The organism is Clostridia bacterium (assembly GCA_026414765.1).
Taxonomy (GTDB): domain Bacteria; phylum Bacillota; class Clostridia; order Acetivibrionales; family DSM-27016; genus SKW86.
The window spans coordinates 1-57,671 of sequence record JAOAIJ010000016.1; the positions used below are offsets into that span (position 1 = coordinate 1).

The following is a 57,671-nucleotide window of genomic DNA, read 5'->3' on the forward strand; positions in this document are numbered from 1 at the left end:
TCTTCAACTGTTTTATATTTAAGCTTAATTATCCTTAAAACTTTCATTTTTACCCCCCTGTATTAATTTACCAGTGCGTTACACTATAGATAATATTTAAATTTAAATCCGCATTTGAAATTGTAGCCCCCCCTGCTAGTAAGGAGGGGGGAAAGTCGATACTTGGGGTCTTTTGCTAGGGTCTTTGCCCGGAAGGTGAGGCATCACCAAAAGTTAGGTTATCATGGCTACTCGCATAACTAACGGGTCATTTCTATGGGGTCGCTCGCCCTTATTGTCAAGAAAGCTTTCGCGGCATAAGAAGTATTTCTAACGGGTCACGAGCAATTTATTCCACGTTCTTTCATTGACAATCAGGAACCTACGCCATGATTCTGACACCTCAGGCGATGCCCCACCGGGCAAGCTAATAAGCATAACCGTCTGCGGATACTCATGTGGGGGGACCCCCGAGAACCCCTCCACATGAGCCTCTCCTTCGACGGTTATGCAACCTCGTTTTCATTTTCATTTTCAAATATTTCAGCAACCGGACTGTCAGATACATTAATAACCGCCTTTTCAGGCTCCACACCTTCCAGCCTTGCCCTTTTTCTTGCTTCGATTTTTTCAAGCAGCTGCGGAGACATTTTGAAGCCTTCAAAAAGCTTCATAGTGTCGTATTTATCCCCGTATTTCTTTTTGTAGCGGAAGAATTCCGACCCAACTCTTTCCTTTGCCACATACCAACGTTCTATAGCTACAAACAAAGAAAAGGGTAACAAGAAGAACAGGCCAAAGTTATTTACTTTGCGGTGTACTATTTCGGTTTCCACCATTGTACGAATCTGTTTATCAATCATCTTTTCGCCTTGGCAGCTCAGGATAAAATCAAACCCGAGTTTCCTGTGTTGTGAAAAGAAGTCAATCCATTCTGTCCGGTCGGCAGCTCCAACGTTCCTACTGTTATACTTTCCTCCTGCTTCATCATAAACAACTAAGCATTGGCTTTCCTTTTTGTTCTCAATATAGCCATATTCTATTGCATGCTCCAAGAGTGAGTTTACAGTTATATCAGCATTTAATTTGTAAAAGAATCTATCGGCATAACCTTTGGTCATTTCCTCTTCATCAAACTTTAATGGAAAGTTTGCTATGACATGTTTTCCTTTTCTAAGCCATTCCAATATTTCACGTACCAGATGCAAGCTTTTTCCGCTCCCTGGTGTCCCGGTATACATTGTTAACATATTATTCTCCTGCTGCCTTCGCCCACCTGAGCGGGATTCTTATTGCATAATATATTCCTACAGCTATAACATAAGCTTCTAGTACTACTACAAACTCCTGTACAGGTAAGAAGTAATTTATGTACTTTAACCATTGCTGGTCTAAGTTCCCAACAAATATAAAAGGGCTGTCAGGCAACAACAGTAGTATTGTTTGCAATACTTTTCCCAAAGCCGATATTATCCCGTTTATGATACCTATCATTATGTTGCACCCCCCAACAGTTTCCTTGTACCGAATATAAGGCCTACAATAAGAGCTACAAGTATAAAAGCCCTTGCAATCTTGAATATTCCGTCAAACTTTTTCAAATCGATTGTGAATCCTAAATCCTTACCCAATATTTCATCCCGCCATTTAATATCCCAACTTGGCGGATCAGGGCTATCTATAAGCAATAGTTTTACAGTTCTAAGCAAATCCCAGGGCAGGGAAAAAGGGAACTTCGTAGTAAACAGATTCCCTGCAACCTTTAACGGCTCAAAATTAATATCACCGCTAGTATCAAGGGATGTACTTGTTTCTGCTGCTGTACCTGTCCAGGTCAATCCATCAGCAGCGGTATATGTCCCAGTCCATGTTCTAGCTCCTGTTGCAGTCCACCCCCAAGTACCTTCCCATGTTCCTACCCTAGATAAATCCATATCCCCTGTTATAGTTCCTGTACCGGTAAATGTATATGTACCCATACCTGGGACACAATCTTTAAAAGCCCCTGTCCAATTGTTACGATATGTCACAGTGTTAGTTACTGAACCTTTTGGTATAACCTGTTCAATAGATTCCACTATATGTGGTTTGTCTACGGTTACAGGAAACTCGTTTAGCGCAGTTTCTTTAACTTTTATTGTGTCTCCTCTTTCTACACGTGTATCCATTAAGTCGTTATACTCAACACCTGTTCCATAAGCTTGACCACCTTCAGCCATTAACTTCCATTCAGGCTCCATCCTCATGCCTGTATTTTCTGTACACTTAAATGTTAATCTTACATCTACATTCTGTGTAATAGGCATTGTTATATCTTTTACTTTTATACCACTTGGGTTATATATTGTTAAGTTATAGTTATTTACATCAATTTTGTATTTGTTATATAAAGCCTTTATTCCTAAGCCTGTAGCAGCTAATTCGTATTCATACACCAACGCGCCTGTTACCCTATCTATAACTTGCAAATATGTATTAAGTGTTGCTGAAGCTCCTTCGCTCTGTTGCGAACTGTATATTCTTGTCTTTGATACTTTGAATTTACGGCTATATTCCATATGGTTTGTACTTAATAATTCCATTGACATTTCTGTTATTGAATCTATTACAACCTTACCAGACCATAAAAGCATATCCCCATTTACATATATACTTGTCTTGTTTGCTGATTTTAGATAGTTATAATAGTCGTAGAATATGTTACTCATTAATACTTCGTTTTTGTCTACACTTACTGAACCTGTTATTTCGTCTCCTCTTCCAATGCTTATTGCCCAGTTACAAAAATCTTCATACAGTGTTTTTACTTTGCCTAAATCCTTTGGTACATCATTTGCAGCTACATAAGTACACCCTGCTACACCTAAACCATACAAAACTAATTGTGCTAATTCAGACAATCCCCATGCTGCCGGTATTATAAAAGGTATTGCATGCGCTTCCTGATATTGTCCTAACCATACAAAACAGGTTATTAATACGCACAGTATTAGGCATAATACTTTCTGTACCTTATTATTTCTACATGTAAATTCCAATCTCCGACCCTCCTTTCACATACAAAAAACAACAGAGCTGCTGGACTCTGCTGTCTTTTGTATGTAGTTTTAGGCTGAAATTTTTTTAAAAATTTTCTTCGCAAAAGTTATTGCTTGCGGAGCTGCATATACACCAAGCGCAATTACTGCTATTGCTCCTATGGTCGCTATCAATCCAGTTGCTAAAGTTGTAAACATTGTATTTACTTCCGTTGGAAGTGTGCCCTCGCCTGCTGCGAATGCACTTATTGACATTATTGTCATTACTCCAACTGCCAATCCTGTACTGACTACTTTCTTATTCTTTAATATGTTCATACGTCTTACCTCCGTTAAAATTTAGTTGTTACTTTCCATGCGTGCCATAAACGGTTTATCTGCCATGCAGCACCACCACACGCTATTGCAAGTAGGAATCCCAGTCCGAAACCTTCTGAAAATACTGAAAAATCAAACATGTTGCACCTATATATTAAGCCCCTTCCAGCAGTTACAGGGTCTTAATGCCTTTACTCTTTCATTACTACCCAAAATATTAAGCCTACTAAAATTCCGCTTAATACTCCAAAGCAGAAATTCAATATTGTTGCTATGTTTTGAAGTAATTCAACCTCTGTCATATTACACTACCAACTCAAGAGCTTGGAAATACAATTCATCCTTATATGTCTGTACTTCTGCCTTAATCTTTATAGGTTTTCTGTTTGGTACGTTGTCTATTACCTTTTCAAGATTAACGTCTCTTACTGTCACCTGTACGGATTCAAACCCGTTCAGCATATGCAGCGTAACCCTTGTCTTGTCGTTCCTGGTCACCCTTTCAAGTGCCAGTTTTTCACCTTCCATTATGATTCCTTTCATGCTTTTCATGTAGCTTATCCCCCTTTCTTATATGTAAACGGGCGGGCTGTCATTTGCTGTTGGGGGTCACTTGAAGTCAATTCCTGATGGCAACTATCCGCCCGTTACTAATGTAATTATTTGTTGTACGTAAGACGTACAATATACAATTATTATAGTGTACGAAATACGTAAAGTCAATAGAGAATTTACGAATTATGTACAAGTGTTTTATGTTTTTTACTATATGATATAATTGATTTACGAATTCAGTAAAAAGAGGTTATTATGTTTAGTGGTGATAGACTTAAAATTTTGAGAAATAAAAAAAAACTAACTCAAATTGAGTTAGGAAAAATATTTAGTATTTCTCATGCTACAATAAATAGATATGAAAAAGGCGTTAATCAGCCGGACACAGAAACATTGAATAAATTAGCTGAGTATTTCGATGTTTCTGTCGACTACCTACTTGGAAGAACAAACCTAAAAGATGCTGACCTTCCACAAGGTTCTTATGTCCCTGAAAAAACTGTGAGAATTCCTATACTTGGAGTTGTACGCGCAGGAGAGCCACTTTATGCAGAGCAAAATATAGTAGGCTATTTTACTACCGATATAGATTTGCTTCCTTCCGGGGAATGTTTTTATTTGAAGGTAGTAGGCGATAGCATGAATCTTTCACATATTGTTGATGGGCAACTCATTCTCATCAGAAGGCAGGAGGATATAGAGAATGGGGGAGTTGCCCTGGTATTAGTAAATGGAGAAGATGCAACTATTAAAAAGTTTTATAAAAATGATAATTTAGTTACTTTGATGCCGAATAGTTCTAATCCGGTGCATCAGCCAAGGGTCATTGATTTGAAAAATACACCTGTAAAGGTTATTGGTAAGGTTATTGGGACTTTTATTAGTTTTGAGAGATAATAAGAATTTGATTGGGGGAACTGAAATGCCAGAGGAAAATATTGGATGTTTAGGGTTTGTTCTCAAGCTGTTTGGGCTTATACCAAAAGACAATATAGCTATTGACGAGAACACAAAACTACCCTATGTTCTGAGGGATGATTTTCTATCACCCGCGGAGCGCTCATTTTTCCAAATGCTTCAACAAGTAATTTCCAATAAAGCTGTTATTTGTCCAAAAGTTTCATTAAAGGATATATTCTTTGTTAAAACAAAGGATAATAAAGACTTTTATTCCTATAATAATAAGATTCATCTAAAACATGTTGACTTTCTAATTTGTTCAAAATCAGATTTGAAGCCTGTTTGTGGAATTGAGTTAGATGATACTTCACATCAAAAGGAAGACAGGGTGCAGAGAGATATTTTTGTGGATAAAGTATTTAAAGATGCTAACTTACAGTTAATCAGATTTCAAAATAAAAAGAGCTATACAATGGCAGAGATTGAGGAAAGGCTGAGTCCAATAATTAATAATGAAATTAATCTCAATGCAAACATTGCAAGTTCAGTCTTGCAGGAAACAGATATTCCTATTTGCCCTAAATGCGGAATTCCCATGACTTTGAGAACTTCCAGTAGGGGAGAGAATAAAGGGAAGAAGTTTTTCGGATGTACTAATTACCCGAAATGTAGAGAAATTATGGAAATACAGGATTCTACATAAATACAATTTCGTATAATTATAAGTATTATATAACAAAAAAGCCTCTGAACAGAGGCTTTTTATATTATCTAGTACATAAATACCGTTCATTCTTTTTTTCAAATTCCTTATCTAACATTTCTTTTACGGATTCTTTAGTTTTATTTGTATCGGTTATACCCTCTTTATTGGTACTAGTGTCCTTTAAATTATAACTTTCTTTAATATAACTAATAAAATATTTATCATTATTAACCTTATTCATTTGAATCTACCTCCCTACAATTATTATAGTAATTTTCAAAGAAGTGGTGATTTAATTCAGGTTTAAAATAGTGTTTCCGCTTAATCCAAACGAATCCATCACCTTTTGATATTATTGCTACATCAATTGGTCCACCTACAGTCTGAGAATATTCATCAACTGCCACTTGTCTCTTAAAAGATGTTAAGTTTACTAAGGATTCTGCCATTGAAGCAAGTTCATCTTTAGGTAACACTCTTATTGCCCTTAAAATAGGGAATAGATATGTCTTATTGGAATGTGCCGTAATTTCTTCTGTTAAATCTCTCCATCTTTCATTTAATGTATTTTTCAATGTTTCTCTATGAATCTTTCCCAAAATCGCTTCATCTAATTCATCAACTGCGCTTATAACTTGAGTATTAAATGCCCTGTTAATTACATTTAAATAGCTAGGGCTAATTCCGGTTAAAAATGTATCTACAGTATCGGTTTGTGCGAAAGGAACAATAGCAAAATCATTATCCGTATTTATTTCTACATGTTTATTCTTTATATATTTTATATACCCATTTATTATGCCTGATATTTCAAATGATACTAATATAGGAAAAACGTCCTTTTTTCCAAAACCTGCAATAACTAGTCCAGAATATCCACTTTCTCTTATTTCTTTCTTAAATACTTTAATGCAACTTATTTTTAACTTTTCTTTATACTCGTCACTTATAAGTGTAACAGGTATTTCGCTATTTATCAATTCTAAAATCAGGGTAGAATACTTAGTATTAATATAATTATCGTAATTTTCCGGCAAGTTATTTAGATCATTAAAATCATTAACTATATTATAATAGTTTTCGATGTTGCTATTTAGAATAACTTTTATTTGTTCTTCATTTGGTTTACATCCTATTGCAGCAGCTATATCATTGTAAGCTTTTTGAATCTGACTGTTTAAATCATCCAAAAACCATTTTATAGTATTTCTTATAAATCTTTCTTCATAATGTAAAAAGTTAAAGTTGTCACTTTTTAAATAATCAAAAAAACTATCGCAATAATCATTTATACTAGAAAACTCATTATCTTTAATATGCTCTCTATATTGCTTTATAATTATCTCCCAGGGGAGTCCCATAAATTCTGCATTATTATATACCATTATACTTACAGGGCTAAATTTTGATAACATAAAGAGTTTTTCTGCTGTGTTATAGAACTTATCACCATTACCAATTGTTACAGCGCTATCTGTAGCTAAGGCAATTGCCCTTTTATTCATTAAAGCAATTTGTGCTGTCATTTTTTACCTCACAATATTTATTATACATATTATTTTGACAAAGATTCCTTATTATGTCAATCATTTATATTTGTTAGGAATTAGAGAAGTTAATTTTTGCGAAAAATAAATATAATGTGTATTATGAACAACTACTATGACAGCTGTACATAATTAACCTTTTTTTGGCTTATTTCTCTTGAGTGTTCTTTTGCTTTAGTAATTGCTGTTTTTATTTCATTCTTTATTTCCAGTAACTCTGAACTACTTTTATCTAGTGCATCTACCATTTTTATCTTAAATATAAATTTATCTAACTTTTTTTCTAAGTCTTTACTGAGAGTGTCTAAGAGGCCATGGTTATAATGTATAGAGTCTATCAAAGCTTCGAGAAACATTTTTTTCTCTTCATTGTTACATAAATCTTCATTGGTAATGCTATTGGCGCTATCAATAAGTTTTGAAACTTTAGTACAAACATTATCTAGGTTATGAATTGAATCAATTATATCGATAAATTCATTTTGAAAATAATACTTATAATTTAATCCGTTAACTATTAGATCTGCCCTTGATTTTGCATCTTCCGGCTTTATAACATTAAAAATTAGATCCTTGTATACTTCCTCAAGTGCGCTAATAAATGGATTTTTAAATGTCTGTTTAATAAGTAAAGGAATTAAATATAATGTAGTAAATATTAATCCTGCATACTTAATGTTAATCAATAATAACTCACTTTTCATGTTTGTATAAAGGAAGGTTTTATAAGCGATGAGAATTAGGAATAGTGATATAATAATCTGAAGAACTTTATGAGCCTTATTTGTACCCATAGAACTTGCAGGTACAGGGAATGTATATTTTGAAAAAACGAAGATTAAAAGTGAAGAAATAATACCCCATGCATAGTAAGATATCATTAAAATTTTAAAACTACCTTGGAATAAACTTAAGTGAAGAATTAAGAATATAATAATTGAATACTTTGGTATGTGATAAAAAGATAATTTTTTACTTTCAACCAAAAGGAAGTTGCTGGTATAATAACGATTATTGTTTATCTTGAGTTTATTGATACTAAAACTAATAGGAAAGTTTCCAATAATTTGCTCAATGATTAGTAATAAAAGTATTATATATATAATTTGGTTAGCTTGACCAAATTTTTTTTCAATTTCCTGAATTAAGAGCCATATACAACCAGCTATTGCTGTTAATATTATCCATAGGTTCCAGCCTGGTTTAACATGTTCTTGCTTTAATTGATCTATTTGGTATCGTATTTGGGTAGCTATTGTTCCGTTAATATTTTGTGGCAACTGATCTTCAAGTATCATAGTTTCAGCCCCTTTACATTTTTACGACTTAATTCAAAAAGTTTTTTATATTACAAATTATATACTTTAGAGTCATTTTAAGTCAATTATTGCTACTGCAATAGCAACACAGCATAATGATAAGATTGCATTATAGAACATATGTTCGATGTGACTACGGATCAGAAGGTTGTGGATTCGATCTCTGCCGGGCGCGCCATTAACGAAGAAAGCCTTATGTTTCAACGATTTGAGACGTAGGGCTTTTTTCATACGATGAAATGGTGTCACTCTGATTTTTTGAACTTTTTTGCCTAGTCAGAGGGACACGTGTAGACTTGTTTTCAGCGAATCACAGGGAACGCATTTCCGCTTGATTACCCGTTTTGTAAATATTTTTTTAAGGGGACGGGAATCATGAAACAACGAATCAGTATGGCAAAGTTTACGCCAAATAAGACGGTGAAAGACGGTTATAAGGAATTTATCACGTCATGCAAGGTGAAAAACCTTTCCGAGCAAACAATATTTTACTACGACAAGAATATGAAGATATTCGAGACGTTTCTTGAAATTCAGGAAATATCGCTTATTAAAGAAATCGACCTGACTGTTGTCAACGAGTTTATTCTCTATTTGAAAGCCCTTGGCACTATGAATGATATCAGCATCAATACCGTAATACGTGCAATAAGGGCAATTCTTTACTACTTCCAAAAGCTTGGCTACTGTAAGCCGTTTAAAATAGGTCTCATAAAAGCGGATAAAACAATAAAAGAGACGTATACCGACCACGAGCTAAAGCTGCTGCTGGTAAAGCCCACGATGGAACAGTTTGCCGAATACAGGGATTGGGTAACAATTAACTTCCTATTAGCCACGGGCGTGAGGGTTGGAGAATTGGTAGGCATCCAGGTAAAGGACGTTGATTTCGAGGATTCGGTGGTTAAGGTGAAACGTGGTAAGTCAAGGCGTGAAAGACATATACCCCTGTCTAAAACAATCACGAAGGTTCTAATGGAATATATCAGTGTACGCCAATGCAGCAGCGAGGACGATTATTTGTTCTGTAATACCTTTGGGCAGAAGCTGACGGAGGACTTATGCAAGCACTCCGTATTGAGATACAACCGTGCCCGTGGCGTTAATAAGACCTCACTGCATTTGTTCCGGCATACCTTCGCAAAAATGTTTATCTCAACGGTGGCGACGTATTTAGGCTGCAAAAGATTTTGGGGCATAAAAGCATTGATATCGTCAAGGAATACGTGAATATGTTTACTAACGATTTAAAGGAGAATTTCGATGATTTTAACCCGTTGGAGAGTATAAGTAAGGGGAAAGGCAGCTACATTGATATGAAAAAGTTTAAACGGTAATGACGGTTAAGGGGGCGTACTGTAGATAGTCGCCCTTTTGCGTTACCTCTCGTATGACAAAGGAATGTCAGTTTGTATGACGTTTAGTGTCAGGTATGACAGGTGTGCTTATCAAAAATGGTTGATATAGAAAGATTTAACGCTTTTCAATGCAACGATTATGTCAGGCCGTTATACGTAAAACCGGTATGACACAGCGAGTTCTAAGATAAAGCACCTCTCACCCACGGGGGACTACCCCCTATTCTTTCGTTAAATAAGTGCTTCGACCGTAAATAATATATTTTGAAATCTGCGACTATAAGCCTTTGATCAAATCCGACCGGAATAACAATACATTAGCGATGCCCCGATGTTCCAAACCCTTTGTTTATCATAGGGACAAATCCGTCACCACGAAGGGACAGTTCTGTCACCACGAAGGGACAATTCTGTCACTACCGAAGGGACAATTCTGTCACTACCGAAGGGACAATTCTGTCACCACCGAAGGGACAATTCTGTCACCACCGAAGGGACAATTCTGTCACCACCGAAGGGACAATTCTGTCCCATTAACTATAACCATATAACTATATCCAATTAAACTATACCTAATAACTAAACGAAAAGAGTTATAAAGACCTACGGACTAATATAGGGTAAGGGCATAGATAAACCGTTTTCTATTTATAATAAAGCGATATTAAAGACTTTAAAAAGCATTGTCCTAACTCGGGTCGCCCCTGCCCCTTTCGGAAATGGGATGACTCGTCCGTGACTTTCTAAAGCACGCATAAATGTTATGTAAACTCATTCGTTCAAAAACGCCCCTATTTCCGATTTAAGGACAAGTGTAGTGGTTGATATTTATCCGTGGCTAAAGTATCTTAATACGCATTATAGGGCTTACGTTAAAGCCTAATAAGAACATTAAACCACCTCGCCACAATAATCGGAAACCGGCGAAAGGCAATGAAGAATTTACAATGGTTTATAGGGAACAGGTCGCCAAGTTCGTTTTGATAGCGAGAAACCACTAACCGATAACGAAAAAGCGTTCTTGTTCACCATGCTGCAGTTTTAGGATATAAAGGCGTAATTAATGCACCGGAAAAAGTGGTGTGCATAATGGGCCTGAACGTTACAAGAGCAGGAGAAATGATGGGCTGGAAGCATCCTGACCCATTAACAAGGTGCTGAAGTGTTTGCAAGAGAAGGGTATAATCAAACTTGTCGACAAACGTTCGAAATATATTGTTCCTAATATGCTGGTATTCTACCGTGGGAGTACAGACAAGCGTAACGCTCCGTATAATGAATATGGAAACCTAAATGTAAAGCCATCTGGTGGGGGAGGAAAAAATATTAGATGAAGGTATTCTGTTCCTTCATTAATAGACAGGCGGTGAGTGCTGATACTCTCGCCTTTTTTAGTTTATGGTATTAGTTTAGCAAACGGCTGTATGTTTAAAATATATAGATCGTCAACGTCATTGTTAATATATGGAGAAACTATTCGGTTTTTCATAAAACATATCAACTACCCTTTATTATAAAAAAATCCAATATTTGCAGGAAAATAAATATTTTCGTCGAATTTAATTAGTGATTGTGTGTTAATTATACCCAACAATGTAAAATTTATTATGGTGGTTATATGATATAAATGTTTTAAGAAAAGAGGTATTTGCTATGGCTAAGGAAAAGGTTGTTCAGCAAACTGAATTAGTTGAAAAAGGACAGACAAAAGCTGAAGAGAATTCTAGTTCCCAAAAGAAAAGAGTTAAAATATCTCAAAGCGACATTCCACGATTTAGTATTGAAAAGTCTCTTGTTGTCGCTAAAGCCTTATGGGATGAATTTGCGGGTAAAAGTGCTGAGCCACATATGATTGCAATGTCGTTAAACTTTACTCCCTCAAGTGGTCATTGGAGAAACCTTACTGGCTCTTCTATTGCCTATGGATTAACTGAGGGTGGTTATAACTCTTCCGAGATTGCCCTTACACCACTGGGTAAAGCTATAATAGCTCCCACATATGAAGGCGAGACAGAACAAGCCATTATCGAGGCAGTTTTAAAACCTAATATAATAAAAGCATTTTTTGAAAGGTATAATAAAGCAAAACTTCCATCGCAAAATATAGCACAAAATGTATTAATATCGATGGGAGTGCCGAAGGAAAGAGCAGAAGAAATTTATGACCTCATTTTAGAAAACGGCAAGTACTCTGGTATTATTAAGGATATAAAAACTGGGTTTTTTATTGCAATTAGTCCGAGTACTCGTAATAATGTAAGCCAGGTGGCGGAGGAAGAACCTGAATTGTCGCTAGAACAAGATGAGGAAGTCGAAATAGAGAGTTTTGCTAGAAAAATATCAGCACAACCAGAGCCGAAACCTGAAGTGATTACTGGTGCTATTGTTAAAGAGAAAAACAATAAAGTTTTTATATCTCACGGAAAAAATAAGCAAGTTGTCGATCAACTAAAAGAGATCATTAAATATGGCAAGTATGAGCCTGTAGTTTCTGTAGAAAACGAAACGCTATCTAAACCAGTTCCAGATAAGGTTCTAGATGATATGCGTTCCTGTTTTGCTGGCGTGATTAACGTACATAGTGAGGGCGAGTTACTTGATCCTGAAGGAAAAAGACATATAAAGATTAATGACAATGTGCTTATTGAAATAGGAGCTGCTATGGCTTTGTTTGGTGGGAATTATGTTCTATTGGTACAAAAAGGTGTCCAGCTTCCGTCTAATTTGCAAGGATTATACCGGTGTGAATACGAAGGGGATAAATTAGATTTTGAAGCTACTATGAAGCTACTAAAAACTTTTAATCAATTCAAATAGAGTATTTTTATAGGGTCACTAATAAGCATTTTTTAGAGAAGGATTCGTTACATAAACGGATCTTTTCTGTTGTTAATGAAATAAACATTCAAGATAAAGCATAAAGATTTGCAATTTTAGGGAATGAGCCTTTGAAATATGCTATAATTATTTAAAAGAAGGTGTAACATGAATATATACCTTGATATGAACGTTTACTATCGCCCTTTTGACGACCAAACGCAGCCTAGAATAGAACTTGAGTCAAAGGCGATAGAAATAATATTTAAGCTTATTGAACGGTGGCAATATAAAGTGCTTTGGTCTTATATGTTAGACTTTGAAAACGATCGGACGTCATCAAAGGAAATGAGTGAAGATATAAAAGTAGTCGCTGAGATTGTTTGTTCGGAAACCGTTGTATGGAATGAAGCTATCGGTATAATGGCTAAAGAAATTGTAGAAAAATCTAATGCTCGAAGTAAGGATGCTTTACATCTTGCGTGTGCAATATACGGAAAATGTGAATACTTTATAACATGTGATAATCGATTTATCAGAACAATAAAACATAATGAGCAGGCCTTAAAGCACGTATTAGGTTCGATTAAGCTAATGAACCCCGTAGATTTCATTGGGAAGGAGCTGGAGAACGATGTTAACGAATAAAAATAACGATATGACCGATGCTGAAATTATAGAAAAGGCTAATAAGGCGATAATAAAAGAGCTTGGTGTTTCCGGGTATATGCGGTATTTACGACTGAGACAGCCGAATAACGATGGTAAGGATTATGTAAAAGAGCAGGAAGAATTATATAAGGATTTATCTGTTGATGAGTTGTCTCAGATGGCTCGAAAGCATTGGGAGAACACGAAATAATGTTACCATCAACAGTAATAAAATACCGTTGAAAGCCGCCCTTTACCGATGTACAATAAAACTATACAAAAACGGTAATCAAATTGAATGCGTTGACACAGATAACGGTGAAATCCGCTCACTCTGCGGATTTGAAGGACGTTAATGGTGGGTCGGGACTACGGATCAGAAGGTTGTGGATTCGATCTCTGCCGGGCGCGCCAAATGCGAAAACCCTACAGTTTCAAGACTTGTAGGGTTTTTATTTTTTTTGTAAGATTTCTGACCAAAGGGTAGTCAGATGATTGTTGTTTTTACTGGAAAGTAGGTTTTATGCGGATTATTGGACTTTGACCATAAATGATCAGAGTGATCAAAACCTACAAAAGGTAACGTCATAGTTTGCCAATTTTACACTTTTAGATTATAATGTGGCTAAAATTAATATACATTTGTTTGAAACTATGAATTAATGGTTATTATGTAATTTCGCCAATAAATAGGAATTTATAGAGGACAACACAATGCAAAATGAAGCAAAATTGATTATACTAAGAGGAAATTCTGGAAGTGGAAAATCTACAACAGCAAAGATGTTACAAAGAAAATTTGGTAGAGGTACTTTAGTAATACCTCAAGATACAATAAGGCGTGAAATGCTATGGGTAAAAGATGAGAAGGGTACAAAAGCTATTCCACTGCTAATTGGACTAGCGAAATATGGAAAACAAAATTGTAACATTGTTATTGTAGAGGGAATTTTATATTCTGATCTGTATATGGAACTATTCGAGATGTTAAAGTTAGAATTTAACAATATATATGCATATTATTATGACATAACGTTTGAAGAAACTTTAATTAGGCATCAAACAAAGCTGAATCGCAATCAATTTGGAGAAAATGAAATGAAGCGTTGGTGGAGGGAAAGAGATTATATAGGTATTATACCGGAAAAAAGTATAACCAATGAACTAAGCTTAGAGGAAATTGTACAAATGATTTTTTCAGATGTTATGAGCAAGTAATATCCAATTTATGGTTGAGATACTCCGTACTCTTTATAAAATACAAATGATAGGCTAGAAGCATCCTGACACCATTAACAATGTTTTGAAGGGTTTGCAGGAGAAGGGTATAATTAAGCTTGTCGGCAAACGTCCAAAATATATTGTCCTCAATCCATTGTTATTCTACCGTGGGAGTGCAGGAAAGCGTATAGCTGAGTATAATGAATATGAAAAACTTACTGCTAGACCAACAGCAGAGGTTGAAGAAAAAGGATTGCATAATGGAACAGAATACCTCCATTAATAATTAGGCGTTGAGTGCGTATACTCTCGCCTTTTTTATTCCGACCGCTCGTGCTTAAGCTGTACGTATACTCATTTTTGAGTAATAGGGGAAAGAATGCCAAAATAAAGTCTGCAAACCCAGTAATAGTCCATAGTGACAAATCCGTCCCTTTGAGGTGACAAAACTGTCCCTACGTGGTGACAATTCTGTCCCATTAACTATAACCATATAACTATAGCCATTAACAATAACCGTATATATAATATTTTAGAATACTAAATGGATTACATAGAAGCAAAACCGCTAAAATCCCATGAGGTAAATATCTACCTATCCGTGAGGTGAACACTTATCCATGAGAAACAACAGCAACAAAGTATCATAAACTCTATATAACCACCGGGGACAAATCATCCCTGGCGTGGTGATAGAATTGTCCCATCATAAGAACAATGCTATTCTATTGATAAAGATAAAATTATCCTATAGTGAGATAATGTATAATGATTAAGTCAAAATTTATTGCAAATATTTAATGATTAGCTTAAAATCTAGAGTAATTAATGAGTTATAGTTGTTTATAAAGGTAGGTTAAAATTAAGATTATGAGCCATTTATTAATATTTTTGCATTTTATTTCATTCACCACAGGCATCGGACTAATAGCCTTGATTTACTATTTCAACAATAGATATAAGAACAAAACTGCAAGGTGTGTAATTTTAGTTGATATATTTTATACCTTTGTCTTGTTTATGGATACTTTGGATTTATACTTTCGAAAAAATTTTGAGTATTACCCCATAAGTATTCATAAAAGCATTACTATTTTATTATATATTTTTAGTATCGTGGGTTTGTATTTTTTTTCATTGACAATACATTATATAACAGACAACCAATTATCAAAGTCGAAAATGGTGTTTTTTGTATTCTTATTTTTAATATTTGTTGGTGGGGTTGTATGGGAACTTTTTTATACATTCTCACTTATTTCAATCAGTATAACTGCGAAATTTGTTATTTTTACATTGAATATAATTTTAATCATTAATTTATTGCTAATATTCAGGGGGATAGATAAGATAAAAAAGGAACTAAAACCATTAGTTCTTTCATGTTCAATTTTTATTTTGTTCTCAATTTTATATTCTTTTCTAATCAATATTTTTAATAATTTACCTCTATTCTTTTACAAGGTTCCGATTTCCCCAGTCGTGTACTTTTATGTAAATTTAGCCGGAATTATATATGTAAAAAAGTATATCTTTGCAATGAATGAAAATGAAAAACAGGTCAACGATATAGTAGCTTGTTATGATTATATAAAGCTATATGATTTCAATAAATTAGCAATATCATATGAATTAACTGAAAGAGAATTGGAAATAGTCCGGCACATTGTCGATGGACTTAGTAACCAGGATATTGCTAAAAGATTGTTTATATCACCAAATACAGTAAAAAATCACATTTACAACACATATAAAAAAATTGGAATAAAAAACAGATTTGAACTTATAAGTTTGCTATCCAAAATGAAATCTGAATCTAAACTTAATAATCAAATATAATCAATTTTTTGCAATAGTACTGTATTACTATATGGTTATTAACTCAAATAGTAGTGTTTTACTATTGCTTTCTTATGCACGTTTATCTATACTCCAATTAAAAATTTGTTTGAATCATGAATACACGGGGGGATTATTGTGAGTATAATAAAAAAAACTTTGTTGATTGTGGGAGTCGTACTTATAATATTTTTTACAATTATTATTGTACGGACAATCACTTTTAAATCGAAACAAATTAAAGAAGTTAAACCTATTGATATGATTAAATTTAATGATGAGAGAATAATTAATCATATTTCACAAGCTCTGAAGTATAAGACCATATCTTTTACAGATGCTACTAAATTCGATTATAATGAATTCGACAAACTAAACGAATATATTGAGCAATCTTTTCCCAATATTCATAAAAACTTAAAAAGAGAAATAGTAAATCAGCACAGTCTGCTCTATACTTGGGAGGGTAAAGATCGAACTTTGGAGCCTATTATGTTAACAGCACATACAGATGTTGTTGGTGTAGAGGAAGAAACTGAAAATGATTGGATTCATTCTCCTTTCTCAGGAGACATTGCAGACGGTAAAATTTGGGGAAGGGGTGCAAGAGATAATAAAAGTCAAGTAACGAGTATTTTAGAGGCAGTTGAATATTTACTGGGAAATGGTTTCACTCCGAAAAGGACTATTTATATCGCTCTCGGACATGACGAGGAAGTTTTGGGGATAAATGGTGCAGCAAAGATTGCTGAACTTTTAAAGTCGAGAAAAGTAACCCTCGATTGTGTTATAGACGAGGGTGGTGCTATACAAGACAAAGCTATTCCCGGCATTAAAGAAAAAGTTGCATTAATAGGTATTGGAGAAAAAGGATATTTAACACTTGAATTATCTGTTAATACAAAAGGCGGTCATTCAAGTTCACCAGTAAAAAGCACTTCAGTAGGAATTTTAAGTAATGCCATAGTGTGTTTGGAAAAAAGTAGATTTTCATCATCCTTAATCGGGATAAAACCAATGTTTGAATTTGCTGCACCAGAGATGAAATTTCCTTACAACATGATAGCGTCTAATTTGTGGGCTACTGGCGGTATTATAAAAAAGATTATGGATACTTCTCCTGAAACAAATGCCAGTATTCGGACAACGGGAGTTGTAACAATCTATGGCGGTGGATTTAAAGACAACGTTATACCCTCATATGCCAGTGCAACTATGAATTTTAGAATACTTCCAGGTGATACTGTGGATAGTGTAATAAAGCATGTAAAAGAAATTATAGATGACTCAAGGGTGAACACAAGCGTTATAGGGTTTAACAATAATCCTCCACCTGTCTCATCGGTAGAGACAAACAGCTTCAAAAAAATACAAGCATCAATAAAGCAGGTATTTCCTGATACAATAAGTGTGCCATATCTTGTAACTGGTGGTACAGACTCTAAGCATTATTCCGTCTTAACTCCAAATTTATATAGATTTACTCCATCAATCAAAGAAAAGGACGAAAATTCCCATGGAATTAACGAAAGGATTCCAATTGATAATTATAAGCAATATATTATGTATTATATTCAAATAATCAAAAACTTTCAAAACTAGTAGATATACTGAATGGAGCGTCCACACTTTAATTGGTATATGGCGTATAAGGTTAAGATTTAATAAAAATAATTTGCAAAGTTATATTTTGAGTTATCGGAAGTATACTCGAGGAAAAGAATACCGTTTGGTTGGCATCACAAAATCGTTAAAAGACGCTTTCTAACGAGGGATAAGAAAACTATACAAAAGCGGTAATCATACTGAATGCGTTGACACAGATAACGGTGAAATCCGCTCATTCTGCGGGTTTGAAAGTTGTTAATGGTCGGGGCTGCGGATTAGAAGGCTGTACATTCCATCTCTGCTGGGTGCGTCCAAATGCGAAAACCCTTGATACTCGACGCCCCTGACAAAACTAAGGAGGATACATTTATGCAGAAGCAAAACAATAAAAACAACGGTGTCAAAATGCTTGCTACTTGTATAGGTGAGTTTGCAGGCGGTGTTAGAACCGCTTATGACGAGCGTCTTGACAATAAAGCAAAAGCGGAACGACTTGCACAGGAATTTGAGAGAATGCGAAGGGCTGTCAACTGTTACAAATTTGTTTGTGTAGAAATGGCAGAGGTGTTTTCGGTGATAGAAAAGGCCGTAGACTGTATCGAAAGGACACAGCCAGAGGAGATTCGGCTCCCTTTTAATCCTGCTCATTTCGTTGACGGCGAAACCTATTTCTACTACAAACTGAATAAAGCATATGACAGAGAAGAAACACCAATGCAGACGATTCTGGATACAATTAACAAAGTTTGTTTGGACAGATACAAACAAGGGTTTTCTCCGTTTCTAACTCCACGTGAATGTAAGATTGAAAAATGCATTGGCCATTATATTGTAAGTGTCGGTCAAGCAACGCAATTGCCAAATATGCCCCTGAAAAACAAAGGATTAGGGCATCACGTTGGGTTGTTTCACTATGTCGAAGGTAGTGACTACGCATATATTAGTTCAAAACAGCCTCAATACTTCACTTATGGCCGAGTGTTCCAATTATTGGATTGTGGCTATTGGGTAAATGTGCGATTGGATTATGATGGCTATATTACAACATCGTCTGGGGAACGATATCTTTCGAAAAATTTGCACGGTTGCTACGCAAGAATCTCTGAGGCAGACTTATAAGCAGCTTTACAGAAAGAGGAGCGGAAGTGGAGCGCCTTTGGCGCGTAACTTCCGCCCCTCTTATTATCTTGATTATACACAAATATGAATGACCATATAGAGGTTATTCATATTGACCGTAAATCGGAAAATCTCCTAAGTTACATAAAACTTAATAAAGAAACCTACGCAGTCATTGACCGTAATACAGGAGAAATCCTTGAAACTAAAGAGTACAAGCTTAATGAGAACAGGGCACAAAATACATCTGGCTTAAAACGAACTATGAAAAACATCCGCGATTTAATTAATAACAACTTTACAGGTGCAAACAATGAGCTTTTCTTAACCCTAACCTATCGCCACACTGATGGTAAGCCAATGACTGACGTAAACAAGGCCTCAAGTGATTTTGAACATTTTATTAAGAGGTTCCGTCGTAAATGTCGTAAATTCCCTGACATTGAATACATTGCCGTTTTAGAGCCTCAGGAGAGCGGTGCTTGGCATTGGCACTTACTGGTGATGTTTACTAATTGGACAAGAGATAGACAAATTAAGATAGATAACAATGCCGTTATTGAGCCACTTTGGAGACACGGTTTTACTAAGACAAAAGCACTAAATAACAATGATAATATTGGTGCTTATCTCAGCGCGTATCTTACAAACGTTGAAATCAACGAGCAAAACAAAGACGTTGTTTTTAGTTCTGTGTATAAAAGCGGTGAGGAAATTGTAATTGCGGAGAAAGAAGTGAAAGGTGAGGCTGGCAAAAAAATAAAAAAGAAATTTATAAAAGGTGGCCGCCTGCATTATTATCCAAGCGGGACCAATATATACAGATGCAGTCGAGGTATCAAAAAACCGACACCACAACTTATGATTTACTCCGAAGTTAGAGAAACAATAATTGGAGATAAAGTACCTGACTTTGCTCGAACTATCGTAATTGAGGGAGAAATAAACGATGGCGGAATTACGCGAACTCTTAACACCATTACATACGAGCATTACAACCTAAAACGCAAGACTAAACTACAGACAATATCTTCTCAACCTACAAGCTAAAATGAGCAGTTACCTTTATAAAAAAGGTAGAAGTTTGCTGGGGTATGGGGGTTGCAGACCCCCATAATACCTCTGTAAACTCTGTCGTGGAGTAAACATAGCACTAACGAAGATAATGCTTTTACCCTAACTATTCCAGAATATCCGGAGGCTCATTAACATAATCCGGAATATTGTCACGGATATCTCGTAATGACTTTGCTTTCTCAAGCATTTTCATTGTGTCTGAATGAGGTCTCGCATATATGCCGTCCCAAAAATATTCATCATATTCCTCTCCTACAGGGAAAGCGAGTACTGGCTCGGTCAAAGAAAACTGAGCGGTTTTCCCATTTGCCTGCCCGCTGGCATCAACTTTAATCCAATGGTAGTCAATATATATTGCGTTGTAACAATGAACGGCATAGCCCAACGAGTCATCATTTGCAATCGTCATGCGCTGAAAGCAAAAACCAGTCGGAATACATTGCGTTCTCAATAACGCCGCAAAAAGATTGGCTTTTGCATGGCATATTCCAGTCTTATTTGCCAATGCTTCGGACGCCCTTGCCGTAATCACTTTTGCCCCTATTTCGAATGAGTGAGGGATTTCATCTCTTACATACTCGAACGCAATCTTAGCTTTTTCAACATCTGTTTTTATGTTATGAAATAATTCATATGCCTTTTCCGTTATTATCGACGATGAAAAATCAACATATTCATCCTCTGCCAAAAATAATGATAAATCCATACCTATACCTCTTTCTCAGATAATATAAATTTTCTGCACAATACATCTAAATGCATTCAGTTTGCTCATAATCAGATGTTTTGCAACAAATATAACTACCTTAATGAAAGTATAAACTAAACAGTCAATATATTCAATCATATTAAACACACAACAAAAAGAGTGGTCAAGGATTAACACCCTAACCACTCTTAACTTTGAAAGAGTGACTCTTTAAACTTGCTAATTTCATCTTTGTTATTTTTTGAAGTATAAAAAATCATTATTCTATCGTCTGTTCTACTTACATATGAATGAGACTTCAATTGATAGGGAAGTATATATCCATATAAGTTACTCCATCAATTTCTATCACTTCTTCAAGCCAATATCGTTCCTTGTGGCAGGATGCTTTATATCCTTTATTATTAACTCATTCGACCAATGTTTTCCATCCCCTTGGAATAGTGTCAAAAGGGTTTGAGAATGGGTTTGTTATACGCAGCACTGCATACTTGCATCCTTCGACTTTCTTTAAAACCACAGGGATATTGAATCCCATCTCAACGAACTCTATGGTATCGATGTATCTCCAACCCTGATATCTAAAATTACTGACCGTATACTCCCTGAAATCAAGGAATGGCAGAATAGAATGCTCAAAAGTATCTATTCTATCGTCTTTATGGATGCAATCCACTATTCTGTATGTAAAGAAGGAATCGTAGTTAAAAAGGCCGTTTACATAGCCATAGGCATAGACCTGGAGAGCCAGAAAGATATCTTGGGAATGTGGATTGGAGAGGCTGAAAGCAGCAAGTTTTGGCTCAACATAATGAACGATATGAAAAATAGGGGTGTCCGTGATATACTAATAGCTTCTGTAGATGGTCTAAGCGGCTTCCCGGAAGCAATTAGAGCTGTAAATCCCCACACTGAAATCCAGAGGTGTATAGTTCACCAAATCAGAAATTCAACCAGATACATATCCTTCTTCCCGTAACTGTCAAAGACCCGAGTACACACATCGCAATATTGATTGAAATAAATCATATCATTCATAAAAGTGACTTGAAAATGAAGCGGTCTTAGCTATAATATAAAAGATAGGGGGGATGAACTATAAGGAAAAGCAGGAAACATTGTGCATAGCAAGGGCTATTGCATATCACTCAAACAGAATATCAATAGCCTTTGCTATCCTAAAGAATAATTTTTAGGAGGGCACAATGGGCTATGTTCACGCTTTGGAAATTCTGCCCGAAGGATTGATTGAAGAAATCCAACAATATGTTGACGGGCAAGTTATATACATTCCAAAAATAAAATCAAACAGATGTAAGTGGGGAGAAAAGACAGATACGAAAGCATATTTCAAAGAAAGAAATTTTGAAATATACAATAGTTACAAAAACGGCACGGCTGTTTTTGAACTGTCAGAGAAATATTTTTTAACCCCCAAAAGTATTCAACGCATTATACGAAATATGCAATTTTTATGAGTAGATGTGCCACTTTGTAAAGTGGCACATCTATTTTTTACAACAATGTGTGTTCCCCTATTTGAAATTGAAAAGGGTATAATGGATTTGTAAAGATAACAAAGAAAAGGAAAGGGAAAATATCGAATGGAAATTGTGAAAATTATTGATAGCGATAAAGCAAAGTACATTGAATTGCTACTTATTGCAGATGAACAGCTAAGTATGATAGAGAAATATTTGTATCGTGGTGATATGTTCGCCTTGTGTGATGATGATGTTAAAGCGATTTGCATTGTTACACAAGAGCAATCCGGCGTTTATGAAATTAAGAATATTGTTACCGTTCCTGAATATCAACGGAAAGGATATGGACAACATCTAATCTCATTTATTGCTGCTTACTACAAAAAATCTGGTAACGAGTTATATGTTGGAACAGGCGATAGCCCTATGACACTTAATTTCTACGAGAAATGCGGATTTGAAAAATCACACATTGTTAAAAACTTTTTTATAGACAATTACGACCACCCTATGTATGAAAATGGACAACAGTTAGTGGATATGATTTATTTGAAAAGACATCTATAAAATAGAGCTTATGCCGCCCAACAGGGAAATAAAAAAAGCTATGTGCCTAAACAAAATACAAGTAGCCTAACGGCGGTTTTTAAATAACAATCAAAGCCGTCGTTTTTCTTTTTCAAAAAGCAAAACTTGGTTCTTCCCCAAACAAAAAGTCTTTATTGACTCATTTTATATCAAGTGATAAAGTACAAATAGCCAGATGTCCTTAAAAATCCGACATCCGGCTATTCAAAAAATATATTATCCCTGGGTTTACACAAAATTCAGGACACTACCGACACAAATATAAACAGCATTGTGAAAATAGTTACAAACAAAAATTCCATATAATCCCCTTTAATTTATATCTGATAAGATATATCTACTTATATGTATACTATACCAAAATGTGATGTAGGGAAATAGTTGATAATATTCTATTTCCCTACATCAGATAAAACTATATTATTTTCAGCTAAATCACTAAAACATTATACATTTCTATACATAGAAGATAATCGACATTTTTGTTTATTTGTATGGGAACTTATATCTTAAAAGTATGTCATCTTCTTTTTTATATGTGTACAAAATGTGCATAAGCAAACAGATGACATAATATGTGAAAAGCTGTATTCTAAGCTGTCTTACTACACGCACAATATAGAAAAATACTTACCATAGACCCTTGTGCCGACTCCGTTATTTTATTTCTTTTTTCACAATACTATTAGTATTAGGCACTTTTTGAATTTCATAAAAATTTATGGGATTTGAAATATATTTTTCTGCAAGTGATCTATATTTCTCCCTATTTTCAGGAGGACATCTCAATCCAAAAACAATTTCCTTTATTGGAGCTGGAAGATTATAGCTGCCAGACTTTTCTTCTACATATCTCCATTCATTTTCATATGACCAACAAGTCGGCTTGGTTGAAACAGCCAATTTAAATGTGGGGTCACTGAAAGAAATCTTATTTTTTGAATAAGGCCTTCCAAATTCATCAATATATATGGATAATTCGGAAATAAATCCATCACCTGTAAATTCGGGAAGAATATCAGAATAATTCACCTTGACACAATGATTAGCATCTGTTAATTTAGTGTTCTTTTCGACAGAAAACCCTATAGCTATCCCTTTGGCGTCCTCAGCATAATGAGACCACATTAATTGATTTTCGCAAGTTTCAGAGAGGCTAAAAATTCCAACCTCATTAAGCTGCTTGTCAAACTCTGATATTGTTGCTTTCAAATCTGATGGATAATGGCCAGTCTTACTCTTTATAAACTCCCTGCACATCTTATACTTTTCTTCAAGACTCTTTTTCCTTCCTAATGTCTTAAGCATTGCCTTAACCTGATATGGTTTCATACCCCAAAACCCTTGATTATTTGCTAAATGGTTCATTGCGCCCATTACAAGACCGGCAATTTGCGCTTGCATGCCTTCTTCAACCTGCTTATCAGTCCACTCTTTTGAGATTTCTTGCATTGAACATTCAAAAGGGTCATTTAAGCCACTTGCATTTGAAAGCCATACTTTCTGGTCTAAGAATATTTTTTCAGTAAATTCTGTATTAGCTCTATACTTATATAAAATCATTTTTCCCCTCTTATTAATATAGATTCTGGCATTTTTCAATATTTACTTCACATAATGAATGTACTGTAGCTAACATCAGTATACTAGAATTTTTGGGAAAATAACAGCAAAATAAGTATTCCTGCATATCCCGCATATTGTGAATGGATCTATTAAGGCATAAAAATAGAACAATTGTTGGTTTTCTCATTTATTTACAGTAAGTATACTATGTATATGGTTTAGGCTTTGTTACGGCAGGCTCTAAGCTATAGCGAATAAACTTATTGATAATCTGCGGACAAAAGCTGTATCGTAATGGCGGAGCCATATTCGGGCAAGGACTTTTATCTTTAGTAAAGAGGGACATAGATGCGCTGGTATGTTATATTCGTGGAAACTGGATATGAAGAGCAGGTCTGTAAATATATAAATAAGGCTATAACAGATGTATTTGAAGATGTGAACTTCAATCTGCTTGTGCCAAAAAGGAAGATCTATGAGAGAAAACAAGGTATCCGGCGGGAAGTAGTCAAGATGATGTTCCCTGGGTATGTCCTTGTAGAAACTGACAATATACTTGATTTTTACTTAAGATTAAAGGGAAGCCCGAGAGTAATAAAAGTTCTTAGAAATAAAGAAGTTTTTTCTGAAATAACAAATGATGAAATTAAGCAGATATTATTTTTAGTCAATGAGAATGGACTGATTGATATTTCGGAAGCTTTTATCGTAAATGATAAGGTGCAAATAATAAACGGGCCCCTTTATGGTAATGAAGGTATCATTAAAAGAATTGACAAAAGAAAAGGGAGAGCCAAAGTTGAGCTTTCAATCAATTATAACAGTCTTCTGATAGACCTGGGAATTAATTTGTTGCAGAAGTATGAAGGCTTAGGGTCTACCTAGTAAAGATCAGTAGCATTAATACATAATTATCTATTATTTACTTATGATTTAAGTGGTGGAATATGGTAGAGATCCAGATTGTAAAACTATCAAATGATATACCTTTTTCGTTCAGCTTGCTAAGTCATGTGCAATTTGACAAAAGACTCCGGATTATGGGCTGTAGGAGTTCTGAGGAAAAGAAGAGAAGTTTGGTCGGGGAACTCCTTATTCGGAAAGCTGTAAAAGACAAACTCAACATACCTTTTCACAAAATAAGAATAAGTCATAACCAATATGGTAAGCCATATATAGATAATGTAAACTATTTTAAGTTTAATATATCGCATTCAGGCTGTTATGTGGTGATCGCTACGAGTACACATAAAGTAGGAGTGGATATTGAAAAAATCCAACCGGTTGATCTGGGAGTAGCAAGCCGGTTTTACACGGAAAAAGAGTATAAATACATACAAAGTTTACCATGTGATGATAAAAAGGTATCTGAATTTTTCAGACTGTGGACATTAAAAGAAAGCTATATCAAAGCAATCGGTAAGGGAATGAAAATCCCGCTGAATTCTTTTGAATTCGACCTGGAAAGTGGCAAAAGTTTTATAAAAGAGAACAGGAATAAAAAATACCTCTTTTATACTAGAAGTTTGGATGATTACTTTTTATCGGTATGCTTTATGGAAAAAGATATTAATTATGATTTCAAAGCTTTGACAGAAGAAGAACTATATGGGAATTTCAGCTAAGCTGCAGCAAGTAACGGGAAGCAAAGAATCATATCAATGGTAAAAACTTTGACATACAGTATTGCACAGCATAAACAGGAACCCGTGATGGTGTATACCCGTCCAGGGTTCATACTTTTTATGTTTCATTTCTCCATCCTTCTCCTATAAATTATCGAGCAAAACGAAAGGAAGGGTCTATCCATGTTGACAAATGATGAATTAACAAAGTTTTTGCTGCAGCTAACAGTTATGTTAATTGCGGCGATCATATTTGGTAAAATAATAAAGAGAATGGGGCAGCCTACCATCGTTGGCGAGCTGCTGGCAGGTATAGTGCTGGGGCCTACGGTTTTAAAACATATCTCTCCTGTACTTTTTGGCAATATGTTTCCAAATAATATTATAGTTTCATCAGAATTAAACTGTTTTATACAATTTGGTATGATTTTGTTTATGTTCGTTTCAGGACTAAAAATTAACACAAAATTCATACTAAACAGAAAAAAAACTGTACTCTTTACAAGTGTGTTAGGGATGGTAATACCGTTATTATTGGGTGTATTAACAGTATTGCTTATACCGAACGCATTGAATGCTCCCGCTGAAAATAATAATTGGATATATGCATTGTTTGTAGGAATTGCATTATCTATTTCTGCATTACCGGTAATAATAAAGACGTTAACCGATTTAAATATCTCACAGTTGGAAATCGGTACTATAATAATTGGATCTGCGACGATTGACGATATTGTCGGGTGGACTATGTTTGCCTGCCTTATAAATATTTCTGTACTTAATGGGTCTATATTATCCATATGTGTATCTATATTAGAAATATTCCTGTTTATACTGGTATTATTTACAGCAGGAGTACGAATCAGCAGAGCTGTTTTTTCATTCATAGGCAGCTATACCGAAAATACTACTGTTAATACTGCTATAACTATTGCCATGCTTACGCTGATATCGGCAATTGCTGAAAGGATAGGAATACACCCGTTCTTTGCTGCTTTTTTGCTGGGGATTACACTAAAAAAAGATTTTGAAGCTAAAAAATTTTTATTTGACACTAAAAATGTAATCAACACAATTGCTACAAGCTTTTTTGCTCCTTTATACTTTGTATCTGTAGGTATGAGAGTAAATCTGATTAATGACTTTAATTTATTATTGGTATTAATAGTGCTTTTAATCGCTTTTACGGGGAAAATCGTAGGTTCAACTGCCGGTGCGCTAATTGGAGGTGCCAGATGGAAAGATGCTTTAGTCATAGGTGTTAGCATGAATTCCAGAGGTGCAATTGAGATAATCGTAGCTTCAACGGCAGTCGAGGTAAACATGATTGGCCAGCAAATGTACGTATCTTTGATTATAATGGCTGTTATTACCTCATTGCTTAGTGGTCCTATAATAAAAGCAATATTATTCAGAAGGAAAAGTGCAAGGTATAGCTGCTATATGTAAAACTTGCAGGATTTATGAATGGATACCGGAGGAAAGCCGGATAAGTGCCTGTAGATAAGCTGTCAAGAAAATTATTACCACTGGGAAGGGGGGTAAGTTATGATCCAAAAAGACATTGATAACCGGTTTAATTCAATAATAAAAGGTCTGATAAAGGTACAAGACGAAAATTCTCTACCATACCAAACCTTTCAAGATCTAAACATTAATTCAATTGCTTTTGTTCAACTAGTCGTTATGTGTGAACAAGAATTCGATATTGTATTTGAAAACGATATGCTGTTAATGGAAAAATATCCAACGATGGAAGTATTTATAAACTATATTAAGGCAAAAAGCAGTTAACTGTTAAAGCTTCAATCCAGTATAGAGCTATTACCGATTGCTTAGTTCAAATAACAGATTGAGATTTCTTGGGATAGCAGCAAACCATTGGTTTATACCTAGTATTTTAGCCTTTTGCTTTATAGTAAGAGGAAGATTTTCATATGAGTCACAGGTAAGTATCATTGCAGTTTCCTCTTCACTGAACTTGATTGAATCAACGACATTAAGTGAAGCTTCTTTATTCATCGGACAGCTTAACTGACATTTTAAGCAGTCGTATATACAATGATGTGCTGATAGAGGTATCCATTCAGGCAAATCTCCAGGACCTTCATTAAAGAGAGATAAACATTTTTGATTATCGATCAGAAAGCGATCCGGTCTGATAGCGCCTGTTGGACATTCATTATAGCAGATATTGCAATCACTACACATTTCATTAGGCTTTATATCATTCCAATCATAGGTATGACATTCGATATCGGAAAAAAATGCAATAAATGAAAAAAAGCTACCCATTTTATCGGTATAACAGATATTGTTTTTACCATAGACTCCCAACCCTGTTTTTGCTGCCAATCTCTTTAATGGAAGTGTTGGAGCCACCTGTACGTGATATCCCTTAGAGACAATTAAGTCCGATATGTATTCTTTGGTCGCATCAAGATCCGATACAACAGGACAAATCAATTGGTACTGTTTCCCGTGTCTGGTGAACTCAACTTTAGCATATGCCGGATGGGGGACTGCAATAATGATAATGGACTTTGCCTCAAAATCCATTTCCGGCACCGCAAGAGTATATAGTCCCGTGACAATCCATTTTTGAAAATCGTTCAGTTCATTATTTTCCTTAAAAGATGTTATTTCATCCTTGAGATCCTGCAAGCATCTGATTGGAACTACTTGCAAATTATCACCGTTTTTTTCGGCTGTTTGTTTTAGTAAATTAATCATAGTCAGTCACATTCCTTTTATAGTCAAGAAGTTTTTGTTTAAGAGAAAAAGCTAATGAAGACTCCGGGGTTTTATATGGTTAGTAATAATTATTATGCTTAGGTTATTTTATCATAACCAGAAAAATATGTAAATAAATATGTACAAAAATGGTAATTTGTTATCGCAATAGCGGATTTCCATAAAACAATTCTACTCATATAATGAACGTATATTCCAATTCTGTTTCGGCGAATGGAAATTGTGCTTAAACTAATAGTTTATTGATCGGCAATCAAGAAGATTGTAATGGCGAAGCTTGCCCTTTTAGCGGATCGGATGTGGAGGCAGATAAGCTTGATGATTTTATTTGGGGAGTATTTGAATTACATAAAAGCAGCAGCAAGCAAAAATAAAGTCTTAGAATGGAGAATCAAAATGAACTATATTGTGTGTGAAAAATCGAAAAGACCGGATTTGCTGGATCAGGTAAATGAATTGAATAAATCGGCCTGGCCGAAATTTGTTGAAGGTGAAAATGTAATGAGAACCTATTGGGGCTTTATAGAGGATAAGTTTCCAGATCACCAATTACTTTTGATAATAGATGACAAGATAGCAGCTGTTGTTAATACAGCTGCTTTTCTCTGGGATAAAAAAGATGAACAGATTAGTGACGGAGGCATATATTGGGGACTGAAAATGATAGCGCATGACTATTATTCGGATATCAAGCCCAATACTTTGATGGCTTTACAGGTAATAATCAATCCAATATTCCGAGGAATGGGGCTAAGTTATTATTGTGTAAAGGAACTGATAAAGTTCGGAAAGACGAAAAATTATCAGAGGCTGGTGATTCCGCTTCGTCCATCCATGAAACACAGGTACCCTCTTATTAAGACAGCGGACTACATGGAGTGGACGGATGAGGATAATCTTCCGTATGACCCATGGCTGCGTGTACATGTAAAGTTTGGTGCCAGGCTGGTAAAAAAGTGCAGGGGTATTTCCGTGGCCGGAACAAAACAGCAGTGGGAAGATTGGACCGGACTGAAATTTCTTAGTCCAGGAGATTATGTTGTTCCCGGCGGCCTTAATACAGTCCGGTATGAGCCGGATGAGGAACTGATAATCTATGAACAGGAAAATGTTTGGGCAGTCCACAATCTGACATAAGGCAAAAGATTTTTGTCTATAGACTTATTTTTTTCAAAAAAAGGGTGATGTTCGTTGATTAATATTATTCCGTTAAGCAATGAAGGCAGAGACTGTTATGAAGATATTCTGGCATCAGTTGCACAGGTATACAGCGCAAATTATCCGTTTATGTATTGTCATTCCTGGGCATTTGATTACATAAAAGGAGATGGCGGTACCCTCCTTGGCTCTCAAATAAAATGCGAATGGGGAAACCTGGAGGAGTATCTGGAGAAATACTCCGGTGTAAAGGTTGTTGAAATGCTGCTCTCTCATCCGACAGAAGCTTTAGCGGTCTTGAAGGACTATATTCTGAATGGAAAAGCTGTGGCATTTACTATAGGGTTACAATACTGTGAATGGCACAATTTTTCTGGATCTCATCTGACACATACTATAGTAGGCTGTGATATCAACGAAAAGGAAATATTATGCATTGATTGCAAACCGGTTAAGAGTGGCATTAATTTATCAATCGACAGTTTTCTGAAAGGTTATGCCGGTAAACTATTAATTTTTGAACAGAGAGATACGGATGTTCAAGGGATAGAAATATTTGAACTGATTGCCGGACATATGAAAGAATTGAAAAAAAGCGAAGCATACCAGGATGCATTTACTGCATTGAGAGCTTTTGCAGATAGTATGGAGAAGGTTGATATTAATGAAGAATGTATCAATTGTAGTGATTTTGATTTCTGGAGTTCACCTATATTCAATAATATAAATAATTTATGTGTCGGCAGGCGCCAGTATGCCAGATATCTGCAGCATGTAGACTCAATAAAAGGAACGGATCGATTCAATGATGCTTCATCCGCACTTCTAAAATGCAGCGATAATTTCAATATGGCTCGTAGTTTACTGATGAAAGCAAAAATCACTGGAAGTTCACAACCATGGATTAATAAGGCATCTAACCTGTTTAGGGTGACAGCAGGGCTTGAGGAGGAAATTTTAAAGAATATCGAATCAATAATCCGATAGACGGCGGACGGTATAGGTTATGGGTTTGTTACTTGTATCCGGTACACAACCGTATCCGGAATTAAGTCTTAGGGGCATATGAAGGAGCTGCGAAGTATGAAAGATACTGTGAAGGCATTGAATAACTTAACATATGATAGTTTAGGCAAAGTACAGAATATTATTTCAAAATATATCGGAGTAAATTGCAAAATCAGGGAAAACGATAAGGTGGCAGTAAAGCTTAATCTGGTAGGACCCTATGAACCTGATAAAGCAGCTACAACACATCCCGAGGTGGTTTGCAGCCTTATTGAAGCGCTTTTACCATATAAATGCAGTATTATGCTTTGCGAAGATATTGAAAATGAGGAGACTTTGGTTAAGACAGGGATGAAAGCCGTGTTAGATAAGTATTGTCTGAACTTTTATAACTTGAGAGATTTCGGTTATGAAAGCATATCCCAAGATGGTACTATATACAGCTATTCTTCTCTTATTAAGCATTGCGACATACTTATTGACATCCCCAAATATAAGACTCATATGTTTGCGTATTTCACCGGAGCAATCAAAAACATGTATGGGTGTATATCAAAAAAACAGAGAAAAGAGTTACATAAGGATGTAAAGAATGATCAATTTGCAAAGCATATCTATTCAATATATTCTATCCGGACACCGGATTTGATTATCACAGATGCTATTGTTGCGATGGAAGGACTGGGGCCGTCAATAGGAAATCCCAAGTATCTCGGTTATTTGGTATTGTGCCAGGATGGAGTTGAAGCCGACTGTTATTTATCAAACCTTGTTGGCTATACCGTCGGGGATTTGCCAATCCTTCAGTTTGCGACAGAGGGAAGGAAGGGTGTCAGCAGCTCAGACTGGGGCCCGGATACAGCTAAAAGGGTTACAGACTTTAAAAGAATGCCGGTATATAAAGGAAAACTTAGAGAAAAATATCTGGATATTTTAAGAAGAAGCTACCAGGTTGATAGGGATTTGTGCATACAATGCGGTGAATGTGCGAGAAATTGCCCTTTTGAAGCAATTGAGTTTGACGGATACCCGAGGTTTTTACGGGAACGGTGTGCACTTTGCATTTGCTGTATGGAATTATGCCCTGTAAACGCTATAAATTATAAGAAATAGTACAAATATGTGATTTTTGTTTGATGTGGGAGGTATGATATATGTCTAAGAAAATCCTCAGTAATATTAAGCATTATAAGGATATCTATTCTATAGATAAAGTCAACTGTTATGAAAAACCCTTGGGTATTGTGCTGGACAGCTTTGATTCAAGGTTTTCAGGTATATTTTTTATGTATACAAAATTATCTTCTTTCTGCCATAAAAACAGCTTTTTAAATAATGATATTTTAAAGGACATAATTGAAAACAAGCTTGAATTAAAGTTTGGTATCCATCAACCGACTGACTTTCACAGCTTTATCAAAGAAAATATTGACTCCCAGACATGTGTCCTGGTGCCGGGAAATCTGAAGGAGCTATACTATACCAATCACTACAGGCAAGCTGACTGGGACCATCTTTTCTTAATAATCGGCTATGATGACAACAAAGAAATATACTATATGATGGATGGAGCGCACAAAGATAGCTATTTCTATAGTGAATTTGTAGTTCAATTTGATGTACTTGAAAAGATGTATATTTCTTATTGTGAAGCATTTAAAACAAATAACTTGTATACTATCAAAAGTGCAAATAATGACAAGCAGGTGCGGATACTTGACTTGATCATAGATTGCATGGATACTTTCTTAAGCTTGGAAAAAGGTTTTTCTTATAAGGAAATAAAATATGTCGATGATATACTGAAAAGACTGGAAAAACAGGAATATAGCGAAGCTGCCGATATTTGCAATCATTTATATAGAATCATAAATTATAAGGAAGTTTTTTACAGTGAGCTGGCATATAACACATCGTTTTATCTTAAGAATAATGATCTCGTTGAAAAGCTAACAGCTTTAAGTAAATTACTAGCTACCAGATGGAGCAACATTTCCAATATCTGTTCAACAAATTGTTTCCGGAAGAAGTGCTGTACGGTCAGTGATGAGCTTGAGGAAGTAACCGGCCTTGAAAAGGAGCTGGAAGATACACTTCTGCAAATCAAAAAGCAATTGGTACGCCTTTCACCGGAGGAGGACAACTATAATAAGTCTGGCTTTATCTGGGTATTTGAAAATAATGAAGATAACGTTATTTCGGTAAGCGACTCATCCTGCAACTTCTATCTTAATAAGGAGAAGGAATATACCTGCTGGCTGGGTGATCATGCCCCTAAAGTTTTTTTGAGAAATTTTGATAGTTCAAGTAATAGCTTTGAATTTACAACCAGGCATACCTTTAGCAAAAGTGATCCCGATATAAAATTTCACGGCGGAATAGTATTTCGCGATGATAGCGGTAGTTTATATTTTTGGGGCAATTATTGCGGAGAATGCTTGCTGCTTGAAAAAATCGGTGAGAATTCTAAGCTTGACAGAGTAGATATTGGGGGCTGTGATATTATACTCGGGCTGCGTAAAAAAGGTAATACGTTTTATTTTGAATATTCCTTTTCTGATGAAAGCAACATGATACTGGCGTATGAAATAGATGATATTTGTAAGATACAACAGATAGGGCTGGGGTGTAAAACCTGGAGCGCGCACGGCGAACTTAAGATGGAATTCAACTCTATACGGTGGGTGAAGTAAGATAGAGGTTTATGGTAACCATGTAAAAAGCAAACTATGTATTGATATTGCAAAAGGTACCAGCAAGTCTGGAAATGCAGTAATGCTAAACATTACTGCATTTTGCATATAAAAAACACATAAAAGAAGGAGTGAAAAGGTATGGAATTGGAAAAGAGCTTCATTAATGTTGTAAATAACAGGATGCCGGAAAATCAGGAGTATACCTGTGTTGTAATGTTCAGCGGCGGTAAAGACAGTACCTACCTGGCAGATGTTATGAAAAAGTATGCAGGAGGAAAGGTATGCCTGTTAAATGTAGACAACGGTTATGAGAATAGTACATATACCAAACATGTAGCAGAAAAGTTGAAGCTGCCGTTGTTTACATATCAGCCGCCAAAAGAGGAAATGACTTTGTTTTACAACTACCTCTTATCGACACCGGAATTGAAACAGATTGATAATAACCCTTTATGCTTTATATGCAACCGGTATTTTACAAGTGTGGGAATTGAATTCGCAGGAAAATACAAGATACCGTTTGTCGTAAGTGCACTCACCTCAGCACAGATATTTGGTTCAAAAGTAGAAATGACAGACAAACTGATCAACGTCTCAAACTGGGTTATGAAAGATAAGCTGAACCGGAGCCATGAGCTTATAAGGCAAACAAAAATCTATAATGAAAATGAAAAACTGAAAGGCTTCATAGACAAAGTATTTTATGAGAATAAGAACGTGGATATCCTGTACCCGTTCTTATATTTTGATTATGACATCACGAAGATTATTGATGTGTTGGAAAAGAAATATGGGTGGGTAAATCCGGTAGAAGGCATAAGCAATAAACGCTATGTTACCTCCGGCTGTACTCTTACCAAACTATTCGGCTTGTGTGAAAAGAAATTAGGGTTTCACATTCATGAATTAACAGAATTAAGCATCCAGTTAGATAATGGATCGCTAAGCAAGGAAAAATTTGACTCTGGAGTAAAATGGGTGGAAGAAAACCTAAGCGAAGAAATTACTGACGAAAAACGGGATATCATTAACGAGTTGGGATTACAGGAGATATTCTTAAGTTAGCATTCTTGTAAACTTATTATTTGTAATCTGAAAAATTAGTATGATGAGGACAGTGCAATTATGAATAATTACAATGCATTTTTGTATGAAGGAGATACGCTGTTAATCAACGAGTTTCTTATATTATGTGAATTAGATGCTGAAAGCTTTGATTTATTTGATACAAAAATCAAGGATATTGTAAATGAACGGATTGACAATATACATAATGATTATGGTTCGTATGATGTTTTTGATAAAACTTCAAAATTCCTATTTAATGACCTGTCAAAGTTTGAAAGCAATAAAATAGAGTACTTTTATTCTGAAGTAAATAGCAGCAGCCGTCAGAAAGTTGTACTGGACATAGAATTTTCCGGTATTTTCAAGATATGGTTCAATAAAAGTATTCTATACATAGGAACAGAGAACCGTGAACGAAAGAAGTTTGTTCTGGAGATATCGGAGGGTAAAAATCATATCCTGATAGAATATGTAAGGCAAAACGGATACAATCTGGCACGTGGGTTTGTTCAACTATATAACTATGAAGATGTCCAAAAAGGTATTGTAATGCCTAAACTAATGGATTATTTGCTGAAGCAGGGAACGCTGGTCGTATCAAAATACAGTGAAGAGAAACATATTCTTGAGTTTATGATTTTGGACAACAGGGGTGAGACTTACGATGTGCACTATTATCTGTACACTTCTCAGTGCACGATCCCTGCCAGATTAGAAGGAATGGTAAAATACACGCTGGATTTAAAAGGATTGACAGCAATTGACAATATAGCATTATTCTTTGATAAAAGTGGAGAAAGGGTTAATCTGGTGCATATCATATCGCAGGAACAGATTGATGCTTTGATACTAAGAGCAATTGAGCATACAAGCAAAAAGGATGATGCTGTAAGAATACAGCTCCTGGGTATTGTTGAAAAGCTGAAGAAAGGATATCTGACTAATGAACGCAGATTTTTACTGGCAGCTGAGCTGCAAAGTATCCTGGAGAATGAAGAGTATACCTCCAACAGGGAATATTATCTTTCCGAGATAGACAACAGCGTACTTGAGGTCAATGTAAGAAAGCCGGATGACTATAATGAAGCTGAGCAATACCCTTTGATTTTATTTCTTATAGATAAGGAAGAAGTATTCTTCAGTGATTCTGTGGAGGGATATAGGGAATACTTTATTGCAGATTTCTTCAGCGGAGGACTGCTTGGAGGTGGCTATGTAAGTGAAGCCCGCATTCTGGAGGTCTTGAATTACATACGGGGAAAATACAAAATTGATGAGAATAGAATATATCTTTTAGGTCAAAGTCATTCGGGTTATGATGTATGGACATTGATTGAAAACTATCCTGATATAGCTGCAGCAGCGTATATGATTTCCGGGTATCCGTATTATCCTAACATCAGAAACGTATCAAATATACCTATAGCCAATATCGTATCCGATAGGGATTACAGTTATTTTGACAAAACCGATTCCATAAGCAAAGTATTATCCGCCAGCCTGTATAGTCAAACAAATTTACATAATATCATTCACGATGCCCTTGCTGACTTTAACATGTACCCTATTATGGAATTCTTCCATGGAAAAGTAGGAGATCCTTATCCCAGGACAATTAACTTCAGAACTGAAAGGAACCGCTATTTGTCATCCTTTTGGATAAGCACTTACGGTATTCTGAAAAGCAAGAATTATTTGCAAGTGAAAGCAGAAGCAGTATCCGACCGGCTGATTGTAGTAAACGTCGAGAATGCAGACGGGTTTAAGATTACCTTGCCGCCGCATATAGATAAAAAATCCTTTGTGATAGCTGTGAATGAACAGGAATTTAGGTTTTCGGATTATTCAAAAGCAGAGGTGTCCTTTAAGTACTGCGGAGGAAAGTATTTTGAAATAAAGCAATGGGAAGAGCCCATTGATTACCGTAAGGGTACGGGTTTGCTGGACGTATATCTGGCTCCGCTAAGTATTTTTGTTCCCAGAACGGAGATAATGACAGAGTTGAGCATTGCATTCAATTTTGCATCGCCATTGTCTTATAGTGTAATTAATTCCTTGTATGTAAGATATCCGATTTACTATCTGGACGAGCTGAGCACCTCCGTATTGAAAGGTAATCTTATATTCATTAATGTACCGGATTTGGGTTTCTATTTTGATGGTACTGTGGAAGTACCTATTACAGCCTATAATGATCATTTTACATACAAGGGTGAGAATTATTACGGCGAGTATTGCATAATGCAGGTGGTTCCTAATCCGGCAGATAACAAATACAGCATACTGTTGATAAATACAAATAATAATGCATTACTGCAAAGATGTATTTTTACCAGAAAAGTAATGCTGCCATTTATGTTCAATGGTTTTCACGACTACTATAATAACGAAGGATTAATCATGTATAACAAAAAATATTACGGGATTTATGAATGGGACGACAACTTAAAGGAGATCTAGCCTCTCAGCAACATCTGGAAGTAAGTAGTATTAATGTCTTGGAGTTTTCAAATCATCTAAAAAAAGTGGGGTGAAATTATGAAATTGGAAGAAATTAAAGAGAATTTGATATCAATAATGGAGGAAGAATTAGAGACCTCTTATAACCGGGAAACTATATTCGATCAGGAACTGATCGGCTTAAACATCAATTCGGTTGCGTTTATTAAGCTGTTGGTCAGGCTGGAGGTTTTCTTCGATGTGGAATTTGGTGAAGAGATAGTATTAATTAACAAACATACAACGGTAAATGATATGGTGACATTTATCAAGAATAAACAAAACAGTTAAACAGGTAAAAAGGAGAAGAACGTGAAAAAAAATAGCTTGGGACATTTCAGATTATATTTGTGGTGTCTTTCATTCTTAAAGAAATACTGGATATATGTAATTGCATATTTCATTTTAGTAGTATTACAGCAGGCATGCTTTATTATTTTTCCCAAACTGATCCAACGGTTTATTGATGATGTAGTAATAGGTAAACAGATTTCTTTGGTTAAGGATCTGGCTATCTACGCCATGCTAACGATCTGTGTGATTATTGCAACACGTTTGATTTATGCTATGTGTGGACTTGTTTTTTCGGAAAAAGGCACTAAGGTAATACAGTATAAAGTAATCGATAAAGCGAGAGAACTAGGGTATGATTATTTTGAAAAGACGCCCAGGGGGAATTTTCTGGCTGAAACCTTTCAGAATATTCTGTCAATCTATTTTATTTATGTAGACTTTCTGCCGAATACAATGCAATTGTTTTGCGGATTCGTCTTTTCAACGGTTATGATATTGCTGAGCCACAATATATTCTTCATCTGTATTACTTTTTTCTGCTTCCTGTGTGTTATTGTAACCACGGTTTTGTCAAGCAAAATGGTTCACAACACAAATGAGAAAATCCGGGACAGTACCAATCTGTATTATAAAGGTATATATGACAGTACAGAATCAATTGCGGAAATCCGGAGCTATAATTCAGTCAGCTGGATTGAAAAGAAAGTATTCGATAAGCTTAGCCTTATTTTTTCCGATCAACGGAAAGGATTACTTTTGCAAAAGCTTGTTTCGGGCAGTATAAACCTGTTTCACGTTATAGCAATAGCTGCTTACTTTATATTAGGCATAGCCTTGAGTAAAAATTCCATGTCAATTGGTAATGTTGTTGCCTATTACACCTATGTTTTTATGGCTATCAGTACATTATCAAACTTTATGAACCTATTGATCAGACAAAACAAAAATCTTACCGATGCAGAAAAGCCCTATGCATTTATGCACTTGAAGCCTACTGTAAAAGAGCACAACCTTCCCACTTTGAACAAAATCGAAGGGAATATCTGTGCGAAGAATCTTTCTTTCCATTATGAAGGCAAGGAGGATATTTTGCAGGACTTTTCCTTAAGTACGACAAAAGGGGAGAAGATAGTTATAGTAGGGGCAAGCGGATGTGGTAAATCTACATTCTTTAAATTATTGCTGCGGTGCTATGATTGTTGTAAAGGGGATTTGCTGCTTGACGGGGTATCCATTAAGCATTATTCCTTCCACGATCTCAGAGAAGCAGTCGGTATTGCCTTTCAGGAAACCTTTCTATTCTCCGATACGATCTTGGAGAATCTAAGGTTTGCAAATCCAAATGCTACATTCAGTGACATCATCAAAGCTTCTAAACTGGCTCAGGCCCATGAGTTCATTATGAATCTGCCGAAGCAGTATAATACGGTACTGGGCGCAAGAGGAGAGACTTTGTCCGGAGGTCAAAAACAAAGATTGGCGATAGCAAGAGTAATTCTCAAAAACCCGAAGATCTTTCTGCTTGATGAGATTACATCAAATTTGGATAGCATTACGGAAGCAAAGATACTATCTGATTTTTTGACTATTTTCAAGGACAAAACATTAATCATGATATCGCATCGTCTTTCAGTAATAAGACAATTTGACAGACTGGTTGTCATGAATGAAGGAAAAATTGTAGAGGATGGTACCTTCGATGACTTGTTCAAAGAAGGTACTTATTTTTATAGTCTTGTTGCCAGGGGGATGATTACTCATGATAAATAACATTATGCAATGCTTTCATTGGGTACTGAAGTTCCAGAACAGAGTAAGATCCAAGCTGCTTGTCATGCTTGTATTGTCTGCGGTATTTGTGGCTGTATCATTAAGTGAAGTGCTGTTTTTTCAATACATTGTGGACAATCTGGTGGTAGTGAATTACCGGAAAACAATCTTTTTTGTTTTCATGCTGGTATTGGCGTTAATCGGAAAAGAGTTGATCAACTCACTGATAGAAGTTATAGGACAGAAGCTGATTCAATTCCCTATAATCAGTGATCTGAGCAAAAAGCTTTTTCACAGTATGTATGCCAGTCCTGCGAATTACAGGCAAGCAGTGTATATAGATATGTTAACACAGGATACACAGGATATTGGGGCAGGTATAAACAGTAAAATCAGAAATATCAGATATGTGATACAGATTATTGTAATCATGGTACTGATGTTTAGTATCAGCGCGCCGATTCTTTATATTACTGCAATCTTAGTATTTGTTTATGTGATAACAGGACATATATTTACAAAAATCTTTATTAAGGCAAGAGAAGCATATATGGAGGATGTATCGTTAATACATCAGGTTACTGAGGAAGGGATTTCATCCAGCCGAGAAGTATTGGCCTATAACAAAGCGAAATGGGAAGAAGACAGAAGGATAAGGGTCTTTGACAAATACTACGTAAAAGCCAAAAAGCTCTACACTATGGGTAATTTGCAATACCTTGCCACGAATATCTCAAAATGGGCTATTGTTCTGTTTATTCTGTTTTATGGGGGATACCTGGTGATTAACAATCATATGAGCCTTGCTGTCTATGCTGCAGCATACCGTTATTGCACCTTGCTGATCGATAACGTAGAAGTTGTTTATTCAGAAGCTACAGAAATATCGGGTATCATAGCTAAAGTAAACAGGATAAGGGGCGTATTGGATAATACTTGCTATCCTGAAGGAAAAGTCTCAATCGACAGGGTGGAAAGCATAGAGTTTTGTAATGTCAGCTTTTGCTACGAAGGGCAGGTAGATGAGGCAATATCCGGTTTAAGCTTCAAAATAGACGGTTATAGGAAAATAGCGTTAGTGGGACCGAGCGGAAGCGGTAAATCTACTATAATGAAGCTATTACTATCAATTATTAAGCCGACCGCAGGAGTGATTAAGATTAATGGCATAGACATAAATCAGATCAACGAAAAAGAATGGATTGGTGAAAAGGTCGCTGCATGCTTTCAGGAATCTTTTTTCTTCGATGACACAATTGAGAATAATATTAAGCTGGGGCATGAGGTATCTGACGGGAAGCTACTGGATGTATGCAAAAAGCTGGAAATATACAAGTTCATTTCAAATCAAGGGTTAGGATTTCTGACACGGATAGGAGACAGGGGCATTAATATATCGGGCGGCGAACGGCAAAGATTAGCTCTAGCCAGGTTATTCACGAAAAATGTGGGAATATATCTGCTGGATGAGCCAACATCCGCCGTTGATAATCTTACAGAGGCTACTCTAAAGCACAATATAAACCAACTGGTATCTGATAATGGCAGTATCATGTTTATGTCGGCTCACAGGTTATCTACAATAAGGGATGCTGATCTGATAATTGTAATGAACAACGGGCGGCTGACAGAGATGGGGACCCATCAGGACCTCCGGGAGCATAACGGATTGTACAGGCAAATGCTTGAGGAACAAAATCAGGCTGTTTAAATCTAAGCACAACAGACTAACTTAATAAAGAAGGGATGAGTTAAGAATAATTTATGGAAAACGACAGCAAATTACTAAATTTTTTCGGTAAAAACCTGTATAAGCTGAGTTTACCTCAGTTAGTCATGAATAAGGCAATTGAGATTCCGGATAACATTGCAGTATTAGATGAATATAAGGCTATTACCTACAGCGATTTGGAAACAGCATCAGATAAAGTGGCAGCTTACATCCTGCAAGTTGCCGGAAGGCAGCAGAAAATAGCGGTAATCATGGATAGGAGTGCTGACTTGGTAGCAGCAGCGCTTGGTATTATGAAAAGCAGCAGCATTTATGTGCCGATAGATACCCACTATCCTCAAAAAAGAGTAAAACATATCGTAGAAGATTGCCAATGTCCAGTAATAATAATCCAATCAAAATACAGGAAGCTGTATGCAGATATATTCTCTGACGGAATAAAGGTAATATGTTATGAAGACCTGCTCGAACAGACTCAAGTAAAGCCACAAACTTACGATGTTGATGTAAACAATATTGCATATATCCTATATACGTCAGGAACAACAGGGAAACCTAAAGGTGTCATGGTTACACACAAGGCAGTATTGAATACACTTTTTTGGCTGATAAAACAATTCAAAATGTCGCCTATGGACGTAATAGCTCTTAAAACCTCAATCAGCTTCACAGATTCCATTTGGGAGATCTTCTGTCCGCTTATCGTTGGAGCAAAAATAAAGGTGGTGACTGAAACTGCATCAAGGGACATAAACACTCTTTATATCGCTATGCAGAATGTTACCATTACGCAGTTTGTACCGTCGGCCTTAAGAGTTCTGCTGGCTCATATAGCCAGAAAGCAAGTAAGTAATCCGATGCCTAATCTCAGATGGGTGTTCAACACCGGAGAATACATCAGCACAGCACTGGCAAAGGATTTTTACGGGGCCTTTAAAAATGCAGAGCTGGGGAATTTATACGGTATGACGGAAAGTGCGATATTTGCTTCTTATTATTTAGTGAATAGAGATACACTTAATCAATTGGACAAAGTGCCCATAGGAAGGCCCATTGATAATATAAGGATGTATATTGTCAACGATAGTGGAAGCCTTTGCGAAGCAGGTGAAATCGGTGAAATCTGTATTTCCGGTATTGGACTGGCATCCGGTTATTGGAACCAATCAGGAATAACAAAGGAAAAGTTCTGCTACTGCAAAGCCTGTGGGGAAGATGTATATCGGACGGGTGATCTTGGTGCTATAGGTAAAGATGGGATGATAGACTATTTCGGTAGAAAAGACGACCAGGTAAAAATACGGGGTAATCGCGTAGAGCTTGCAGAAGTTGAAAAGAGTTTGATGCAGTTTGTCCATAAAGGCAGTGTTGCTGTGATAGTGGCAAAAGACAAGTTCAATGAGAATACATTAATATGCTTTTATACAGATCCAAACACTGATATAGCAGGGCTGAGGTCGGAGATAGCCGGGATATTGCCGGTATATATGGTTCCTTCACGCTTCGAGTATAGAAAGGAGCTGCCGCTTAGCTTTAACAGCAAAGTAGACCGGAATGAATTGAGGAAAAGTATCATGGATAATGAGGAAACAGATTCTGGTGAAACCATAGCCAATCAATTAATGAATATTTGGAAGGTATTACTTCCAGCGTCTGAGATTACTCCGGACGGGGACTTTTTTGATCTGGGTGGCGACTCCTTATTAGTGATACGTATGCAAGCCATGTTGGATATTGTAGGTTTTAAAGTAGACTACGACGATATTTTGAAAAACAGCACAATAAATCAATTAGTAAAAGTTATCAAAAGGGGTAGTTATAATGATGGGGAAAAAAATAATTGAAAATCTGGAACCGTTTAAGGAGTTTTTTTTTCAGGATTGTATATATAACGCTGTCTTTTCCGTAATCAATCACTACAATAAATCTATTCTACCTATACTCATAAATACCTATGTCCATTACACATATTCGGAAAACAATACATTAAATATATCCTTCGATTACAGGAGTGACGAGAAATTTGAGAAGCTACTGAATAAGTTGGGTATGAGGATTGAGGGTTTCAGTACTACGGACAGTTTTGCCTCTGATATTAAGGAAGCGATTGACCGGGAGGTGCCGGTCATAGTCAATGTTGATTGCTTTTATGAATCAATACGGAAGGATACCTATCATAGGGAGCACTTGGACCATAGTCTGTTGGTCTACGGGTATGAAGGAGGTGACTTCTGGATTTATGAGCACAGCAACAGGAATGCGCTGAACTATAAGCCGGCAAAAATATCCCAGGGGGATCTGTTGACGGCATGTAATGGCTACGTTGACAGGTATATGAAGGAAAGCGATCAACCTTATGCTTTTTACTGTATCTGTGAAGATAGTGGATGGAAGTCGGCAAACCAAACGTTTAATGCAGAATACATCAAAAAATATGTGGGTAGATTCATGTGTGAAGCGGAAGAGAGCTTGTTTGGGATGAAAAACTACTATCATGCAATTTCAGAGCTGGGGAAAATACTTCGTGACTACGACAAATTGTCTCTACTTAGTAGTGAGCTGATAAAGTTTATCAATAACGTAATCCATATAAAAAAGGCTCAACAATATATTTTGAAGCATTTTGCCAAAGAACCGGAAAAGGCTGCTGCTGAAATCAGCAGCAGCTGGACATATGCCAGACTGCTGTTATCCAGGTGTATTGAGGAGGCAGATAATTTTGAAAAGAATAGCGAGGCAGCTATAGATGCGGTGAAAAAAGCATGGGACAGAGAATTGGAACTGAATGATTTGATTAAGAAATACGCAGAGGATTTGATTAAAGCCTGATGCTATTAACCAGAATGTAGCAGGGGCTTTCTAATTAAGAAAAAAATAACAAGAAGAGGAGAGATTTAATGGAACAGGGTATGCTTTCTGTCGGTTTAAGCAGTGTATTCAGCTTAAAGCTGCTTAAAAAGGTATATGAAAAGAACAAGTCATACACAAAATTTATTGTTACAGAGCAGGATTTCAAATTTATCAGCAGGGTTGTTCAGGAAAGTAAGGGATTATGCGACCAGAAAGAATTAATGCAATTTATTAATGGGGCTGAAATACTCGATGAGACTTTGCTGAGTCAAAATCAGCCGGAGATAAGTGTCTGGTGTTACAATTATACGTTTCACTATATAGATGAATACGGCAAGGATTTTCTTAACAAATTTAGTGAAATAATAACTTTGGTCAATAAAAACTGCACTATATCGGAACTTAACTATATTTGTAATGAGCCTTATGACTTACAAAGAAAGTTTTATAGTTCCATAGTAGAAGAAAAGTTGGGAAGACTCCATCAGAATATGGCGGAGAATCTAAACATCATTAATGAAATCCATTCGAAGCTGCACATAACTACAAATATATTTAGCATACCGGTTTCCTGCAATATCACAGTTCAGGAAGATAACAGTATTTTGGAATTCAAACGGAGATATTACGATTTCAAAGAATGGGTGACTTCCAGGGTACCTGACTTTTTTACAGGAAACGTTTTGCAGCTAGACTGTACTGATCTTTATGTAAATAACATTACTTTTCCGGAGTTGATAGAACAGCTGATAAAGTGTCATAAAAGTTGTTCTCCTAAGCAATGGAATTCATTCAGCCTGGCGGAGGAACATTATTTTGACATGGAGCAGGCAGTCAGATGTCTTCAGGAATGCCTGGACATTAATCTGGAGCCGGTTAGAGATGCATCAGGGATGGATGGTGTGGATAAAGTATTTGATAATCTGCTTCTGTATCATATGCCGTACCTAATCGGTAAGCAAAGATCAAATAAACCGGATGGCAATAGGAAGCTTTCGTTAGCTGCTGAAGTCGATGATTCACTGTTGCGTGCTTCTCAAAATGAAAGTAAAAACGGAGCAGATATAGTACTAACCAAAAAGGTTGTTACTTCCGGCGATGGGCAAGAGCTTGCATACTATACAGCCGGAGCAGGAATTCCAATCTATATCGTTAATGCATATGGTGTTGCTGTCGATGTATGGAAACCTCTCATTTCATTATTAGCTGAGCACTATTACATAATAATTGGAGAAATCAGGGGCATTAACAATAATGAAAGACCGATCAATACTCAAAATGAGCATTATGGGTTGTATGACCATGTTGATGATATTGAAAAAGTCATTGAGGCAGAAAAAATAGATGCCCTTCATATGATCTCATGGTGTTCAGGGGCGAAGCAGGCAATTTTATACGCAGCCAGGGATAAAGTTAAGATTCTGTCCCAGATTATTATTGCAGGGGAATTCGCACCGTACAATGACAGTGAAAAGGATCATTCGAAATTTAGAAAGAGTGTTCAGGAGATTTTTCAAATAATAAAGAATGATGAGAGAATGTTTGAATTTTATCTTAAGATAATAAACAAAAGCATATTTAAGAATACTCTGGACTTCCAAGGCCTGACCAATAAGGCGCAAACCGCGGAAGTAAGGGATATAGTCGAATTGCTTTTTGAAATTATTCCCCAAAAAGACAGAAGCATAATACTTGACGCTTTTACTTCAAAAGAAAAAATGAGGAATTTCTTAACGATGTGCGTAGAGTACTATCAGCATGATGTCGAATCGGTTATCACTTCGTTGAACATGCCGGCTCTATTGGTATCATCGGACAAGGATAACGTAGCAAATCCAAAACAATCTGAATGGGCTCACAGTAAATTCAGGAATTCAGTCTATGTTCCATTCCCTGAAGCTACGCACAGCATTGTAAAAGAGAGGTACATAGACTTATATAACTTAATAAAGCAGCACCTGGAAACTATCGGATAGGAACCGGATGAAAATAATATTAGCATATTGAAAGGATGGGACAGTTATGCAGAATAATGTATTTGAAACCATTAAAAGCTATTTGTTGGAAAATATAGTGAATGAAGATATTGATTTGGATTATGATCTAAATCTTATGAATGCCGGAATCATTGATTCAATTACAATGGTAAAGGTTATTTTATTTTTAGAGCACAAATTTCAGGTCCGTTTTGCCGAAGAGGACCTGCTGCCTGATCATTTTGAGACTATTAATACTATGGGGAACTTCATCAAAACAAAAATACAATAAATGTAAATTTTTAGTTTATACCATCGGAAAAATACATTATAATTAATAATTGTAAAACGTAAAACAAGCAGGCGAAGCTTTTTTTGATTAAGTAGGAATCAGCTCATTTACAAGGCTTTTAGGCACTCCTTTCTTTTGCCATATTGCCGAATACTTGTGTACGGCAGTATAGGACAAGCGATTGGGGCTTTGAAAACAGGTTGTAGAAAACTTAATTTTAGTTCATTTAAGTTTTTCACAACGAATAAAAAATGATTATTTTAAGGAGGTAAGCATGGAAGAAGTAAAGAAAAAGAGGTGCAGTTGGGTATCTAATTCGGAAATTCATAAGGATTACCATGACAAAGAGTGGGGAGTACCTATCTATGATGACAAGGAGCTATACGAAACTCTTGTCCTGGAGACCTTTACTACAGGACTCAGCTGGTTGATCATTCTGAAAAAGCGCGAGAATTTCAGAAAAGCCTTTGATAATTTTGATCCGGATAAAGTGGCTGAATATGATGAACAAAAAGTTGAGGAATTATGCAAAAATACTGATATTATAAGAAGTCCGGGTAAAATAAAGGCAACTATAAGCAATACGAGGATTTTCAAAAGCATTCAGAAGGAATACGGCACTTTTTCAAAATACATCTGGGGATATACCGATAACAAAATTATTAAGAACACCGACAATCGTTTCAATTTTCATAATGATGTGGCAGTTAAAATTTCAGAGGATCTGAAAAAAAGAGGTATGAAATATGTCGGACCGGTAACTGTCAATGCATTTTTGGAAGCGATGGGAATGATTAACAACCATGAGACAGAATGTTTTCGTTATAACGAATTATAGCTTCTGAAATTTTTGGACTGACGAATCAGTACTGATTAACAAGGTAATGCACGATGCAAAATAATAGAAAAATTAGCCAAGAGATCAGTTGATATTCTTTGATTGGAATATCAACTGTTCTTTTTTATTTCGGCAACAGTTTCAGCCATATGTATGAGCTAATGCAGCATGAGGCTGATGACACCTGACCGGACTAAAACAACTTATTTATGAAGGAGTGTGAAAAAATGGAGTTTAAGCTATTTGAAAAAAGCGATGAACTAACGAAAATCACTGAAAAATTCAATATTTCCTTAAACAGCTTACTGTTAAGCTGCTATATTGTAATGCTGAGGAAGATGAACCCTGATAAAGAGCAAAATATTCTTGCAGTATCAAATAAAAGCGAAGCCTTTTTTAAGCCTTTATTTATAGGGAATGAAAGCTTCTTTAATTTTGCTACCGATGTGGAAATCTCACTGCGTATTAGCAGAAGAGAGGATATTGCAAAGTATGATGCAGCTTTTATAAGTGGGGCACCCTTACAGCAGGCCAAAAAGATACTTAAGCAAAGTAACGACAAGCAATGGTGCTTTGTTTGCCAGCCGGACGCTGATGGCGTAAAATACTGCATTGCCGCGAATCACAATGATAAAGATATGGATAACTTGATGCAGCTGAGGTTTGAAAAGATACTATGTGAAGTTATAGATAATACTGCTATCCAAATCAATGAATTGTCTATAATCAGTGAATATGAGAAAAACCTGATACGCGGATTTGGATTAGGTGAAACATATGATATACCAAAAACAACTTTTCATGGGCTGTTTGAACAGCAGGTCTCTTTACATCCGGATAAAACGGCTGTTACCTGTGGAGATTGCCGTATAAGCTATGATGAACTGAATAAGAGAGCAAATCAGGTTGCGAATTATATCAGGAATAAAGTATCTGACACTGAAAACTTAATCGGTGTATTCATGGAACGTTCGGTGGACTTCATTGTTGCGATATTGGGAATTATGAAATCCGGCAACGGATACGTACCGATAGACTCTGACACACTGAATCCCGGACATGACAGTTTTCCGAAGAAAAGGCTTGAGTTTATGCTTCAGGATACAAAAATGCCTTTCATTATTACAAAGAAGCAGTTTACCTGCGGTCTGGCAGACCTTGGGGTTGAGCTGCTGTGTATCGATTCAGGCGGGCTTGACCAATATCTTACAGAAAACCTGAATCTGGATATCACTGAACGCAATATTGCTTATGGTATTTATACTTCCGGCTCTACGGGATTTCCTAAATTAACCGTCGTTGAGCACCATAACGTACTTAACTTGCTGTCCGGAATAAACCGGTGCATGTATTCAAAATTATCTGGACAGGAGCCGGAAAGAGTGTCCCAAAACGCCCCGTTTGGTTTTGACGCTTCCGTACAGCAATTTATTGCACTAATAAAAGGATATTGTCTATGCATTATACCGGAAAATGTCCGCAAATCGGTTAACAGGATTATTGAATACATTAATCAGAATAATATTAACGTATTCGATTGCACTCCTTCACAATTGGAGCTTTTGGTAAATGATGGGATGCTGGAAAAGTGCAGTGAACATCTGAAGCTCATTTTGGTGGGGGGAGAAGCAATTCCGGACAAATTATGGAACCGTCTGAAGTCAGAAGAAAAAATCAAGGCTTATAATGTATATGGCCCGACGGAATGTACGGTAGACTCTACGTTCCTTTGCATTAATCAAAGTAAATACGACTACGCTGTAATAGGAAGGCCAATGGATAATTACAGAGTTTTCATACTGGATGAGAACCGGAATAATGTACCTATCGGTTGTGCAGGCGAAATCTATATCGCTGGAAATGGCGTTTCCAGGGGATATCATAATCGTGAAGAGCAAAACAAGGCAAGCTTTTTGATATTGCAGGATCAGGCCGATGGGCTTATAAATGTCTACAAGACAGGTGACCGTGGTTTGTTCTTGCCGGACGGCAGTATTTATTACCTGGGGCGGAATGACGGACAGATTAAGATAAGAAGCCACAGGATCGAAGTAGCAGAGATCATGACAATACTAAACAAGCATAAACACATTAAAAGCTCATTAGTGGTTGTAAATGATGATGCGGGCTATAAGAAGTTAATTGCATACTTTATCATGGACGACAACAAGCTTTTTGATGCAAACGAAATATCGGAATTTCTTTCTGAATATCTCCCGAAATATATGATACCAAATCACTATGTACTGATTGATCAATGGCCTTTAACTCCCAATAAGAAAATTGATAAAAGTAAGCTTCCTTTGCCGGAAGAGCTTCTGAAGGCGGAGAAAAGCGGGTCTGATGAATCAAAAGATGAACTGGAGAAGGAAATCGCGGGGATAATGTGCAGAATTTTGTCTGTTGATAATATCGGACTGAATGATAGTTTTATGAGGCTGGGAGGAGACAGCTTAAGGGTAATGACCTTCCTTGCTGAGATTTTCGGGAAGTATGATGTAGAAATAGATTTTGCAGAATTCTTTAAAACGCCTACAATAACATTTATCAAAGGAAAGCTGCAAGGGAAATCACAGGGTAAAGCAAAAGCGGAGAAACGATATTTATGAAATAAAGAGGAGACCGGCAATGGGAATTGATTGTATATTAATTGGATTCAATGATGAAAAAATGGAGACCACAATTAAGAGAATTGAGCCTTATAAAGGAAAGGGTGCGGCATATTGCCATATGCTATCACGCTCTGCAATTGTAAACGGCAGAAGAATGAAGTATTCGGAGCTGGTTACGGAGAGTATCTCACAATCCACTGGAATGCCGAGTGATCTATCCATTTATCGGATGCCTAATATGGCTGTCCATTATTTGATGACATATCTAAGAAACAGGAATATTACAGTAGAGCCTGTAAACAACTATAATTTTGAAAAAGAAAGACTGAAGAATTTATTAAAGAACAGTTCTCCGATGATTGTCGGAGTTTCTTCAACCTGTATTGTTGAAGCCGCACCAATAAGAGAAGTGGTAGATTATATCAGAGAAAATAATCCGAATGCAAAAATTGTTGTCGGAGGGCCGTTTATTAACAGCATTAATTACGAGTATGGGGAAAAACAGCAGAACTACTTATTGCAGCGTATGGGAGCAGATATCTTTATACATGAACGCCAGGGTGAAAAAACACTGTATCAGCTTTGTCAGGAACTGAAGAAGGAGAAGCCCGATTTGACGGAGGTTCCAAATATTATATTCAAGAGCGGCAATGACATAATCAGAACAAAAAAAATCCCGGAAAATATTTGCCTGGATGATGAGCCTGTCAAAACATTAACATTTTATGAAAATCATATTAAGCCGCCGGCGTATGTGAGGACAGCATTAAGCTGCAGCCTGAACTGTGCTTTTTGCCGTTATCCGCTCCTGGGTGGTGAATTAATGCAAATGAGTCCGGAGTCCATAGAAAAGAATCTGGATTACATAAGCTCATTAGGTGTCAAGTATCTGGTTTTTATCGATGATTCATTCAATGTTCCGCTGGACAGATTCAAAAACCTGTTACGGTTAATGATTAAAAACGAATACCATTTTAAATGGTTTTCCTTTTTTAGAATATCCCATTCGGATGAGGAAACTTATGACTTAATGGAACAGTCTGGCTGTGGTGGAGTTCTCCTTGGAGTAGAATCCGGCAATAATACTATCCTTAAAAATATGGATAAAAAGGTAACAAAGGAGCAGCTCTATTGGGGAATTCAGCAACTGACAAAGCATAATATAATAAGCTATGCATCCTGCATGGTTGGATTTCCAGGGGAAACTATTGAAACAGCGCAGGAAACTATACGGTTTATTGATGAAGCCAAGCCGACTTTCTATGACCTGCAAAGCTGGTTTTATGAGAGAGCCGTACCGATCGAAAAAGAGAAGGATTACTACAAGCTGAGTGGATATGGATATGACTGGTCTCACAAGGACATGGACAGTAATTTGGCTGGAGCTATAGTAGAAGAGGGTATAAAGCAAATCAAAAATTCCTGTTTCATGCCTTCCCTATCCTTTAACCTTTGGTCGCTTACCTACTATTTATCACAAGGTGCAACTATAGAAGACTTTAAACGCTTCTCCCAAATATTCGTAAAAGTTACAGCAAAGGAAAGTGTTGATGATGATCCTGAATACCAGAAGAATATTTATGATCTGCTGCATGTTTTTCAAGGGAATGAGACAATACACAGAAATTTATCAATGAGGCACAAGAAAAGGATTAACGAGGTGCAGAATGCTGTTACATGTTGATATCTTTGTGGATTCAATGGAGAAGATGCTGAAGTTCTATGTAGATTTATTGGGTATGCAGGTTATTGATGATGCAGTACTTAAAGGAGATTTGGTCCGCTTTGTTTCAAAAAACAAATATGATGCTTACAGGGTTGTATTGCTGCAGGTATCTAAAATGGGATCCATGGTAGAACTCATTGAATATTTAGGAGATAGTTCCTGTTCTCTAAAAAAAGCAAAAGAACCTGTAACGATAACGATATTGGTATCTTCTATAGAGCTTAAAATAAAACAGCTGCAGAACTATGGGATTTATCCTGTAAGTGATGTATTTCAAGTAGAACTCCCAAGAGTAGGAAAATCACGTATCGTGTTTTATGAAGATCCGGAAGGCAATATGATTGAATTTCTGCAAATGGGCTGACCATTCCCTAAGATAAGCGGTGTTGTTATTTAAGAAACAAAAGGAAGGAGAAAGGATATGTACATAAAAAATAATTTTAGTTTTGCGGATAATAGGTTTTTGATGTTTGATATGGATGAACTTGCGAATGAAATTGAAGAGAATCAAAAAAAGGAAGTAATCAGGCTGACCCTCGGGAAATCGGAATTTCAGCTCCATCAGGACATAATAGATGAAATGAAAGAAGCGACTGAAAATTTCAGTAAGAACTCATTGGTATTTCCGGGTGGTTTGCCAAAGTTGAAAAAGAAGCTGTCGGAATACTACCTAAAACAGTTTGGCGTTAACATTGATGAAAAAAACTTTATCATTGCGCCGGGTTCAAGCAGTATATTCAGGAACTTGTTCTATTTGCTTTGTTCTGAGCAGGATGAAGTCTTAATTCCCAGACCGTATTATTCGCTCTACCGGTTTTGCGCCTTATTGGTCGGGGCTAGAGTAAGATATTACGATATAGATTTGGCTTCATGCAGGGTAGATATGGAATCTTTCCGCAGCAACTTTACCGATAAAACAAAAATAGTTGTTATCAACACACCAGGAAATCCACTAGGCAATGTCCTTACAGATGAGGAATTGTACGAGATAGATAGTATCGTCAACGGTAAGGCGGTCATCATTAATGATGAGATTTATTCCAATGTATATTTTGATGAAGCAAATAAATCTGTAATGAACCTGAAGGACACAAAGTCGGTTTTTATTACTACTAATGCATTTTCTAAGGCATATAGGATGTATACAAAAAGAATCGGCTACTGCATTGTGCCTGATGAACTGGTTGAGCCTTTGACCGTAATCCAGCATCATACACTGTTAACTACAGATCCTGTAGTGCAATATGGGGCTATTAAGGCACTAGAAATGCAGGAAGAAGTCAATCAGATAGTAAAAACTTATAAAGACAGAAGAGATTATACGGTTGCTAAATTTCAAGGAGTGGATTTAGTCCGCCCGATCAATTCACAGGGATCATTTTATATTACGCTGGATTGCTCAGAGTTTATGAAGAAGCATAGCTATAACACAAGCTTTGATCTGGCGAAAAAGATACTTGATGATAAGCTGGTGGCAACTGTTCCCGGGTCGGACTTTGGTCTGCCTGAAACGTTAAGGCTGTCATACTCTTCAAAAAGATACAAAGAGGGAATTGATTTATTGGTAGAATTCTTTTCATATGTTTAGCACTTGAAAGATCTCAGTTTTTCCAAAATATTTAGAAAGGATTGTATGCTTTTCCAAAAGGATAGCATAGAAAAGAGATATGAAAAATTACTTGTTTACATCCGAATCTGTTACTAACGGGCATCCTGATAAAATGTGTGACCAGATATCAGATGCCGTCTTAGACGAGATTATCAAGCAGGATATGAATGCAAGGGTCGCTTGCGAGGTTGCTTGCACCTCGGGGGTGATCTTTGTCATGGGTGAGATCAGCAGTAGCTGTAGTGTAGATATTCCCCAGATTGTCAGAAAGGTGGTGCTGGATATCGGATACGACAGTACTGTATACGGTTTTGACGGAAATACCTGTGCAGTATTAACTTCTATTGACAAGCAATCACCCGATATTGCAATGGGGGTGAACCGGTTTGATGATAAGAGCCAGAATATTGATCTGGGTGCCGGCGATCAGGGTATGATGTTTGGATACTCCTGCAATGAGACGGCTGAACTAATGCCGCTTCCGATTACATTGGCCCATAAGCTGTGTAAACGATTGACTGAGGTACGGGTGGACAAAACAATACCATACTTAGGACCTGACGGAAAATCACAGGTAACCATCGAATATGTAGATGGACTTCCCGTAAGACTTGATACAGTAATTATCTCTGCGCAGCACTTACCGGATATCCCGCTTGAGACAATCCGAAAGGATATTCAAGAAAATGTAATTAATCCGATTATCCCAGAGAAGCTTACTAATAGAGATACAAAATACTACATTAATCCTACCGGAAGGTTTGTAGTCGGCGGACCTCAGGCAGACAGCGGCTTGACCGGCAGAAAGATTATAGTTGATACATATGGTGGTTATGCACGGCACGGGGGAGGAGCGTTTTCCGGTAAAGACCCCACAAAAGTCGACAGAAGCGCAGCTTATGCCGCCAGATGGATCGCAAAAAATGTAGTGGCATCAGGGTTAGCAGAAAAATGTGAAGTACAACTGGCATATTCCATTGGAATATCAAAACCGGTATCGGTTATGGTGGACACATTCGGAACCGGCAAAATATCTGAACAAAGGATAACACAGGCGGTAGAACAGGTTTTTGATCTGCGTCCTTTAGCTATCATAAGGCATTTGGATTTACTTAAGCCGGTTTATCGCCAGACAGCTGCATATGGCCACTTTGGAAGGAATGATCTTGATCTGGCATGGGAAAGAACTGATATGAAAGATAAACTGAAAGCTTACCTGGAATCTTGATATGTCAGGCATTACTGCAGCCGTAAATACCGGGAGCATAATAAAAATAAGTCTATATTGCAGTTATTATGCAGAAGGAGGATAAAATGAAAAAGAAAACAAAAATACTTTTATTAAGTGTATTGACAGAGAAAAATGCCATCATTACAGAGGAAGTCGGAATTTGCTCAATAGCCGCTGTTTTGGAAGAAGACGGGTTTGAAGTGGCACTGGTCAACTCAACCCGTACTTATCTTGATTTAGATGCCATTTATAAAGACAAGCCGGATATAATCGGAATTCCGATGTATTCTACAACGGAGAAGGTAGTTTTAGAGGTATGTAAGATTATTAAGGAGCATCTACCCGGGGCTAAGTTTGTTTTGGGAGGATATTGGCCTACGCTGTACGGTGAGGAATTGTTGAAAAAATACCCGTTGTTTGATTATGTGATTTATGGGGAAGGAGAAATTGCATTCAGGAATTTTGCGAATGCAATAGAGAATAATGAAGACCCGAGCACGATCAAAAGTTTGATTTATCGAAATGGGGATCAGATTATCAAGAACCCCCGTGAAAAACTGATCGAAGATTTAGATTCCCTTCCATTTCCCCGAAGAGATTTATTACTCAATAATAAGCTCAAGTATGCCTATATATCCACAAGCAGGGGTTGTCTGGCAAACTGCAGCTTTTGCTGGCACCAGAATTTCTGGGGAACAAATGCAGGTAATCAATGGAGAGGACGAAGCCCGGAAAACATAGTAAAGGAAATTAAGCAAATCGTACAGAAATACAATGTTAACAGATTCTGGTTTATTGATGACAGCTTTGAAGATCATAATGCCGGATGTACAAACCGGATGTGGGATATTGCGCAGAAGATCGTTGATGAAGGATTGGATATTACATATGAAACCTATTTTAGAGCAGAAGTATACAAGAAATTTGATAAAGAAAAGATGGAGTTAATGAAGAAATCGGGACTTGTTGGTTTAATCTTCGGAATTGAGGCAGGAAACACACAGGACTTAAAGCTCTATCAAAAGATCGCATCAGTAGAAGACAATGTCAAGGCGATAGAATATTTCAGAGAGAATGATATTGCTGTAGATATAGGTTTTATCAATTTTAATCCTTATTCGTCATACAAAACTCTTAGAGATAATATCGATTACCTTGAAAAGACATACTTTGCTTCTGTATTATACTATATTGTAGAGAGATGTGGGATTACGGAATTTTCATCAATCTACTACAAAGTTAAAAAAGACGGGTTATTGATAGAGGACAAAGAAACGAATTGCTACTCCTATCATTATGTTAATGAAGACATAGGCAAGCTCTCTAATTACTTATATTACAAATATCATGAGAATGAATCTTCAAAGGTGTACCTGTGTGCTAAAAAAGTAGGAAACATCATACGCGAAGAGTTTAAGCTGATTAATTATCTGAAACGTAATTTTATTCCCAAGTACCCGCAAATTCAACCGATAATTAAGGAGAATGAAGATCGCGCGTGGGATTTGCTGAAACAGATAAACAAATCGAATGCAAAATGTTTCAGGGAATTGCTTGATGCGACGGAAATGAATGGCTGGAACCAGGATACAACTGAGGCAATTACTGAAAAGTATTGGAATCTGGCCTGCTTTAAAGAGGTAAGTGATGCATTGGAACAGAACAGGTTATCCCTATACATGCAGTTGAACCATGCCGGATTATCTCCCGAGGAGTACTTTAATTTCCGCTAATATATACCGGATAGTTGGCTTACCGTAAAACAGCCCTGCGAAAAGTTTGTATCAGATAACATTGGACCAGGCAATAAGAAGATACAAACTTAGAGCGGGGCTAACTTTCCACATTGATATACCTCTTAGCATAATAAGATCCAAGAGGTAAATGTTTTTCCTAATTGATCGAAAAACTTATAAGCTATTAAGAAAGACAGGCACTTAGCCCTCTGTGATTTACAGCTACCTGGAGTTTCAGCAGTACAGTCAAAAAAAATACACTCAAAGGCAACAGATTCATTTTGTTTTATGCCTTTGGCTTGCGAAAGGAATGGTAATAATAATGATAGAAATGTTAAAGGCAAAAATACATCGAGCTACCGTTACAGATGCAAACATAAATTATGAAGGCTCTATAACGATTTCTTCAGAAATCCTTAAAAAGTCAAATATCAAAGAATATGAAAAGGTTCTGGTAGTGGACATAAATAATGGATCCAGATTTGAGACATATGTAATAGAAAGTGACGCACCCAACATGATATGCGTAAATGGTGCAGCAGCGAGACTCGTCAGTATTGGTGATAAAGTCATTATTATGTCTTTTGTCTGTATGAACGAAGATAGTGCAGCAAACCATCGGCCGATTATTGTACATGTAGATGAAAATAATAGTCCTACATAATTATTCACTATATAAAGTCTCTATTTATTTAAGGGCAAAAATCTTGCTGAATATGTAGAAATTAAGGTGATATTTGTCATAAAACGTATGAGACTGTAAAAAAATCCCTAAAAACAGCTTTTTATGATAAAATCTAAATATCATAGAAAGCTGTTTTTATGATAAGAAGTAGAGATTTAGTGAGCGAAGGAAAAAAGAATATTATTGAAGCACTAATTTATGGTTCATTTCAATTCTTTGTGAGTTACGGGAAAGTATCTGCCCTCCTTTGGAAGTATTTGAAATAAATTGCATTTTCTTGTGGAAATGTGTTTATATTGCCTTGTTTTTACAGCTTATCTACGTTGAAAAATTTACAAAATTATGTATATTATTTGATTACTGCTAGAATTCTCAAAATTTAGAACGATTGGCAGTTTTATCATATTAAAAAAACATTTAAAATAGTTTCAGGAGGTCGACATTAATGAGTAACATTTATGGTAAAGCAGGGTTGAGAATCAGAAAACTAAGAGAACTAAGGAATATGACGCGTGAAGCATTTTCTGAACTAGTAGAAATTTCGCCAAAGTTTCTTTATGAAATAGAAACTGGTCAAAAGGGTTTTTCAGCAGATACTTTATATCGTATAGCAAATGCGCTATCTGTTTCAACTGAATATATACTTACTGGTGATGATCATAAAGAACTATCAGTGCAACTAAAGAATGTTTTGGATTTGTTTAATGATACCCAGTTGGAAGTAATATATAAATTACTAAAGAATGTCCAAGAGCTGAGTCTGAAAAATGAACATTAAACAAGCGCAACAGTAAAAATGAATTTCCCCACGGCGGTAGAAATAATAAATAATTTCGTTAGGGTGTAGCTATCTCCATACTGTGTTATCTAGCTCGTCCGGCAATGAAGCTGGATACTTCAGGGTGGTTGGAGTGATTTTTAAAGGTGTTGTTCCAGCCGCCTGACAAGTATTATCAGAAATTGGCTTAAAATTCTACCCTCGTTCCTATATCGCATAGTCCACTTTATTGTATTCAAGGATGCTTGCTGCAACATCTTTTACGCTATACGTCGGACAGGAACATAGTTTTAGATTTGCAGGTGTAGTTTACAATTTGTTCATAGTATCATAAA

Annotated in this window: 53 protein-coding genes and 1 pseudogene; 42 read left to right on the top strand and 12 right to left on the bottom strand. The window is 36.3% G+C overall.

The annotated features are described in order from the left end of the window. Positions 1–485 precede the first annotated feature (485 nt). The 5 genes from N3I35_04750 to N3I35_04770 all read right to left on the bottom strand — a co-directional run bounded on the left by N3I35_04750 (position 486) and on the right by N3I35_04770 (position 3,887). Positions 486–1,229 carry a zonular occludens toxin domain-containing protein gene (locus N3I35_04750; protein ID MCX8129393.1) on the bottom strand — a complete coding sequence of 248 codons (744 nt, stop codon included), beginning with the start codon at positions 1,227–1,229 and terminating at the stop codon, positions 486–488. A gap of 1 nt (position 1,230) precedes the next feature. Continuing rightward, a complete protein-coding gene (locus tag N3I35_04755; GenBank protein MCX8129394.1) occupies positions 1,231–1,473 on the bottom strand; it encodes a hypothetical protein in 243 nt (80 codons plus the stop codon). Next, positions 1,473–3,017 (bottom strand): hypothetical protein, encoded by a 1,545-nt coding sequence (locus N3I35_04760; GenBank protein ID MCX8129395.1) that lies wholly within the window; start codon positions 3,015–3,017, stop codon positions 1,473–1,475. Before N3I35_04760 ends, N3I35_04755 begins: the two co-directional genes overlap by 1 nt. 69 nt (positions 3,018–3,086) lie before the next feature. Next, positions 3,087–3,335, bottom strand: a complete 249-nt coding sequence (locus N3I35_04765; GenBank protein ID MCX8129396.1) for a hypothetical protein — start codon at positions 3,333–3,335, stop codon at positions 3,087–3,089. Positions 3,336–3,638: 303 nt separating this feature from the next. Then, positions 3,639–3,887: a hypothetical protein gene (locus tag N3I35_04770; protein MCX8129397.1), complete on the bottom strand. Its 249-nt coding sequence runs from the start codon at positions 3,885–3,887 to the stop codon at positions 3,639–3,641. Positions 3,888–4,145: 258 nt separating this feature from the next. On the opposite strand from N3I35_04770, the gene N3I35_04775 reads away from it, so the two are divergent. Further along, a complete protein-coding gene (locus N3I35_04775; protein ID MCX8129398.1) occupies positions 4,146–4,787 on the top strand; it encodes a helix-turn-helix domain-containing protein in 642 nt (213 codons plus the stop codon). A 25-nt stretch (positions 4,788–4,812) separates the two neighbouring features. Continuing rightward, positions 4,813–5,493: a DUF2726 domain-containing protein gene (locus tag N3I35_04780; protein MCX8129399.1), complete on the top strand. Its 681-nt coding sequence runs from the start codon at positions 4,813–4,815 to the stop codon at positions 5,491–5,493. Between the two features lie 64 nt (positions 5,494–5,557). Here the strand turns inward: N3I35_04780 and N3I35_04785 are convergent, their stop codons facing one another. The 3 genes from N3I35_04785 to N3I35_04795 all read right to left on the bottom strand — a co-directional run bounded on the left by N3I35_04785 (position 5,558) and on the right by N3I35_04795 (position 8,341). After that, a complete protein-coding gene (locus tag N3I35_04785; GenBank protein ID MCX8129400.1) occupies positions 5,558–5,737 on the bottom strand; it encodes a hypothetical protein in 180 nt (59 codons plus the stop codon). Next, positions 5,730–7,022, bottom strand: coding sequence for a hypothetical protein (locus N3I35_04790; protein ID MCX8129401.1), 1,293 nt, complete (start codon positions 7,020–7,022; stop codon positions 5,730–5,732). The genes N3I35_04785 and N3I35_04790 overlap by 8 nt, the downstream gene beginning before the upstream one ends. A 134-nt stretch (positions 7,023–7,156) precedes the next feature. Beyond that, positions 7,157–8,341: a hypothetical protein gene (locus N3I35_04795; protein ID MCX8129402.1), complete on the bottom strand. Its 1,185-nt coding sequence runs from the start codon at positions 8,339–8,341 to the stop codon at positions 7,157–7,159. A gap of 396 nt (positions 8,342–8,737) precedes the next feature. On the opposite strand from N3I35_04795, the gene N3I35_04800 reads away from it, so the two are divergent. The 11 genes from N3I35_04800 to N3I35_04850 all read left to right on the top strand — a co-directional run bounded on the left by N3I35_04800 (position 8,738) and on the right by N3I35_04850 (position 20,025). Continuing rightward, entirely contained in the window at positions 8,738–9,592 is an 855-nt protein-coding gene (locus N3I35_04800; protein ID MCX8129403.1) for a tyrosine-type recombinase/integrase, read from the top strand. A 1,294-nt stretch (positions 9,593–10,886) separates the two neighbouring features. Then, a complete protein-coding gene (locus N3I35_04805; GenBank protein ID MCX8129404.1) occupies positions 10,887–11,054 on the top strand; it encodes a hypothetical protein in 168 nt (55 codons plus the stop codon). A gap of 319 nt (positions 11,055–11,373) precedes the next feature. Continuing rightward, entirely contained in the window at positions 11,374–12,537 is a 1,164-nt protein-coding gene (locus N3I35_04810) for a nucleotide-binding protein (protein ID MCX8129405.1), read from the top strand. 186 nt (positions 12,538–12,723) lie between these two features. Then, positions 12,724–13,185: a PIN domain-containing protein gene (locus N3I35_04815; protein ID MCX8129406.1), complete on the top strand. Its 462-nt coding sequence runs from the start codon at positions 12,724–12,726 to the stop codon at positions 13,183–13,185. Continuing rightward, positions 13,172–13,399, top strand: a complete 228-nt coding sequence (locus tag N3I35_04820) for a hypothetical protein (GenBank protein ID MCX8129407.1) — start codon at positions 13,172–13,174, stop codon at positions 13,397–13,399. The genes N3I35_04815 and N3I35_04820 overlap by 14 nt, the downstream gene beginning before the upstream one ends. Positions 13,400–13,902: 503 nt before the next feature. Next, the gene (locus N3I35_04825; GenBank protein MCX8129408.1) at positions 13,903–14,406 is read left to right on the top strand and encodes a kinase; all 504 of its coding nucleotides are present in this window, start codon (positions 13,903–13,905) and stop codon (positions 14,404–14,406) included. 94 nt (positions 14,407–14,500) lie between these two features. Next, entirely contained in the window at positions 14,501–14,692 is a 192-nt protein-coding gene (locus N3I35_04830) for a hypothetical protein (GenBank protein MCX8129409.1), read from the top strand. A gap of 899 nt (positions 14,693–15,591) precedes the next feature. Continuing rightward, a complete protein-coding gene (locus N3I35_04835; protein MCX8129410.1) occupies positions 15,592–16,248 on the top strand; it encodes a helix-turn-helix transcriptional regulator in 657 nt (218 codons plus the stop codon). Between the two features lie 138 nt (positions 16,249–16,386). Further along, positions 16,387–17,850 carry a M20 family peptidase gene (locus N3I35_04840; protein MCX8129411.1) on the top strand — a complete coding sequence of 488 codons (1,464 nt, stop codon included), beginning with the start codon at positions 16,387–16,389 and terminating at the stop codon, positions 17,848–17,850. A 321-nt stretch (positions 17,851–18,171) separates the two neighbouring features. Beyond that, positions 18,172–18,975: a hypothetical protein gene (locus N3I35_04845; GenBank protein MCX8129412.1), complete on the top strand. Its 804-nt coding sequence runs from the start codon at positions 18,172–18,174 to the stop codon at positions 18,973–18,975. A gap of 84 nt (positions 18,976–19,059) precedes the next feature. After that, entirely contained in the window at positions 19,060–20,025 is a 966-nt protein-coding gene (locus N3I35_04850; GenBank protein ID MCX8129413.1) for a hypothetical protein, read from the top strand. A gap of 130 nt (positions 20,026–20,155) precedes the next feature. On the opposite strand, the gene N3I35_04855 is transcribed toward N3I35_04850, so the two are convergent. Together N3I35_04855 and N3I35_04860 are read right to left on the bottom strand one after the other, a co-directional pair. Continuing rightward, a complete protein-coding gene (locus tag N3I35_04855) occupies positions 20,156–20,758 on the bottom strand; it encodes a transglutaminase-like domain-containing protein (protein ID MCX8129414.1) in 603 nt (200 codons plus the stop codon). A 412-nt stretch (positions 20,759–21,170) separates the two neighbouring features. After that, on the bottom strand, positions 21,171–21,299 hold the full coding sequence (locus tag N3I35_04860) for a hypothetical protein (protein MCX8129415.1): 129 nt from the start codon (positions 21,297–21,299) through the stop codon (positions 21,171–21,173). On the opposite strand from N3I35_04860, the pseudogene N3I35_04865 reads away from it, so the two are divergent. From N3I35_04865 to N3I35_04875, 3 genes and pseudogenes are all read left to right on the top strand, one after another. Further along, a pseudogene (locus tag N3I35_04865) lies at positions 21,276–21,731 on the top strand (transposase). The gene N3I35_04860 and the pseudogene N3I35_04865 overlap by 24 nt on opposite strands. 235 nt (positions 21,732–21,966) lie before the next feature. Then, positions 21,967–22,239: a CD3324 family protein gene (locus N3I35_04870; GenBank protein MCX8129416.1), complete on the top strand. Its 273-nt coding sequence runs from the start codon at positions 21,967–21,969 to the stop codon at positions 22,237–22,239. A 126-nt stretch (positions 22,240–22,365) separates the two neighbouring features. Then, on the top strand, positions 22,366–22,812 hold the full coding sequence (locus N3I35_04875) for a GNAT family N-acetyltransferase (GenBank protein ID MCX8129417.1): 447 nt from the start codon (positions 22,366–22,368) through the stop codon (positions 22,810–22,812). A gap of 678 nt (positions 22,813–23,490) precedes the next feature. On the opposite strand, the gene N3I35_04880 is transcribed toward N3I35_04875, so the two are convergent. Continuing rightward, on the bottom strand, positions 23,491–24,435 hold the full coding sequence (locus N3I35_04880) for a DUF2971 domain-containing protein (protein MCX8129418.1): 945 nt from the start codon (positions 24,433–24,435) through the stop codon (positions 23,491–23,493). A 312-nt stretch (positions 24,436–24,747) separates the two neighbouring features. Here N3I35_04880 and loaP point away from each other — a divergent pair, with 312 nt between their 5' ends. The 4 genes from loaP to N3I35_04900 all read left to right on the top strand — a co-directional run bounded on the left by loaP (position 24,748) and on the right by N3I35_04900 (position 27,818). Beyond that, a complete protein-coding gene (loaP, locus tag N3I35_04885) occupies positions 24,748–25,284 on the top strand; it encodes an antiterminator LoaP (GenBank protein MCX8129419.1) in 537 nt (178 codons plus the stop codon). 62 nt (positions 25,285–25,346) lie between these two features. Then, on the top strand, positions 25,347–26,024 hold the full coding sequence (locus N3I35_04890; GenBank protein MCX8129420.1) for a 4'-phosphopantetheinyl transferase superfamily protein: 678 nt from the start codon (positions 25,347–25,349) through the stop codon (positions 26,022–26,024). 183 nt (positions 26,025–26,207) lie between these two features. Further along, positions 26,208–27,473: a cation:proton antiporter gene (locus N3I35_04895; GenBank protein ID MCX8129421.1), complete on the top strand. Its 1,266-nt coding sequence runs from the start codon at positions 26,208–26,210 to the stop codon at positions 27,471–27,473. A 99-nt stretch (positions 27,474–27,572) separates the two neighbouring features. Beyond that, complete coding sequence (locus tag N3I35_04900) at positions 27,573–27,818, top strand: acyl carrier protein (GenBank protein ID MCX8129422.1); 246 nt, start codon at positions 27,573–27,575, stop codon at positions 27,816–27,818. A gap of 30 nt (positions 27,819–27,848) precedes the next feature. On the opposite strand, the gene N3I35_04905 is transcribed toward N3I35_04900, so the two are convergent. Next, entirely contained in the window at positions 27,849–28,757 is a 909-nt protein-coding gene (locus N3I35_04905; GenBank protein MCX8129423.1) for a 4Fe-4S binding protein, read from the bottom strand. Positions 28,758–29,096: 339 nt separating this feature from the next. Between N3I35_04905 and N3I35_04910 the strand changes: the two genes are divergently transcribed. The 22 genes from N3I35_04910 (at position 29,097) to N3I35_05015 (ending at position 57,336) form a co-directional block, all read left to right on the top strand. After that, positions 29,097–29,915 carry a hypothetical protein gene (locus N3I35_04910; protein ID MCX8129424.1) on the top strand — a complete coding sequence of 273 codons (819 nt, stop codon included), beginning with the start codon at positions 29,097–29,099 and terminating at the stop codon, positions 29,913–29,915. Between the two features lie 54 nt (positions 29,916–29,969). Next, positions 29,970–30,923: a hypothetical protein gene (locus tag N3I35_04915; GenBank protein ID MCX8129425.1), complete on the top strand. Its 954-nt coding sequence runs from the start codon at positions 29,970–29,972 to the stop codon at positions 30,921–30,923. A gap of 96 nt (positions 30,924–31,019) precedes the next feature. Continuing rightward, positions 31,020–32,057 (top strand): DUF362 domain-containing protein, encoded by a 1,038-nt coding sequence (locus N3I35_04920; GenBank protein MCX8129426.1) that lies wholly within the window; start codon positions 31,020–31,022, stop codon positions 32,055–32,057. Positions 32,058–32,098: 41 nt separating this feature from the next. After that, positions 32,099–33,637, top strand: coding sequence for a BtrH N-terminal domain-containing protein (locus tag N3I35_04925; protein ID MCX8129427.1), 1,539 nt, complete (start codon positions 32,099–32,101; stop codon positions 33,635–33,637). A gap of 141 nt (positions 33,638–33,778) precedes the next feature. Beyond that, entirely contained in the window at positions 33,779–34,705 is a 927-nt protein-coding gene (locus N3I35_04930; protein ID MCX8129428.1) for an asparagine synthase, read from the top strand. A gap of 60 nt (positions 34,706–34,765) precedes the next feature. Next, the gene (locus N3I35_04935; GenBank protein ID MCX8129429.1) at positions 34,766–37,168 is read left to right on the top strand and encodes a hypothetical protein; all 2,403 of its coding nucleotides are present in this window, start codon (positions 34,766–34,768) and stop codon (positions 37,166–37,168) included. Positions 37,169–37,246: 78 nt separating this feature from the next. Continuing rightward, a complete protein-coding gene (locus N3I35_04940) occupies positions 37,247–37,498 on the top strand; it encodes a phosphopantetheine-binding protein (GenBank protein MCX8129430.1) in 252 nt (83 codons plus the stop codon). Positions 37,499–37,519: 21 nt separating this feature from the next. Then, on the top strand, positions 37,520–39,271 hold the full coding sequence (locus N3I35_04945; GenBank protein ID MCX8129431.1) for an ABC transporter ATP-binding protein/permease: 1,752 nt from the start codon (positions 37,520–37,522) through the stop codon (positions 39,269–39,271). Then, positions 39,261–40,982: an ABC transporter ATP-binding protein/permease gene (locus N3I35_04950; protein MCX8129432.1), complete on the top strand. Its 1,722-nt coding sequence runs from the start codon at positions 39,261–39,263 to the stop codon at positions 40,980–40,982. The genes N3I35_04945 and N3I35_04950 overlap by 11 nt, the downstream gene beginning before the upstream one ends. A 53-nt stretch (positions 40,983–41,035) precedes the next feature. Continuing rightward, on the top strand, positions 41,036–42,847 hold the full coding sequence (locus N3I35_04955; GenBank protein ID MCX8129433.1) for an amino acid adenylation domain-containing protein: 1,812 nt from the start codon (positions 41,036–41,038) through the stop codon (positions 42,845–42,847). Further along, positions 42,825–43,832: a BtrH N-terminal domain-containing protein gene (locus tag N3I35_04960; protein MCX8129434.1), complete on the top strand. Its 1,008-nt coding sequence runs from the start codon at positions 42,825–42,827 to the stop codon at positions 43,830–43,832. The genes N3I35_04955 and N3I35_04960 overlap by 23 nt, the downstream gene beginning before the upstream one ends. 68 nt (positions 43,833–43,900) lie before the next feature. Then, a complete protein-coding gene (locus N3I35_04965) occupies positions 43,901–45,829 on the top strand; it encodes an alpha/beta hydrolase (protein ID MCX8129435.1) in 1,929 nt (642 codons plus the stop codon). A gap of 46 nt (positions 45,830–45,875) precedes the next feature. Further along, the gene (locus tag N3I35_04970) at positions 45,876–46,121 is read left to right on the top strand and encodes an acyl carrier protein (protein MCX8129436.1); all 246 of its coding nucleotides are present in this window, start codon (positions 45,876–45,878) and stop codon (positions 46,119–46,121) included. A gap of 274 nt (positions 46,122–46,395) precedes the next feature. Next, positions 46,396–46,959, top strand: a complete 564-nt coding sequence (locus N3I35_04975; protein ID MCX8129437.1) for a DNA-3-methyladenine glycosylase I — start codon at positions 46,396–46,398, stop codon at positions 46,957–46,959. A gap of 227 nt (positions 46,960–47,186) precedes the next feature. After that, a complete protein-coding gene (locus N3I35_04980) occupies positions 47,187–49,568 on the top strand; it encodes a non-ribosomal peptide synthetase (protein ID MCX8129438.1) in 2,382 nt (793 codons plus the stop codon). Between the two features lie 19 nt (positions 49,569–49,587). Next, on the top strand, positions 49,588–51,255 hold the full coding sequence (locus N3I35_04985) for a PhpK family radical SAM P-methyltransferase (GenBank protein MCX8129439.1): 1,668 nt from the start codon (positions 49,588–49,590) through the stop codon (positions 51,253–51,255). Continuing rightward, positions 51,239–51,661 (top strand): VOC family protein, encoded by a 423-nt coding sequence (locus N3I35_04990; GenBank protein MCX8129440.1) that lies wholly within the window; start codon positions 51,239–51,241, stop codon positions 51,659–51,661. Before N3I35_04985 ends, N3I35_04990 begins: the two co-directional genes overlap by 17 nt. 57 nt (positions 51,662–51,718) lie before the next feature. After that, positions 51,719–52,885, top strand: a complete 1,167-nt coding sequence (locus N3I35_04995) for an aminotransferase class I/II-fold pyridoxal phosphate-dependent enzyme (protein ID MCX8129441.1) — start codon at positions 51,719–51,721, stop codon at positions 52,883–52,885. A 79-nt stretch (positions 52,886–52,964) separates the two neighbouring features. Then, entirely contained in the window at positions 52,965–54,134 is a 1,170-nt protein-coding gene (gene metK / locus N3I35_05000) for a methionine adenosyltransferase (GenBank protein ID MCX8129442.1), read from the top strand. Between the two features lie 86 nt (positions 54,135–54,220). Further along, positions 54,221–55,870, top strand: a complete 1,650-nt coding sequence (locus N3I35_05005; GenBank protein MCX8129443.1) for a B12-binding domain-containing radical SAM protein — start codon at positions 54,221–54,223, stop codon at positions 55,868–55,870. A gap of 322 nt (positions 55,871–56,192) precedes the next feature. Then, complete coding sequence (locus N3I35_05010; protein MCX8129444.1) at positions 56,193–56,537, top strand: aspartate 1-decarboxylase; 345 nt, start codon at positions 56,193–56,195, stop codon at positions 56,535–56,537. 466 nt (positions 56,538–57,003) lie between these two features. Next, positions 57,004–57,336, top strand: a complete 333-nt coding sequence (locus N3I35_05015; protein ID MCX8129445.1) for a helix-turn-helix domain-containing protein — start codon at positions 57,004–57,006, stop codon at positions 57,334–57,336. Positions 57,337–57,671 lie beyond the last annotated feature (335 nt).

Bases quoted from the DNA above. Each gene is read 5' to 3' on its own strand.
- N3I35_04750 (MCX8129393.1), bottom strand. From the start codon at position 1,229: ATGTTAACAATGTATACCGGGACACCAGGGAGCGGAAAAAGCTTGCAT.
- N3I35_04755 (MCX8129394.1), bottom strand. From the start codon at position 1,473: ATGATAGGTATCATAAACGGGATAATATCGGCTTTGGGAAAAGTATTG.
- N3I35_04765 (MCX8129396.1), bottom strand. From the start codon at position 3,335: ATGAACATATTAAAGAATAAGAAAGTAGTCAGTACAGGATTGGCAGTT.
- N3I35_04770 (MCX8129397.1), bottom strand. From the start codon at position 3,887: ATGAAAAGCATGAAAGGAATCATAATGGAAGGTGAAAAACTGGCACTT.
- N3I35_04775 (MCX8129398.1), top strand. From the start codon at position 4,146: ATGTTTAGTGGTGATAGACTTAAAATTTTGAGAAATAAAAAAAAACTA.
- N3I35_04780 (MCX8129399.1), top strand. From the start codon at position 4,813: ATGCCAGAGGAAAATATTGGATGTTTAGGGTTTGTTCTCAAGCTGTTT.
- N3I35_04785 (MCX8129400.1), bottom strand. From the start codon at position 5,737: ATGAATAAGGTTAATAATGATAAATATTTTATTAGTTATATTAAAGAA.
- N3I35_04790 (MCX8129401.1), bottom strand. From the start codon at position 7,022: ATGACAGCACAAATTGCTTTAATGAATAAAAGGGCAATTGCCTTAGCT.
- N3I35_04795 (MCX8129402.1), bottom strand. From the start codon at position 8,341: ATGATACTTGAAGATCAGTTGCCACAAAATATTAACGGAACAATAGCT.
- N3I35_04800 (MCX8129403.1), top strand. From the start codon at position 8,738: ATGAAACAACGAATCAGTATGGCAAAGTTTACGCCAAATAAGACGGTG.
- N3I35_04810 (MCX8129405.1), top strand. From the start codon at position 11,374: ATGGCTAAGGAAAAGGTTGTTCAGCAAACTGAATTAGTTGAAAAAGGA.
- N3I35_04815 (MCX8129406.1), top strand. From the start codon at position 12,724: ATGAACGTTTACTATCGCCCTTTTGACGACCAAACGCAGCCTAGAATA.
- N3I35_04820 (MCX8129407.1), top strand. From the start codon at position 13,172: ATGTTAACGAATAAAAATAACGATATGACCGATGCTGAAATTATAGAA.
- N3I35_04825 (MCX8129408.1), top strand. From the start codon at position 13,903: ATGCAAAATGAAGCAAAATTGATTATACTAAGAGGAAATTCTGGAAGT.
- N3I35_04835 (MCX8129410.1), top strand. From the start codon at position 15,592: ATGGTGTTTTTTGTATTCTTATTTTTAATATTTGTTGGTGGGGTTGTA.
- N3I35_04845 (MCX8129412.1), top strand. From the start codon at position 18,172: ATGCGAAAACCCTTGATACTCGACGCCCCTGACAAAACTAAGGAGGAT.
- N3I35_04850 (MCX8129413.1), top strand. From the start codon at position 19,060: ATGAATGACCATATAGAGGTTATTCATATTGACCGTAAATCGGAAAAT.
- N3I35_04855 (MCX8129414.1), bottom strand. From the start codon at position 20,758: ATGGATTTATCATTATTTTTGGCAGAGGATGAATATGTTGATTTTTCA.
- N3I35_04860 (MCX8129415.1), bottom strand. From the start codon at position 21,299: ATGGGATTCAATATCCCTGTGGTTTTAAAGAAAGTCGAAGGATGCAAG.
- N3I35_04870 (MCX8129416.1), top strand. From the start codon at position 21,967: ATGGGCTATGTTCACGCTTTGGAAATTCTGCCCGAAGGATTGATTGAA.
- N3I35_04875 (MCX8129417.1), top strand. From the start codon at position 22,366: ATGGAAATTGTGAAAATTATTGATAGCGATAAAGCAAAGTACATTGAA.
- loaP (MCX8129419.1), top strand. From the start codon at position 24,748: ATGCGCTGGTATGTTATATTCGTGGAAACTGGATATGAAGAGCAGGTC.
- N3I35_04890 (MCX8129420.1), top strand. From the start codon at position 25,347: ATGGTAGAGATCCAGATTGTAAAACTATCAAATGATATACCTTTTTCG.
- N3I35_04895 (MCX8129421.1), top strand. From the start codon at position 26,208: ATGTTGACAAATGATGAATTAACAAAGTTTTTGCTGCAGCTAACAGTT.
- N3I35_04900 (MCX8129422.1), top strand. From the start codon at position 27,573: ATGATCCAAAAAGACATTGATAACCGGTTTAATTCAATAATAAAAGGT.
- N3I35_04905 (MCX8129423.1), bottom strand. From the start codon at position 28,757: ATGATTAATTTACTAAAACAAACAGCCGAAAAAAACGGTGATAATTTG.
- N3I35_04910 (MCX8129424.1), top strand. From the start codon at position 29,097: ATGATTTTATTTGGGGAGTATTTGAATTACATAAAAGCAGCAGCAAGC.
- N3I35_04920 (MCX8129426.1), top strand. From the start codon at position 31,020: ATGAAAGATACTGTGAAGGCATTGAATAACTTAACATATGATAGTTTA.
- N3I35_04925 (MCX8129427.1), top strand. From the start codon at position 32,099: ATGTCTAAGAAAATCCTCAGTAATATTAAGCATTATAAGGATATCTAT.
- N3I35_04930 (MCX8129428.1), top strand. From the start codon at position 33,779: ATGGAATTGGAAAAGAGCTTCATTAATGTTGTAAATAACAGGATGCCG.
- N3I35_04935 (MCX8129429.1), top strand. From the start codon at position 34,766: ATGAATAATTACAATGCATTTTTGTATGAAGGAGATACGCTGTTAATC.
- N3I35_04940 (MCX8129430.1), top strand. From the start codon at position 37,247: ATGAAATTGGAAGAAATTAAAGAGAATTTGATATCAATAATGGAGGAA.
- N3I35_04950 (MCX8129432.1), top strand. From the start codon at position 39,261: ATGATAAATAACATTATGCAATGCTTTCATTGGGTACTGAAGTTCCAG.
- N3I35_04955 (MCX8129433.1), top strand. From the start codon at position 41,036: ATGGAAAACGACAGCAAATTACTAAATTTTTTCGGTAAAAACCTGTAT.
- N3I35_04960 (MCX8129434.1), top strand. From the start codon at position 42,825: ATGATGGGGAAAAAAATAATTGAAAATCTGGAACCGTTTAAGGAGTTT.
- N3I35_04965 (MCX8129435.1), top strand. From the start codon at position 43,901: ATGGAACAGGGTATGCTTTCTGTCGGTTTAAGCAGTGTATTCAGCTTA.
- N3I35_04970 (MCX8129436.1), top strand. From the start codon at position 45,876: ATGCAGAATAATGTATTTGAAACCATTAAAAGCTATTTGTTGGAAAAT.
- N3I35_04975 (MCX8129437.1), top strand. From the start codon at position 46,396: ATGGAAGAAGTAAAGAAAAAGAGGTGCAGTTGGGTATCTAATTCGGAA.
- N3I35_04980 (MCX8129438.1), top strand. From the start codon at position 47,187: ATGGAGTTTAAGCTATTTGAAAAAAGCGATGAACTAACGAAAATCACT.
- N3I35_04985 (MCX8129439.1), top strand. From the start codon at position 49,588: ATGGGAATTGATTGTATATTAATTGGATTCAATGATGAAAAAATGGAG.
- N3I35_04990 (MCX8129440.1), top strand. From the start codon at position 51,239: ATGCTGTTACATGTTGATATCTTTGTGGATTCAATGGAGAAGATGCTG.
- N3I35_04995 (MCX8129441.1), top strand. From the start codon at position 51,719: ATGTACATAAAAAATAATTTTAGTTTTGCGGATAATAGGTTTTTGATG.
- metK (MCX8129442.1), top strand. From the start codon at position 52,965: ATGAAAAATTACTTGTTTACATCCGAATCTGTTACTAACGGGCATCCT.
- N3I35_05005 (MCX8129443.1), top strand. From the start codon at position 54,221: ATGAAAAAGAAAACAAAAATACTTTTATTAAGTGTATTGACAGAGAAA.
- N3I35_05015 (MCX8129445.1), top strand. From the start codon at position 57,004: ATGAGTAACATTTATGGTAAAGCAGGGTTGAGAATCAGAAAACTAAGA.